Below are 56,580 nucleotides of genomic sequence, written 5' to 3'. Positions count from 1 at the left end.
GGGAATGGCCGCCTCCGCGCTGACGCAGCTGATGCAGTTCACGATGCCGACCGCAGCGCCCTCGACCTACAAGCTCGGCTTCACGGCGTCCACCGGTGGATCGAACGACACCCACCTCGTCCGCAACGTCTCCGTCTCGTCCATCAACACTCTCGACGACATCACTCTGGTCAAGCAGATCGACCGCACCACCACGCAGCCCGTCGCCTACGCCGAGGGATCCGTCATCCCCTACCAGTTCGTCGTCACGAACGGGTCTATCCGGGGCACGCTCACCGGCATCGTCGTCACGGACCCGAAGGCCGCGAGCATCTCCTGTCCGACGACGACCCTGCTCCCGCTCGCCTCCACCATCTGCACGGGATCCCATACGGTCACGGCCGCCGAAGCGGTGGCCGGCTCGTTCGTCAACACGGCGACCGCTGCAGCGACGAAGACGGAGACGATCTCGAACGTCGTGACGACGACCCCCGTCACCAGCAAGACCGCCACCGTCACCGCCCCCATCGCCGCCCCGGCTCCCGCTCTGACCCTCACCAAGACCGCCCTGCTCACCGACACGAACGGCAACGCCCAGGCCGACGCGGGCGAGCAGATCCGCTACTCCTTCCTCGCCCTCAACTCCGGCACCGTCACACTGCAGACGGTCGCCGTCGCCGACCCGAAGGTCACCGGCATCACGCCCGCCTCGACTCAGCTCGCACCCGGAGCGAGCGCGACCTTCACCTCGGCGCCGTACACGGTGCTGCAGACCGACATCGACAAGGGCACGGCCGTCACCAACACCGCCACGGTCAGCGGGCGCACGCTGGCAGCCTCGCCCGTGACGGTCACCGCGACCTCCACGGCCACCACGCCGATCCGCTACGCGCCCTCGATCTCGCTGACGAAGAACGGCACGATCCCGACCGGGGCCGCCGTGGGCTCGACCGTCTCCTACAGCTTCTCCGCCACCAACACCGGCAACACCGGGCTGAGCGCCGTCGCGGTCACCGACCCCAAGAGCGGGCTCTCCGCGCTCGCCTACTCCTGGCCGGGGACCGCCGGGCGCCTCGAGATCGGCCAGTCGGTCACCGCGACCGCCTCGTACACGCTCACGCAGGCCGACGTCGACGCGGGCCAGGTCCTCAACACCGCGACCGCGACCGGCACCCCTCCGACGGGCGCCGCCGTCACGGCCACCGCCTCGCGGACGGTGACGATCACCCGCACGAACGACCTCGCGCTCACCAAGACCGCGAACCCCGCCTTCATCAGCGCCGCCGGCACCGTGGTGACCTACACCTTCCGCGCGACCAACACCGGCACCACCACCCTCACCGCGGTCGCGATCAGCGACCCCAAGAGCGGGCTCTCCGCTCTCACCTACTCCTGGCCGGGCACTTCCGGACGACTGCTGCCCGGCCAGGTCGTCACCGCGACCGCCGCCTACACGACCACCGCCGCCGACGTCACCGCCGGCACGATCGCCAACACCGCCACGGCGACGGCGACCGGCCCGACCGGCGGGGCGTTCACCCGCACCGCCTCGGTGAGCATCTCGGTGATCCCCGATCCTGCCGCCGACGCCGCGACGGTCGTGCAGGGCGGATCGGTCGTGATCGACGTGCTCGCGAACGACGGGCCCGCCGCGACCGGCGCGACCTTTTCGCGCGCTCAGCTCTCGGCGACCCCGAAGGCGATCGGAGGCGCGGCGACCCCCGCCCCCGCCACTCCCGTGCAGGGTTCCGTCTCCTGCGTCGCGAGCGGAGCGACCCGCGGCCAGTGCACCTACCGCCCGATCGCCGCCTACGTCGGCACCGACGTCTTCGACTACTCGCTCTCGGGCCAGTACGGCACCTGGAACGTGCGGGTCACGGTCACCGTCACCGCGCTGAACCGCGCGCCGGTGGCCCGAACCGACCGTGTGGTCGCGACCACCGGCGGCCCCGCCGTCACCGTCGCTCCGCTCGCGAACGACACCGACGAGGACCCGGGCACGACCCTCGCCCTGGCCGGCACGAGCGTCTCGGCCGGGCTGCGCGGCACCTTCTCCTGCTCCGGATCCACGTGCACCTACACGCCCGCGGCCGACGGCTGGACCGGCAGCGCGACGATCGCGTACACGGTCACGGACGGCGCGCTCACGGCGGGCGGCACGATCACGGTCTGGGTCGATCCCGCTCCGCTCGTCCGGCGCGGATTCTCCGGCACCGGCAGCACGAGCGGAGCGGTCGGGCTCGGCGCCTGGACCAGCTCCTCCGTGGTCGCCACGCCCGTCGCGAGCTGCACGGCCGGTCGGCCGAGCACCCTCGTGAGCTGGTCGGCCGCCGCCGGAGCGACCGGCTGGACCCTCGAGCGCCGCCTCGCGGGGACGACGCCCGGCCCCTGGACCGTGATCGCGGCACCCGCCGCCTCCGCGACGAGCTTCACCGACGACCGGGTCGGCGAGGGCCGCAGCTACCAGTGGCGGGTCCGCCCGGACCTGCAGCGCTGGCTCGGAGTCGCGTCCGCCGCCTCGACCGCCGTCGCCCAGCCGGCCGTCACCACCGCCGGAGGCTGCTGATGCCTCCCCGCCGACACCCCTCTCGTCCTGCACGTGTCCTCGTGAGGGAGACCACGCCCGCACCGGGCACCACCCACCAGAAAGGAACGGTCGCCATGACCACCACAGCACCCACCCGTCGCAGCCCCTGGAAGAAGATCGCCCTCACCGGCGGCGTCCTCCTCGCCGCGGGAGCCCTCGCCGGCGCCGGCGCCTTCGCCGTGTTCACCGACTCCGGGACCGCCAGCGTCACCGCGGACGCCGGACAGCTCGACATCAACCTCGACGGCACCTTCATCGTGACGGACATCGCGCCCGGAGACACCATCCAGCGCCCGGTGACGATCGTCCTGCCGAACGCCACCAACGACGGCGACCTCGTCTCGTCGGTGCGCTTCTCGCAGGCCGTCACCAACGACGTCGTGGGATCCGACACCACCGACCAGAACCGTGTCGGCCAGTCTCTCGTCTCCGGCCCGAACGGCCTCGACTACCGCCTGCTGACCTGCTCCACCGCCTGGACGACCGCCCCCACCACGACTCCGGCGGGCCCGTACTCCTGCAGCGGGACCACCACGGTCACCGGATCCGGCAAGCTGTCGTCCATCGGCGGCCAGGCCGGCGCGGTCGACTTCACCCCGGCGAATTTCGGCATCACCCCCACCACGACCGGGACCTTCCCCTCGGACGCCGGTGACGTGACGCTGAACACGCTGATCGAGCTCGTCCTGCCGACCGCGGCCGACAACGCGTACGAGAACGCCTCCGCCACGGTCACCTTCACGGCCGCCGCGATCCAGCGCGCCGGCATCCAGAAGTAGACCGTCCCCCACCGCCTCCGTCCTGCCCGGCCGCCACCGGCGCGGGGCGGAGGCATCCCCCTTTCCTCCCGGAGTCGTCCCCATGCCCCACGCCCGTGCGCTCGTCGCCGTCCTCGCGGCGGTGCTCCTCGCGCCCGCGGCGAGCGCCGAGCCCGTCGGCGTGCTCGACGTGCGCGAGCTCTCGGCGCCCGGATCACTCACCGACCTCGCTCCGGGCGACCGCGCCGAGTGGGCGGTCGAGGTGACCAGCACCGGCCTGTCGCCGCAGGGGGTCTCCGTGGCCTTCGCGGTCGACGGAGGGACGCTGGCGCAGGACCCGCGCGACGGCCTCCAGCTGTCCGTCGAGCTCTGCGACTCGGCGTTCACGGTCGCCGAGGTCGTCGACGGGGAGCGCACGGTCGAGCGCTACCTCTGCCCCGACGACGCTGTGCCGCTCGGATCCGGGCCCGCGGCGACGCTCGGCCGGCTCGACGGTGTGCGTCCGCTCGAGCGCGGGGCCACCGTGGGCGTGCGCGTTCGCGTCCTGTTCCCGGAGTCGGCCGGCAACGGGACCGAGCTCGCGGCGGCGTCGCTGCGGGTGCTCGTGGGCACGACGGAGGAGGATCCCTCCGCGACGCCCGGCCCCGGCTCCTTCCCCGGAGCGGCGGGCGGCGGGCTGGCCGTCACCGGCCGCGACCTGGGCGCTGCGCTCCTGGGCGGGATGCTCGCCCTGGGCTCGGGCGTCCTGCTCGCCGCGGCTGCGCGCCGTCGTCACCGGAGGGAGCAGGCGTGAAGGCCCTCCGCGCTCTCCTCGGCGGCCTGGTCACGATCGTGGCCGTCGCCGGCATCGCCGTCTTCGTCCTCTCCGCGCTCGGTCTCGTGCGGCTCGTGCCGGTGCTGTCGAACTCGATGGCGCCCGGGATGCCCGTCGGCTCCCTCGCCGTCACCCTGCCCGTCGACCAGGCCGCGATCCGCGCCGGCGACGTGATCGTCTTCACCGACCCGGACGATCCGGGCCGCCGCGTCATCCACCGCGTCACCCTCCTCTACTCCGAGGAGGAGGCTGCGGCCCTCCGCGGCCGCGAGCCCGGCCAGCTGGCGCTCACCACCAAGGGCGACAACAACGAGTCGGCCGACCCGTGGATCGTGACGATCGCGGACGAGCGGATCTGGCGCGAGAGCTCGGTGGTGCCGCTGCTGGGCTGGCCGAGCATCGGCCTCGCCCACCCGGAGGCGCGGTTCGCGCTCTTCGCCGCGGGCGGCGCGGTCATCGTGGGCGCGCTCCTGATCGCCATCTGGCGCCGCCCCGCGGAGGTCGCCCCGTGAGCGGCGCGCACCGCTCGTCGGACGGCACGCCGCCCCCGGAGCCCCTGCGTCCGCCCGCTGAGCACGGACGGCACAGCGCCCGGCCGTCCTCCCGCGACAGCGCAGCCCCGCGCCACTCCCCCGAGGTCCGCCGCCGCGTGGTCTCCCGCGCCGGCCTGGCGGGACTCGTCGCCGGCGCGCTCGTCCTCGGCGCCGCCGCCACCGCCACCGCCGTGCTCCTGGACCGGGGCTCCGTGAGCGCGCGGGTCGCCTCCGGCACGGTCATCGCGACGTTCACCGGCACCGGAGCGACGACCGTGCCGGTCCCCGTCGCGGGCCTCGTCCCCGGTGGCACGGCCCGGCGCCTCCTCGAGCTGACGAACGCCGGGACCCTGCCGATGTCGGCCCTCCAACTGCAGACGGCCACCGGCACCGACCTCTCGGACGGCCTGCAGCTCGCGATCGAGCGCTGCTCGCTGTCCTGGTCGGCCGACGCCGCCACCTGCCCCGGCACCGTCACCACCGTGTCGGCCGACCGCCCCGCCGCCTCCCGCCTCGACCTGCCCGGCTCCCCCGCCCTCTCCGTCGGAGCGACCGACCACCTCCGCCTGACCGTGCGCCTCTCGGAGTCCGCGCCGTCCGCCGCGCAGAGCACCTCCGCGACCCTCACCGTCACCGTCGTGGGCCTGCAGCGGCCGGGCCGCCAGCTGTAGGCGCGGCGGGCCCACGCCTCGGCGGCACCACCGCCGCGCCGTCCCCTTCCGCGTCAGCGCCGAGGCGCCCGAGACGGTCGTCGACACGCCGGAGCGGGCGACCGTCTCGGGCGACTCAGCGGGGCCGCGGGTACCTCGGTGGTGCCTCGCTACTCGCGCAGGGCTGCCACGGCGTCGTGGAAGCTCGGCACGTCGGAGAGCACGCCCTCGGGCCCCAGCACCGTCCAGGTCGTGCCCGCGCGGATCAGGACGCCCAGCTCCTCGGCGGGCCGGCGGCGGGTGCGGCGCAGCTCGAGCACGAAGACTCCGGGACGCGCCTCTCTGATCTCGGGAGTGCGCCGGTCGGGCAGCATCACGAGTCCTCCCCGAGGGTCAGCGGTAGACGCTCCACTCCTTCTTCACGATCCGGCGCTCCTCGCCGTCGACCGCGACGATCCACTCGCCGTCCTTCTTGGCCACGACCCGCCCGCGCAGGTACTGCGGCTCCCAGCCGTCGGCCTTGTTGACCCACTTCACGAACCGCGCGAACCGCCCCGGTGCCACGTCGTCTCTGGACATCTCTCGACTCCCCTCGTCGTCACCGGCACGTCCAACGCCCTCCGTCAGGAGAGCACCTCGCCCAGCGCGAGGGGGACCTCTCCTGTGAGGTCTCGAAGCCGGTTCATCGACGGTAGAACGCGCTGCTGGAAGTGGACGAGGCCGTTGACTGATCGACGTTTGTCTGGCAGTGGGGTCAGGATGCGGCAGCGGAATCAGGAGTCGAACAGCACGTGCGGCCGTCCGGCGTCGACGATCACGCGGGCGCGCACCCCGTAGACGTCCGCGATCAGCGCCGGAGTGAGCACCTCCTCCGGGGTGCCGCCCGCGACCACGCGCCCCTCGCGCAGCACCAGCAGCGCGTCGCAGAACAGGGCCGCGAGGTTGAGGTCGTGCAGCGCGACGACCGTGGTCACCGGCAGCGCCCGCACCAGGGCCAGCAGCTCCAGCTGATGGCGGATGTCGAGGTGGTTGGTCGGCTCGTCCAGCAGCAGCTCGCGCGGCTCCTGCGCCAGCGCCCGGGCGATGTGCGCGCGCTGCCGCTCGCCGCCCGAGAGGGTGTGCCAGAGGTGGTCGGCCTTCGCCTCGAGACCCACCTGCTCGAGGGCGCGCTCGATCGCGCGCAGGTCCTCGGCCGTGTCTCCGCCCAGAAGGGAGCGGTGCGGTGTCCGCCCCAGCCGGACGACGTCGCGGACGGGGAGGTCCGCCTCCGTCTCGGCCTGCTGCGTCACCGTGGCCACGGCCCGGGCGACCTCGCGGCGGCGGAGCGAGCGGAGCGGCGCGCCGTCGAGGGTGACGACGCCGGCGTCCGGAGCCGCGGTGCCCTGCAGCAGCCGCAGCAGCGACGACTTGCCCGAGCCGTTGGGCCCGAGCAGTCCCACTGTCGAGCCGGGAGCGGGGCGGAGCGAGACCCCGTCGACCACCAGGCGGCCGCCCCGGCGCCACGAGACCCGGTCGGCCTCGAGCGTCACGAGCGGCCCCTCCGCCGCAGGAGCAGCAGCATGAACACCGGCACGCCGACGAGTGCCGTGCCGACCCCCACCGGCAGCGGAGTCGGCGCGAACGCCACCCGCGATCCGGCGTCGACCCACACCAGGAACACCGCGCCGAGCAGGATCGTCGCGGGGATCACCCGCGAGTGCCGCTGGCCGAACACGAGTCGCGCGGCGTGCGGCAGCACCAGCCCCACGAAGCCGATCGCGCCGGCGATGCTCACCAGGGTCGCCGTCAGCAGGGCCGTCACCACCAGCAGGAGGAGGCGGGTGCGGCCCACGTGCACGCCGAGCGACGCGGCCACGTCCTCCCCGAAGGCGAACGCGTCGAGCGTGCGCGCCGCGGCGAGGCAGACCACGGAGCCGAGCAGCACGACTCCTCCGCTCAGCGCCACGTCGTCCCAGCGCATGCCCTCGAGGGAGCCGAGCAGCCAGAACATCACGCCGCGCGTCTCGTCCGAGTCGGCGAGCGCGAACACGATCAGCGAGGTCAGCGCCGAGAACAGCTGCGTGCTCGCCACCCCCGCCAGGATCACGCCGGAGGTGCCGCCCGCCGAGAACCGCGTGAGCAGCAGCACGAAGCCGAAGGCGACCAGCGCGCCGACGAAGGCGCCTCCGGAGAGCCCGACCACTCCTCCGCCGACCCCGAGCACGCCGACGAGCACCGCGCCCGTCGAAGCTCCGGAGGAGACGCCCAGCACGAACGGGTCGGCGAGCGGATTCCGCAGCAGCGACTGCAGGATCACTCCGCACACGCCGAGCCCCGCCCCGCAAGCCGCGGCCACGAGTGCGCGCGGGAGGCGCTCCTGCCAGACGATCGCGTCCTCGGCCGGGCGCACCGGGACGGAGGCGAGCCCGAGGTGGTTGAGGAGGATGTCGCGGACGTTCACGAGCGAGACGTCGGCCGGGCCGAGCGTCACCGCGACGCCGACCGAGAGCGCCAGCGCGAGCAGCCCGCCGACGACCAGCGCCGCGGCGGCCAGACCGCGCGGCACCCGGCGGACGAGGACCGTGCCCGTGCCCGTGCCCGTGTGCGTGCTCAGAGCGAGGCCCCGTTCTCGTCCCACCAGGCGCGGATCTTCTCGAGCCCGTCGACGAAGCGGATCGACGGGTTCATCTCGGCGCCGTGGAGCGCGATGAAGCGGCCGTCCTGCACCGCGGGCAGGCTGCTGGTCAGCGGGTCGGAGCGGAGGAACGCGGTCTTGTCGTCGAGGCGGTCGCCGGGAAAGCGGTCGCGCTGCAGGTCGCCGAGGACCAGGACGTCCGGGTCGGCCGCGACGACGCTCTCCCAGCCCACGGCGGGCCAGTCCTCCGTGCGGTCGGCGAAGACGTTGGTCATGCCGGTCGTGGTGCCGAGCATCGAGGCGAAGTTGTAGCCGCCGGCCATGTAGGGCGTCTTGGTGTCGGCGAACCAGAAGGCGACGCTCCGGCCGCCGAGGTCGACCCCCTCGGTGGCGGCGGCGGCGCGCTCCTGCAGCTGCGCGACCAGGGCGTCGCCGCGCTGCTGCACGTCGAAGACCTCGGCCAGCTCGTGGATCTCCTGGTAGAGGACGTCGACGGTCAGCGGGACGGTGCGCGTGCCGCTCCCGCCGTTGACGCTCGCTCCGTTGTCGCAGTCGGAGGGGGCGAGGTAGGAGCCGATCCCCGTCTCGGCGAGGCGGTCGCGCGAGGCGACGCCCTCGGGGGCGTAGTGGCGGCCGAAGGAGGCGGTGACGAAGTCCGGGTCGGCACCGAGCAGCACCTCGTAGGTGGGCGCGTTGTCGGCCAGGCGCGGCACGCTCTCGTTCGCGGAGGCGAGGGTCTCGAGCACGGGGTCGGTCCAGGAGGCCGTGCCGACAATCCGGTCCTCGAGGCCGAGGGACAGCAGGATCTCGGTCGAGTTCTGGTCGAGGGAGACGACCCGCTGCGGAGGGGCGGTGACGGTGGTCGCGGTGCCGCAGTTGTCCAGCATGAGCGGGTACGAGGTCGTGCCCTCCCCCGCGGCGGCCGTGCTCTCGGGCTCGATCTGCTCGGAGGCGCCGCAGCCGGTGAGGGCGAGCAGGGTCAGGGCGGCGAGGGCGAGGGCAGCGGGGCGCCGTCGGTGCGTGGACATGGATCTCCCGTGATTCGTGGGCGTCGGTCGTCGGCCCGGTTCATAGGCCCGGTTCATGGGCCCGGTTCGCCGGCAGGGCTCGTCGGCCCGGTCCGTCGGCGGGCGGCACCCGCGTCTCGGCGCGGAGCCCGGGTAAGCATAGCCTTACCTCACCTAAGCCCGTCCATCCGCGCCAGTCGATCCGCGCCACCCGCCTTCGATCCACCCTCGGTCCCGCCCACCGGCGACTCCGCAGAAGTCGCCGTGGTCGCGCGCGAGAACGGCGACCTCCGAGTTCTCGATGCACTCAGAAGGCCCGGAACAGCCGAGTAAGCGGACACCTGTCGCGCACCTCGCCTCCGCAGCCCCCAACCAGGTGGACAGCACCCCGGACACGGTTCCCCTGAGGGCGGGAGAGCGCGATCCTGAACACCGACGATCGACGGCTCCCGCCCCACCGCCCGCCGACCGTCACGGAAGGAACCCGTTGCCCCGCCACTCCGCCCGCACCGCCGCCTCCGGCCGGTCCGCGCTGGTGCGCAAGGCCGACGCGTCCGGCTACCGGCCCGAGATCGAGGGACTGCGCGCCGTCGCGTCCCTCCTGGTCGCGACGTTCCACATCTGGCTGGGCCGCGTCTCCGGAGGCGTCGACGTCTTCTTCGTGATCGCCGGGTTCCTCACCACCCTGACCCTCCTCGGCCAGATCCGCCGGTTCGGGCGCGTGCGTCCGATCGCCTTCCTCCGGAGGCTCGCCTCGCGGCTCTTCCCGGCGGCCGCGGTGGTGCTGGTCGTCGTCGCGGCGCTCGCTCCACTCCTCCTGCGCCCCTCGCAGCTGCTGCAGACCTTCACCGAGGTGTTCGCCTCGACCTTCTACGTCGAGAACGTCGCGCTCGCGCGGGCCGGAGTGGACTACCTCGCGCAGGACGACTTCCACTCGCCGGTGCAGAACTTCTGGGCGATGTCGGTGCAGGGGCAGTTCTACCTGGTCTGGCTCGCCCTGGTGCTCGTCGCGACCCTCGCCGCCGTGCTGCTGCGGCGACGCGCGCAGCTGCCGCGGTTCCTGCTGGCGCTCGTCGCGGCGCTCACCGTCCTCTCGTTCGCGTTCTCCGTCGTGCTGGTCGGGATCGACCAGCCGACCGCGTACTACAGCACCCTCGCCCGCTCGTGGGAGTTCGGGCTCGGCTCGCTCGCGGCCCTCGTGCTCCCGGGACTGGCGATCCCGGCGACCCTGCGGGCCGTTGCCGGGTGGCTGGGGCTGATCGGAGTCGTCTCCTGCGGGTTCGTGCTCCAGGTCTCGAGCGCGTTCCCGGGCGCCGCCGCGCTCTGGCCGACCCTCTCGGCGGTGCTCGTGCTCGTCGCCGGGACCGGCCCCGCCCCGGAGCGCGGCGTCGGCCGGCTGCTGGCCCTGCGCCCGCTCGTGTGGCTGGGCGGCCTGAGCTACGGGATCTACCTCTGGCACTGGCCGCTCCTGGTCTTCTGGCGCGAGAGCAGCGGCGAGGACCCGACCGCTCCGGCGGGCCTGGGCGTCATCGCCGCCGCGATCCTCCTGGCCGCCGCCTCGAAGCGCTTCCTCGAGGACCCCCTCCACCGCCGCGCCCCCGCCGAGCGCCCGCACCGCCTCCGCGCGCTCGCCCCGGCGGCCCTGCTGGCCGTCGCCGCCCTGGTCGGAGCGACGGGCCTCACCGGAACGAACGCCGCGATCGCCGCCGACCTCACCCGCGCGCACGCCCTCCCCGTCTCGACCGAGGGCTGCGTCGGAGCCGCGGCGCTCGCGAACGCCTGCCCCGACTCCTGGACCACGAGCCTGCCCGCCGTCGACGCCTCGGAGGACGGCTCCGCCCTGAACACCGACGAGTGCAGCACGGGCAACTCCGGCACCGCGCTCGAGGAGTGCCGCTTCGGCGATCCCGCCGGCCTCCGCGTGCTGCTCATCGGCAACTCGCACGCGGCGTCGTTCTTCCCGGCGCTGCGCGGCGTCGCGGAGGAGCGCGGCTGGGACCTGCACACCTACTACAAGACGGGCTGCGTCTTCTCGACCGCGGAGCGGCGCGACGACTCCGCCTCCTCCCGGCGCTCCTGCGACGTCTGGAACGAGAAGCTGCAGGAGGAGCTCGCGGGCCAGGAGCCGTACGCGCTCGTCGTCACCGCCTACTCCGCGAAGAAGTCCGTGTTCGTCGACGCGTCCGGCACCCCCGACGAGCAGGCCGGCATCGACGGGTTCCACGAGTCGTGGGCGCCGCTGATCGCCCGCGGATCCACGGTGGTCGCGATCCGCGACAATCCGGTGCTGCCCTCGCTCTCCCTGCTGGCCTGCGCCGAGGAGCCGGGCTCCGCGGCCGACTGCAGCGTGCCGCTCGACGAGGCCTTCGCCGCCCGCGAGCTGATGGCCGCCGCGGCCGAGGGCTGGCCGGGCGCCGCCGCCGTCGACCTCACCCGCTGGTTCTGCGACGACCGCGGCTGCCCCCTCGTGATCGGCGGAGTGAAGGTGTACCGCGACCTCGGGCACCTCACCGAGTCGTACGCCCGGACCCTGGCGCCCTACCTCGGCGAGGCGCTGGACCCGCTGGTCGGCTGAGGACGCTCGCGCTCGACTCCCAACGCATGCAAGACTGTTTATACGAACAGGGATCGGAGGAGCCGATGGGCCACTCTCACGGCGTTCCGGCCGGCTCCGCCGCCGCGCGGCACCGGCGTCCGCTCGTGGCCGCCTTCGTGCTGACCGCGGCGTTCATGGTCGTCGAGTTCGCGGTCGGAGTCGCGACGGGCTCGCTCGCGCTGCTCTCGGACGCCGCGCACATGGGCACCGACGTGCTGGCCCTCGGGATGTCGATCGCCGCGATCTCGCTCGCCGCCCGCCCCGCCGCGAAGGGCCGCACCTACGGCTCCTACCGCCTCGAAGTGCTGGCCGCCCTCGCCAACGGCCTGCTGCTGTTCGCGGTCGCCGCGTTCGTGATCGTCGAGGCCGTCCGCCGCTTCGCCGAACCGCCCGCGGTGCCCGGCGGCCCCCTCCTGATCACCGCCGTCGTGGGCCTGGCGGTCAACCTCGTGAGCCTGCGCCTGCTGTCGGCCGGGGCGAAGGAGAGCATCACCCTCCGCGGAGCCTCCCTCGAGGTGCTCGGCGACGCGCTCGGCTCGATCGGCGTGATCGTGGCGGCGATCGTGCTGCTCACCACCGGCTGGGCGTGGGCGGATCCGATCGTCGGCGTGCTGATCGGGCTGCTGATCCTTCCCCGCACCTGGTCGCTGACGAGGCAGGCGCTGGGGATCCTCATGGAGTCGGCGCCCGCGCACGTCGACCTCGCGGCCCTCGAGCGCGACGTCTGCGCCGTCCCCGGCGTGCTGGCGCTGCACGACCTGCACGTGTGGACGATCACCTCGGGCATGGAGAGCGCCACCGGCCACGTGGTCGTCGCCCCCGACGCCGACTACCGCACCGCGCTCTCGCGGGTGCTCGCCGTCCTCCGCGAGCGCCACGGCATCGACCACGCGACCATCCAGTGCGAGCCCGAGGCCTTCCCGGAGACGACGCACCGCGTCTGAGCGCGGGGGTGTCGCGGCGCACGGCCGCACGCCTCCGCATGCCCACGACCCTCCAGGAGTCGTCGCACTCGACGTCGACTGCGACGACTCCCGGCTCCTCGACTCTGCGGGCCTCGCCCGCCCCTGAGCACCTTCCGATTGTTGACGTGAACATGTACAGTCGGCCGTCAGGGCGCGTTCACGTGAACACGCCCGCATTTCGATGGCGAAAGAGAGACCGCATCAATGTCGATGTCCTTCAGAAGGGTCGCCGCGCTCGCCACGAGCGCCGCCCTGGCCACAGGAGCACTGCTGGCGATCCCCGCCGCAGCGGCCCCCGCTCAGGCCGCGGACGCGTTCCGCATCACGCCGAACCCCGCCGCCGCCGGTGAGGCGTTCGAGGGCTGGGGCACCAGCCTCGTCTGGTTCGCGAACGCGACCGGCGGCTATCCCGAGGCCCTCCGCGAGGACCTCTACCAGAAGGTCTTCGGCGACAGCGGCCTCGACCTGAACATCGCCCGCTACAACATCGGCGGCGGCAACGCCTCCGACGTGAAGGACTACCTCCGCCCGGGCGGCGCCGTCGAGGGCTGGTGGAAGCCGAACCCGGCCGGCGACGCGTCGACCTACGGCGGCACCTCCACGAAGCTCGCCGACCGCGATGCGCTCCTGGCGAAGTGGAACGCGGACGACCCCGCCTCCTACGACTGGACCGCCGACGAGACGCAGCGCTGGTGGGTCGAGAGGCTCGCCGAGGAGAAGCAGATCTCGCATTGGGAGGCGTTCTCCAACTCCGCCCCGTACTTCATGACCGAGAGCGGCTACGTCTCGGGCGGCTTCGACGCGAACAGCGAGCAGCTGAAGCCCGCCGCCGAGGAGCAGTTCGCGAAGTACCTCGTGAAGGTCACCGAGCACATGGAGGACGAGTACGGCATCGAGTTCGACACGCTCGACCCCTTCAACGAGCCGAACACGAACTACTGGGGCACGCAGCTCTCCAACGGCGTCCCGACCGGCGGACGCCAGGAGGGAATGCACGTCGGACCGACGCGCCAGGCGGGTCTGATCCCCGACGTCGCCGCCGCGCTGGACGCCTCGACCACCGACGCCGGCATCGCCGCGATGGACGAGACCAACCCCGACATCTTCGCGACGAACTGGGCCGCCTACTCCGCCGCGATCCGCGCCGAGGTCGACCGGATGAACGTCCACACCTACGGCACCTCGGGCCGCCTCAAGGTCCGCGACCTCGCGAAGCAGGCCGACACCGACCTGTGGATGAGCGAGATCGAGGGCAACTGGGTCACCGGCTTCGACCCCACCAACATGGAGAACGGCCTCGGCATCGCCGGCCGCATCAACGACGACCTGCGCGAGCTCGAGCCCAAGGCGTGGGTGCTCTGGCAGCCCGTCGAGGACTACTACAACATGCAGCAGCCCAAGCCCAAGGGCGAGAACCTCAACTGGGGCTCCGTCTACATCGACCTGGACTGCAAGCCGTACCAGGAGAACGGGACCGAGGTCTGGAAGTCGGTCCGCCGCGTCGCCGACGCCGGTGGCGACTCCACCAATGCCCCGGTCTGCGGCGTCGAGACGAACTCGAAGTTCAACACCATCCGGAACTTCACCAAGTTCATCCACGAGGGCGACCACCTGATGCCCTCCAACGACAGCTCCTCCACCGCCGCCGTCCGCGGCGACGGCTCGGGCGCGACCGTCGTGCACACCAACAGCACCGCGACCGAGAAGACCGTCGTGCTCGACCTCTCCCGCTTCGGCACCATCGCCGACACCGCGACGGTCACCCCCTACGTCACCACGAAGGCCTCCTCGGCAGCCGCTCCCACGAGCAACGCCCTGGTCGCCAAGACGCCGGTGAGCGTCGACCGCATCTCGCGCACCGCCACGATCACCGTGCCCGCCAAGTCGGTCACGAGCTTCTCGATCGACGGAGTCTCGGGAGTCGCCGACTCCGCCCCCGCCCTGCGCGACGGCCACCGCTACCAGCTGGTCGGCACCCAGAGCGGCAAGGCCCTGACCGGCAACCCCTCGGGCGCCGCGACCACGATCACCGGCCTCGCCACCGACTCCGCCACGGCCGCCAAGCAGACCTGGACGGTCCGCGAGGTCGCCGCCGGCGAGCGCGAGGCCACCCGCCGCGTCGTCCTCGTCAACGGCGACGGACGCGTGCTCGGAGCCACGACCGCCGGCACCGACCTGCGCTCGCTGTCCGTCGACGCGGCGAAGACGACCGCCGCGACCCGCTGGATCGTCAACACCACCGACGGCGTGAACTTCTCGCTCGTCAACGAGTCGATCGCCCAGTCGCTCGACGTGAACGGCGGCTCCAGTGCCGACAACGCGTCGGTCGGCGTCTACACCTCCAACGGCGGAGCGAACCAGTCGTGGTCCCTCCGCGACCTCGCGCCGACCGCCGGCCAGACGATCGCCGTCCGCACCACCGCGGGCGTCGCTCCGACCCTGCCCGCGAGCATCACCCCGCAGTACTCCTGGGGAGCCGGCGCACCGCTCGCCGTCACCTGGCAGCGCCCCGCCGACTCGGCGTACGGCGCGACCGGCCGCGTCGAGGTGCCCGGCACCGCGACCGACCTCTACGGCCAGACGATCACGGTCACCGCGCTCGTCGACGTCGGCGGACTGACCGCGACCGACCCCGTGTCGGTCACGGCCGCCGCGGGCGCCTCGGTCGCCGGAGTGAAGGCCTCGGCCCCGACGACGGTCCCCGCCCGCGTGGGCGCCTCGGCCAGCACCTTCCCGGTGCCGGTCGTCTGGGACTGGACGCCGCTCACCACCGCCTCCCTCGCCCGGGCCGGGCAGGTGACGGTCTCGGGAACGGCGACCGCCGACGGCGCTACGCTCCCCGCCACGCTCACGGTGCTCGTCACCACGGGCACGCTCCGCAACTTCAACCCGGACGCCGGCATCGTCGCGACCGCGTCGTCGTCGGAGTCGGGCTACGGACCGGAGCGCACCCGCAACGGCGTGGACGGCGACAAGGGCTGGTCGAACTGGACCAACGGCACCAAGGCCGCGCAGAGCTCGCTGACCTACACCTTCCCCTCGACCCACCAGGTCGAGAAGGTGTCGGTGCAGTTCCTCGCCGACGGCGGCACCAGCTGGGCGCAGACCTACCAGCTGCAGTACCAGGCCGCCGACAGCACGACCTGGACCGCGGTCCCCGGCTACGAGTCGGCCGTGGCCCTCGCGTCGCCGGCCGGAGGAACGGCTCCGACCCTGGTCGCGTCGTTCGCGCCCGTCACGGCCAAGGCCTTCCGCGTCGTGATGAACGCCTACGACAACACGCACCTGATCGTGGCCGAGACCAAGCTCTACGAGTCGGTCGCCTCCCCCGCCGCGGTCGCCACCCTGGGCGCCCTGCGCGTCGGCGGAGCCGGCATCGCCGGGTTCGACCCGGCCCGCACCTCCTACGCGGTCACCGTCGAGGGCACGGCGATGCCGGTGATCGGAGCAGTGGCGACCGACTCGGCGGCCACCGTGCGGATCACCCAGCCGACGACGGCGAACGGCGGAGTCGCGACCATCGCGGTCCGCGCGGCCGACGGCTCCGTCACCTCGACCACGACGGTGACGGTGACCCTGAAGGCGCCCGCCGCCCTCGCGGTCGCGGTCACGGCGACCACCCGCTGCATCGCCGGCAAGGTGACGCTCACCGTCGCGGCGAAGAACGAGTCCGGCGTGCCGGTCTCGATGACCATCGCGACGCCCTCCGGGTCGAAGCAGGTCACCGGAGTCGCGCCCGGCGCGAGCGGCAGCGCCGCGTTCACCACGCGCGCGGCCTCGGTGCCGGCCGGCCAGGCCACCGTCACCGCGACGGGCACGGTCGACGGCAAGCAGGTCACCTCGGTGGCGACGGGAGCGTACGCGGCCCGCAGCTGCTGACGCCCCCTCCGACACGGACCGCCTCCGCCCCTCCGGGGACGGGGGCGGTCCGTCGTTCATCGAGAGCGGCGCTGCGGGGGCGGCGCGTCGCGGGATCCCGATGCGACCGCGGCGCGGGCTACTCGATCAGCATGGATCCGTGCCGGTCGGGCAGCCGCACACCTCCGCGCCGGTGGAGCGACCGCGCACCCCCATGCCGGTCGACCAGCCGCGGCACGCGGAGTACCGAGACCCCGCTCAGTGCCCCGCGGCCGTCTCGTCGCGGGAGCGCAGGCGCGAGACGCCCATCACGACGGCCGCGATGACCAGACCCAGCACGAGGCCGAAGATCATCGAGACGAAGGTGTCGGCCAGCCAGACGACGACGGGGCCCGCGCCCTCGACCGCGTGGGTGACGACGTGCACGAGGTCGTACGGACCGTGCCACACCGTCTCGGCGAGGTTCGCGACGACGAGGTGCCCGCCGACCCAGAGCATGGCGAGCGTCCCGATGATGCTGATCGCGCGGAACACGACCGGCATCGACGCGACGATCCTCGCCCCGGTGCGCCGCACGCCGCGGGCCGCGTTCTTCATCAGGCGCAGGCCCACGTCGTCGATCTTCACGAGCAGCGCGACGGCGCCGTAGACGAGCACGGTCATCCCGAGCCCGACGACCAGGAGCGCGCCGAGCGTGGGCCAGATCCCGAAGTCGGGGTCGAGGCCGTCGAGCGCGATCAGCATGATCTCGGTGCTCAGGATGAGGTCGGTGCGGATGGCGCCGAAGACGAGCTTCTTCTCGTCGCGCGCCTCCGTCTCGTGGCCGCCGTGCGAGACGCCGAACCACTCGAGCACCTTCTCCGCCCCCTCGAAGCAGAGGAACGCGCCGCCGAGGATCAGCAGGTACGGCAGCACCTGCGGCGCGAACGCCGAGAGCAGCAGCGCCAGCGGGATGATGATGACGAACTTGTTGAACAGGCTCCCCAGCGCGATCCGCCCGACCACCGGCAGCTCCCGCGCGGGCGTGAGGCCCTGCACGTACTGCGGGGTGACGGCCGCGTCGTCGATCACGACGCCCGCCGTCTTGGCGCTCGCCTTCAGGGCGGCGGTGAGGATGTCATCGACAACCGCGAGCAGGCCGACCGACATGTGCGTCTCCTTGGAGGTCCGGGGTGAGAGGGCTCACAGTATCGCGAGCTTCGCGGTCGAGCGGGCACGGGGAGGGGCGCGGGCCCGGCGGAGGGGGTCCGGTCGCGGGGATCTCGATACGCCGGCGGGGCCGGCTCCTCGATCAGCGTGAAGGGCGGGCGGGCTCCGCGGGCCGGCTCCGCGGAAGCATCAGGAGGCGGCGGGGGCCGGGCCGGTGCTCTCGCGGACGATGAGGCGGGTCGGCACGAGCGAGACGCCGGTGCGCTCGCCCGACTCGAGCTCGCGCAGGAGGATGTCGACCGAGCGGCGGCCCGTGTCCCCGAAGAACTGGCGCACCGTCGTGAGAGGCGGCCAGAAGCTCGCCGACTCCTGCATGTCGTCGAAGCCCGCGACGCTCACCTCGCCGGGCACGGCGCGTCCGGCCTCGTGCAGGGCGCGCAGCACGCCGAGCGCCATCTGGTCGTTGGCGGCGAAGATCGCGGTGACCTCCGGATCGGCGGCGAGCCGCTTGCCGAGGCGGTAGCCGGAGTCGGTGGACCAGTCGCCGACCAGCACCTCCGGCACCGGGGCGCCGCGCTCGATCAGGGTCGACTCCCACGCCTCGTGGCGGCGCTCGGCGGAGTAGGAGCGGTCCGGGCCGGCGATGTGGTGCACGGTGCGGTGTCCGAGTCCGAGCAGGTGCTCGACGGCCTGGCGGGCGCCCGACATCTGGTCGGTGTCGACCACCGGGTACTTCTCGCCGCCAGCGGAGTCGACGACCACCACGGGCAGGTCCGGCGGGAGGACGATGTCTGCCTCGTCGAGCAGGTGCGCCTCGACGATGATGATGACGCCGTCGACCGCCTCCTCGCTCAGCCGGTGGAACGCGACCGACACCTCGCCCTGGGTGGGGTGGGAGACGGGGATGAGGGTGATCGAGTAGCCCGCGTCGGCGGCCGCGATCGCGATGGCGTCGAGGGTGCGCATGTTGCCGAACGAGGACAGCGTGAACATGATCACGCCGATGCTGTGGAAGCGGCCCGTCCGCAGGGCCCGCGCCGCGCTGTTGGGCCGGTAGCCGAGGGCCCGCATCGCCTCGAGGACCCGCTCGCGCGTCTCGCCGTCGACGTTCTGCTTGCCGTTCGACACCCGCGAGACCGTCTGGCCCGAGACGTTCGCGCGCCGGGCCACGTCGGCCATCGAGACGCCGCGTCGCGGCCGGGTGGACGGGGACGGGCGGTCGGTCTCGAGTGACATGGGCTTCCCTTTATAGCGCGCCGCCCGTCAGCCGTGGTGCATCGTGCGCCGAACCGTGACGCAGGAACAGTCGCGGGTGGCGACGTGGACATGCTACGGTGACGCTCTGCCATGTTGACGTGAACATGGCGGGCCCGCACTACTCCCCGAACGGAATCCCATGACGACGACGTCTCCCCCCGTCCCGCTGAGCGAGGTCGCCCCTCCGGCGTCCCCCCTCGCGGCCCCGAAGTCGCGGGCGAAGAGCGAGTGGAAGGGCCTGGCGTTCGTCGCCCCCTTCCTCGTCGTCTTCCTCCTGGTCTTCATCGCCCCGGTCGTCTACTCGATCTACCTCAGCCTCTTCCGCGAGCAGCTGGTGGGCGGCAACTCCTTCGTCGGCTTCGCGAACTACACCGCTATCTTCACCGACCCGAACTTCTGGGAGGGCTTCGGCCGCGTCCTGCTGTTCCTCGTCGTGCAGGTCCCCGTGATGCTCGTGCTGGCCCTCGTCGCGGCCCTCGCGATCGACAGCGGCCGCCTCCACGGCACCGGCTTCTTCCGCATCGTGGTCTTCCTCCCCTACGCCGTCCCCGCGGTCGTCGCGGTGCTGATGTGGGGCTTCATCTACGGCGACAACTTCGGCCTGGCCGCGAACGTCAACGACCTGCTCGGCTCCGACGTCGTCCAGCCCTTCTCGCGCGACTGGATCCTCGCCTCGATCGGCAACATCGTCACGTGGGAGTTCGTGGGCTACAACATGCTCATCTTCTACTCCGCGCTGAAGACGATCCCCGGCGAGCTCTACGAGGCGGCCGAGATCGACGGCGCCGGCCCGATGCGCGTCATCCGCTCGATCAAGCTTCCCGCCCTGCGCGGCGCGATCGTCATCGCCACGATCTTCTCGATCATCGGCAGCTTCCAGCTGTTCAACGAGCCGAACATCCTCCGGACGCTGGCGCCGAACATCATCACCACCTACTTCACCCCGAACATGTACGCCTACAACCTGTCCTTCGCCGGTCAGCAGTACAACGCGTCGGCCACGGTCGCCATCGTCATGGGCGTGATCACCGCGGTGATCGCCTACGTCGTGCAGCTCCGCGGCGCGCGGAAGGAGAACTGATGGCCCTCGCGACCGCTCCCCGGACGCCCGCCCGCGCCCCGAAGCGCCCGGCCGCCCGCCGCGGCTCCTCGGTGCAGCCCAAGAAGTCGATCGCCTTCACCCTGCTGATGTCGGTCTTCATCCTCTACAGCCTCGTGCCGCTGGCCTGGCTGGTCATCAACGCGACGAAGACGCAGGCCGGCCTGCTCTCGAGCTTCGGCCTCTGGTTCGACGGCGACTTCGTCTTCTTCCAGAACATCGCCGACACCCTCAGCTACCGCGACGGGATCTTCCTCCGCTGGCTCGGCAACACCCTGCTCTACGTCGTCGTCGGCGCCGGAGGAGCGACGCTCCTGGCCACGCTCGCCGGCTACGGCCTCGCGAAGTTCCGCTTCACGGGCCGCAAGGCGGTCTTCGCCGTGGTGCTCGGAGCGATCGCGGTCCCCGGCACGGCCCTCGCCGTCCCGACCTTCCTCATGTTCAGCCAGCTCGGCCTGACCAACACCCCGTGGGCGATCATCATCCCCTCGCTGATCAGCCCGTTCGGCCTGTACCTGGTGTGGGTCTACGCGGTGGAGTCGGTGCCCACCGAGCTGCTCGAAGCGGCGCGGATGGACGGGGCGGGCGAGTTCCGCACCTTCTTCACCATCTCCATCCGCCTCCTCGCCCCCGGCATCGTGACCGTGCTGCTGTTCTCGGTCGTCGCGACCTGGAACAACTACTTCCTCCCGCTGATCATGCTGAGCGACCCCACCTGGTACCCGCTCACCGTCGGCCTCAACCAGTGGAACGCGCAGGCCACCGGCGTCAGCGCGCAGCCGATCTACAACCTCGTGATCACGGGCTCGCTCCTCACGATCATCCCCATCGTCGTCGCCTTCCTCGGACTCCAGCGCTTCTGGCAGTCCGGTCTGAGCGCCGGCAGCGTCAAGGGCTGAGCCCTCCCCCTACCCATCCCCCGGCCGGAGCGTCCTGCCCCGTCCACAGCACCCGCAGCACGAAGAAGTGAAGGGAAACACCACCATGAAGATCGCCCGTTCCGCCCTCAGGCGGACCCTGACGGTCGCGGCCGTCGCGGCCCTGGCCGCCGGCTCCCTCGCGGCCTGCTCGTCCACCTCCGGTGGCGGCACGACCACGAGCGCCGGCTCCGCCGCCGACCTCGACTCCGCCCTCGAGGCCGGTGGCAAGATCACGTACTGGAGCTGGACCCCCAGCGCCGAGGCGCAGGTCGCCGCGTTCGAGAAGGCCTACCCCAAGGTCGACGTCGAGCTCGTCAACGCCGGCACCAACAAGGACGAGTACACCAAGCTCGAGAACGCGATCAAGGCCGGCTCGGGCGCCCCCGACGTCGTCCAGATCGAGTACTACGCCATGCCGCAGTTCGCGCTGTCGGACTCGCTCCTCGACCTGTCGCAGTACGGCATGGGCGACCTCGAGGACAAGTACTCCGCCTCCACCTGGGGCAGCGTCAACATCGACGGCAAGCTCGTCGGACTCCCGCAGGACTCGGGCCCCATGGCGCTGTTCTACAACAAGACCGTCTTCGACCAGTACGGCATCGCCGTCCCCGCCACCTGGGACGAGTACGTCGCCGCGGCCGAGAAGCTGCACACCGCCGACCCGTCGAAGTACATCACCGCCGACACCGGCGACGCCGGCTTCGCGACCAGCATGATCTGGCAGGCGGGCGGCGAGCCGTTCACCACCGACGGCACGGACGTGAAGATCGACCTCGCCGACGAGGGCACCGCCAAGTGGACCGGCGTCTGGAACCAGCTCGTCGAGAAGAAGCTGCTCTCGGACACCCCCGCCTGGGGCGACGAGTGGTACAAGGGCCTCGCCGACGGCTCCATCGCCTCGCTGGTGACCGGCGCCTGGATGCCCGGCGTGCTGGAGTCCAGCGTCCCCGACGCCTCCGGCGACTGGGCCGTCGCGCCGATCCCGACCTACGACGGCACCGCCGTCAGCGCCGAGAACGGCGGTGGCGGCCAGTCCGTCACCAAGCAGAGCGAGAACCCGGCGCTGGCCGCCGCGTTCCTGCGCTGGCTGAACAGCGACCAGGCCTCGGTCGACGTCTTCCTGCAGAGCGGCGGATTCCCGTCGACCACGGCCGACCTCGACAGCTCGGACTTCACCGGTCAGGAGTCGGAGTACTTCGGCGGCCAGAAGATCAACGAGGTGCTGACCCAGGCCTCGAAGGACGTCCGCTCCGGCTGGTCGTACCTGCCCTACCAGGTGTACGCGAACAGCGTCTTCGGCGACACCGTCGGCCAGGCGTACGCCAACGGCACCAGCCTCGACCAGGGCCTCGCCGACTGGCAGAGCAAGCTCGTCCAGTACGGCAACGCGCAGGGCTTCACCGTCTCGGAGTAGCACCACTGCTCGACGCGGGGCCGGCCGGATCGCTCCGGTCGGCCCCGCGTCGTTCTCACGCTCGGACACACCGGGCACCGATCCTGAGGGGGATCCAGATGACCACCGCTCCCGAGAGCCGCTTCGCCATCGGCACCGCCGACTTCGAGCTCGACGGCCGCCCGCACCGCATCCTGTCGGGGGCGCTGCACTACTTCCGCATCCACCCGGACCTCTGGGCCGATCGGATCCGCAAGGCCCGCCTGATGGGCCTGAACACCATCGAGACCTACGTCGCCTGGAACGCGCACGAGCCGCGCCGCGGCGAGTGGCGCGAGGACGCCGGGCTCGACCTGGGCCGCTTCCTCGACCTGATCGCCGCCGAGGGCATGCACGCGATCGTGCGCCCCGGCCCCTACATCTGCGCGGAGTGGGACAACGGCGCCCTCCCGGCCTGGCTCTTCCGCGACCCCGAGGTGGGCGTGCGCCGCTCGGAGCCGAACTACCTCGCCGCGGTCAGCGACTACCTGCGCCGCGTGTACTCGATCGTGGCCCCGCGCCAGATCGACGCCGGCGGGCCCGTGGTCCTCGTGCAGATCGAGAACGAGTACGGCGCGTACGGCTCCGACAAGGAGTACCTGGCCGAGCTCGTGCGGGTGACCCGCGACTCCGGCATCACAGTGCCGCTGACCACCATCGACCAGCCCACTCCGCAGATGCTCGCCGACGGCAGCCTGCCGGGCCTGCACCTCACCGGCTCGTTCGGCTCGCGGACCACGGAGCGCCTCGCGACGCTGCGCGAGTTCCAGCCCACCGGGCCGCTGATGTGCATGGAGTTCTGGTGCGGCTGGTTCGACGACTGGGGCACCCAGCACCACACGACGGACGCCGACGCCTCCGCGCAGGAGCTCGACACCCTGCTCGCGGCCGGCGGCTCGGTCAACATCTACATGTTCCACGGCGGCACCAACTTCGGCCTGACCAGCGGCGCGAACGACAAGGGCCGCTACGCCGCGATCACGACGAGCTACGACTACGACGCCCCGCTCGACGAGGGCGGCGACCCGACCGCGAAGTTCTGGGCGTTCCGCGACGTCATCGCGCGCTACGCGCCGGTGCCGGAGGAGGTGCCCGCGGTGCGCCCGCCGGCCCCCGCCCTGACCGCTCCGCTCGTCCCCGGCCCGGCGCTGCTCGGCCTCGGCCAGGCGTTCGGACCGGCCGCGCACCTCGACGCGATGGCCAGCTTCGACGACCTCGGCCACGACGACGGCTTCGTGCTCTTCACGACGACGCTCGACGGCTCCTCCGCTCCGGCCCGCCTCGTGGTGGGCGAGGAGGTGCGCGACCGCGCCTGGGTGCTGCTGGACGGCGTGCCGGTGGGCGTGCTGGCGCGCGACCACCACGAGCGGGCGCTGACTCTGCCGAGCGGACGCGGCGAGCTCGCGATCCTGGTCGAGAACCAGGGCCGGGTGAACTACGGCACGCGCATCGGCGAGCACAAGGGCCTGATCGGAGGCGTGACGCTCGACGGCGCCCCGCTGACCGGCTGGGCGGCGCGTGCCCTCGCGCTGGAGTGCCTCCCCGACCTGGCCGTCGCGGCGCCGGCGTTCTCGGCCGGACCGCAGCTCGCCTCCGGCTCGTTCGACCTCGACGAGCAGGCCGACCTGTACGTGGACACGCTGCACTGGGGCAAGGGCCTGGTCTGGGTGAACGGCTTCCTCCTCGGGCGCTACTGGCGCCGCGGACCGCAGCGGACGCTGATCGTCCCCTCGCCGGTCACCCACGCCGGCCGCAACCGCGTCGTGGTGCTGGAGCTGGAGGGCATCGCCGAGCCGGAGATCCGCCTGCTCGCGGGAGCCGAGCTCGGGCACACGGAGATCTGAGCGGCGGAGCGGAGGCGGGAGCGGCCGTTGGAGGCATGGGTTCGGGGTTCCCGGCTCCGTTGTGCGAGTGGGGCCGGGCCGACTCCGGTCCGCACGCGCTGCCGGACCGCCTCCGGTCTGCGGGTGCCACCGGGCCGCCTCCGTCCTGCGGGCGGCGCCGGGCCGCCTCTGGGACGCGGGGCTCTGCTAGCCTCAGGCGCCCCGGTGCGGCGCCGGCGGGCGAAGGGGGAGACATGATGTCCAAGACACTGCTGCGCACGACTCTGATCGGAGGCGCGCTGCTGCTCGTCCTCTCGGGCTGCGCGGGGACCGCGACGAGCGGATCGACGCTCCGCCCGTTCACTCCGACGCTCCCCTCGTCGTCGGCCGCCCCGTCCGCCACCGCGACGGCCGCCGCCCCGACCGCCGACACCGCTCAGAAGACCGGCGAGCAGGTGGCCGCCGTGCTGACCGGCGTGCAGTTCGTGCCCGGCGAGTACGCGAGCATCCAGGAGATGCTCGACTCGATCTACCCCGGCCTCACCGCGACCGACGCGAGCTGCCTCTCGCCGTTCGGCCTGGGCTGGGACACCGCGCAGCCCGCCGCCGGACTCTCGTACGGCACCAGCGCCGACCGCTCCATGACCGCCGTCGTGTCGAGCACCGGCACCGCCGACGCGGCCGCCTCGCTCCTCGCGAGCGCCACCGACGCGACCACCCGCTGCGCCTCCGGCTCGACGCTCTTCGCCATGCAGGGCGTGCCGGTCGAGACGACCGTCGAGCGCACCGAGCAGACGCTGACCGGCGCCGACGAGACGCTCGGCTGGAAGGTGTCCGGAGCCGTGGGCGGCAAGCCGTTCTCGCTCGTGGGCATCACCGCGCGCGTCGGCGGCGACGCGGTCGCGCTCGTGGGCTGGGACCCGACGACGAACACCTCGTACGTCCCGCGCGCGACGCAGCTCGTCGTCGACGGACTGTAGGGCGCTGGGCGCTGGACGCTGGACGCTCTGAGCTCTGGCTCTGAGCTCTGAATCCTGCGCTCGACCGTCCTCCCCTCCGCGAGAGTCCAGGAGTCGTCGCACTCGACGCCGAGTGCGACAACTCTTGAACAGTGGGCGCGGGTCGAGCGCCGGGACTCCGAGCTCCGAGCTCTCAGCGCTGCACTTCGACGCCCTCTCCTTCGCGACTGTCCAGGAGTTGTCGCACTCGACGCTGAGTGCGACAACTCGTGAACAGTGGGCGGACGATCGGGCCGAGCGCCTGAGCTCAGAGCGCTGGTCGCTGCGCGTTGGGCTTCGGGCTTCGGGCTTCGACGCTCGCTCCTCCGCGAGAGTCCAGGAGTTGTCGCACTCGACGCTGAGTGCGACAACTCTTGAACAGTGGGCGCGGGTCGAGCGCCGGGGCGGAGCGGGCACCGGGCGCCGGGCACCTCCCGGGCTTCGGGCACCCCGCTCCCGGCGCGGGAGCGCGCCTCAGGCCAGCCAGGAGAGGGTGCCGCCGTGGGCGGCCGCGCTCGCGAGCGGGACGCCGTCGGCGGCGAGCAGGAACGGGGTCGGCTCGGGAGCCGTGCGGTCTCCGCGCGCGGCGACGAGGTGCGGGAGCAGCGCCTCCGCCTCGAGCGTCACCAGGCTCGCGCCGCGATCGGCGACCGTCGCCAGGACGCTCTCGCGCGCGGTCCACGGAAGGTAGACCAGGGTCCCGAGCGAGACGACGACCGTCCGCAGACCCGGCGGCACCGCGTCGAGCAGGGCGGGCAGCTCGGCGGCCGCATCGCCCGCGACGATCGTGGGCGGGTCGTCCTGCAGAGTCTCCACGGCCGAGCGGAGCCGCGCGGTCCGCTCCGGACGGTCCGGCGGGAGCAGCGCGCCCAACCAGGCGACGTCCTCGGGCGAGCGGACGTCGAGCGGCGCCAGGTCGAGCCCCCGGCGCCATGCGACGACCGGCAGCCGCCCCGGCGCCGCGCCTCCGCTCACCGCGCACCGCAGCAGAGGCGCGCCCGACCCGAGCCTCGTCTCGCCGTCGCTCGCCGTGAAGGCGTAGGAGTACCGCTCCGGCGCCAGGCAGAGCCCTGCGGAGGCGCCGATCTCGACGAGCGCCACCGGCTCACCGGGCTCCGTGATCCGCTCCAGCGCTGCGACCAGGGGCGCGCACCGCAGCGCCTCGTTGGTCTGCGTCCTCCGCTCGGCGGCGACCGGCGCCACCCGCGCCCACTCGCTCCGGAGCCACGCGGCGAATCCGGCGCCGTCGACGTCGGGAACGCCGAGCAGCCGCGCGACCGAGAAGAGCAGGGACGGCTGCCGGTGCTGCGCGGGCAGCTCGTCGATCAGGGCGAGGAGGCGCGCATCCTCCGTGACGGCGAGCGCCCACTCGACCTGCCGCTCGGAGGTCTGCGCGAGCTCGACGGCGGCGCGGCGGAAGCGGTCGGCGGAGGAGGGCATGCCTCCATCCTGAGGGAGCGGCGCCACGGTTCCTGCAGGCGGGCGGAGGACCTGCGCGCCGGGCGACGGCCCCGCCCCCGCGGATGTCGGTGGTCGCCGGTAGAACGGACTCATGTCCGACACCGCTCCGAGCTCCGCGTCCGCGCAGGTCCGCGAGCGGCGCCTGCTCGACATCCGGCGGATCTACGCCGAGCCGGCCGCGCTCGAGCCGCCCCGCGGGCAGGAGGTCGTGGCGCGCTGGCCGGGCGCCGAGATCGTGCCCGTCGAGTCGCACTGGCTGATCCCGGAGGTGCACGGCGACGAGGCGAACGTCGCGCGCTGGGTGCGCATCAAGACGGAGGCGCTCGTGCTCGGGGTGAAGAAGTCGCTCGTCACGCGCCCGAACGGCCGCTCGGCCGACTTCATCGCCCCCTCCACCGCCAACGGCTGCGCCATGGCGTGCGTGTACTGCTACGTGCCACGGAGGAAGGGCTACAGCAACCCGATCACGCTCTTCACGAACATCGAGCAGATCCAGCGCCACCTCGCCCGGCACATCGGCAAGCAGGGCCCCAAGGCCGAGGCGAACCAGTGCGACCCGGAGGCCTGGGTCTACGACATCGGCGAGAACAGCGACTGCTCCGTCGACGCGCTGCTGAGCGAGAACGTCCGCGACCTCTGCGAGCTGTTCCGGATGTCGCCCACCGCCAAGGCGTCCTTCGCGACCAAGTACGTCAACCGCGAGCTCCTCGAGTGGGACCCGCTCGGGCGCACGCGCATCCGGTTCTCGCTGATGCCCGCCGAGACGGCGAAGGTCACCGACATCCGCACCTCGCCGATGGCCGAGCGGATCGCGGCGATCAACGACTTCGTCGACGCCGGCTACGAGGTGCACGTCAACTTCTCGCCCGTGATCCTCACCGAGACCTGGCAGCAGGACTGGACCGAGCTCTTCGACCAGCTGGACGCCGCCCTCCACCCGCGGGCGAAGGCGCAGCTCGCGGCCGAGGTGATCCTCCTCACCCACAACGAGGGCCTGCACGAGGTGAACCTCGGCTGGCACCCGAAGGCGGAGTCGCTGCTCTGGCAGCCGGGGCGCCAGGAGCAGAAGCTCTCCGAGAACGGCGCCGTCAACATCCGCTACCGACGCGACCTCAAGCGCGCCAGCCTCGACCGCTTCCGCGCCCTCCTCGCCGAGCGCCTCCCCTACTGCCGCGTCCGCTACGCCTTCTGAGCGCCTGCGCCCCCGCCGGAGCGGCTGCGTGACGACTCGCGGAGGAGCGCACCCTCCCGCGCACGCCGAGACACCGCCGCGGAGACGGCGTCTCGACGGAGCCGCACGCCCTGTCCAGTGAGCGCACCGTCACGCCTCCTCCCGCTCCACACGCCCCGCCGAGACACCGCCGGCCCGCCCGACACACCGCCGTCGAGACGGCGTCTCGCGCACGAGCGCGCCGTCTCGACGCAGCCGCACCGCCCACCGGAGGCACCAGGCAACTGAGCCCCGGAGTAACCCGGCTGGGAGTCCGCCCGGCGGCCGGGGCCACTGCTTCGCATTCCGGATAGCGGCACGTGCCCTCCGAACGAGGGGCGTACTTTCGGAGAACAGCCGGAGGGACGGCCCGACCGCCCGACTCCACGGGCCTGCAGAGCAGGCGTCAGCGGGGATCGACGGCTCGGCGCGACGGCATCCGGGCTCGACATCCCGGAGCCCGGCACCCCCGGATCGACACTCCGGACACTCGACTCGGCGGCACAGCACACCCCGGGTCCTGCTCCCCACGAACACCCCCACCATCTCGCACTCCCCCTCCCGGCGGCACTCGCCGGGGCACCTCACCGTCGCGGCCGGCACCCGCGACACAGCACAGAACGGCGGCACGCACCATGGGCGCTCTCCTCTACGGCACTCCCCCCACCTCGCACGAGATCGACGACCGCGCGCTCGCGCACCTCCAGATCGTCATGATCAACAAGTTCCGCCGCGACGAGGCGTTCGCCTTCCAGCTCGACGCCTCGAGCGCGCACGGCACCGGACGCCAGACGCTCTGGCTGCACCCGACCATCCCTCTCCAGTTCTCGTTCCACGGAAGCCGCATGCCGGCGATCAACGCCACCTGGGTGCGCGCACTGATGGAGGAGGCCAACAGCGGCCGGGGCCTGCGGATCGTCACCGAGCCGGCGCAGCAGCCCGAGTCCTCCGGGCTCACGCACGCTGCCTGAGCGCGCCGTGTCCAGGCGCGACGACGACGAGCCGATGGAGGTCACCGACTTCGTCGAGCTCGCCGGTGCAGTGCACGACGACGCAGGCTTCGAGTGCTCCTCCACTGTCGACGGCGTGACGGGCGCGCTCTGCGTGCTGCCCGACTCCCTGGTGCTGCGGAGCGCCGGCACCGGCGACTCGACCCGCGTCGGCACCCGCGACATCCGCTCCTGGCGGGCCACTCCGGCCGGCGCCACCTTCTCGCTCGCCGTGGAAGCCGGAGCGCGGCACACCGTGGTGCTGCTCACGCAGTTCCAGGCGGCGACCGTCCAGGCCATGACCCGCGCCGCCGGACCCGCGACTGGTTTATCCGCTTAACGAATTCCCCGTTCGGGGCACGCGGTGAGGAGCGCTCCTCGTGCGACCCTGATCGGGATGAACGAGAAGGACGAGGTCATGCGCTCCGACATCGGCGGGCGTGACATCGAGCAGGCGCGGGCTCTCTTCGAGCAGTCGTACAACGGGCACCGCTTCGTCGTCGAGCCCGGCGAGGACTTCTCGTACCGCTACACCTCCGTCGGCGACGGCGACGTGACGCTCCGCGGCAGCCAGTTCGCCGGCTCCGTGCAGGGCTCGATCCAGACCGAGGGCGAGTACGTCGTCTCGTGGCTGACCGCCGGCGCGGGCGTCACCGATCTCGACGGCGACGCGGTGACCCTCGGATTCGGGCAGCCGGCGATCTTCGTCAACGACCGTCCCAGCCGGTTCGAGTTCCACGACTACCGCCAGAACCTCATCCACTTCGACGGCGCGTACCTCGAGGGCATCGCGGAGGAGGTCGAGGGCACCCGCGGCCCCCTCCTCTTCGACACGACCTCACGGCCCGAGGGCGCGGCGCTGCGGCGCTGGTCGGCGACCGTCGCGACGGTCGCCCGGGTGATCTACGACGCCGACAGCTCGCCGCTGCTGCGCCGCGAGGCCGACCGCGCGGTCGCCGTCGCCCTGCTCGAGACCTTCCCGCACTCGACGCTGGACACCCCCGGCGACCTCCGAGTACCCCGCTCGGGGCGCCTCCGCCAGGCTATCGAGTACATGTACGAGCACGCCCACGAGCCGCTCCGGACCGAGCAGATCGCCGACGCGGCGGGCATCGGCCTGCGGACGCTGCAGACCGAGTTCCGGCGCGAGTTCGGCTTCACCGCGGTCGACTACCTGCGGCGGATCCGGCTGGACGGCGTGCAGAAGGAGCTGCGGGCGGGCGAGTCCGGAGTCGTCAGCGTCAGCGAGGTCGCACGGCGCTGGGGCTTCGCGCACCTCGGCCGGTTCTCGGCCTCGTACGCCCACCGCTTCGGCGAGCGCCCCAGCACCACGCTCGACACCTGAGACGTCAGAGGTAGTCGGTCCCGCCGTCGTCCTCGCTGTCGTCGCCCTCGCCGCGCGGCTGCACGGTCGGCCGCGCGGGCTGGAGCCGTCGGGTCTTCTCGCGCATCGACTCCACCGCCTCCGGATCGTCGAGGTCGACGCCGCGGTCGAGCGCCGGGCTGGTGAAGAGCTGGCTGGCCGGTCCGACCAGGAGACGGGTCTCGCCTCGCAGCCCCTCGTCCGAGAGCGACGGCACCACGACCAGGTCCGACTTCCCCACGTTCGCCAGCGCCTGCGCGTACTCGACGACCGCCGAGCACACCTCGTCGCCCAGCAGCACGAATCCGCTCGCGTAGTACAGCTTCTGCATCTCGCCCTCCCCTGGATCCCGGACCGCCCCTCCGGTCGCCCGTCCCCCGACGCTAGGACGGCGCCGACCGGGCGCCCCACCCCTTGACGGGGGTGGCGCGGAGGGGCCAGAGTCCGCGCGGAGGGGTCAGAGTCCGCGCGGAACGGGCAATCGCAGCGCGGTCGCGAGCGCCTCGACGACGCGGGTCGCGCGTATGTCGCCGACCCCCTCCATCCGGTTGGTGAGGAACGCGAAGCCGACTCCCGCGTCCGGGTCGGCGAAGGCGACCTGTCCGCCCGCGCCGTCGTGCCCGAAGCCGCTCGGCGTGAGGCGGCCTACCAGGCGGTCGCGGAGGCGGGGCTCTCGATCCCCGGCGACGTCGCCGTGGTGTCGTTCGACGACGACGAGCTGGCCGCCTACCTCCGCCCCGGGCTGACGACCGTGGCGCTGCCTCCGCTCCTCCGGCGACGCCCCGTCGCGGCGCCGCTGCAAGGCGGCCCGGCCCCGACCGCGACCGCCCAGGGCCACGTCGAGCGCCGCCTCCGTCGCGGCATCGAGCTCGTCGAGCAGCCGCGCCGCGCGGGCCGGCGTGACCGCGGTGCCGACGGACGCCGGCACGTCAGCCCCGGTCGCGGACGGCGCGCGCCAGCGACTCGAGGCGCTCCCGGTACTCCGGCCACCACTCCTCCGGCACCGGCGGGAGGTTGTCGCCGGGCGTCCGGAGCCCGACCCGCCCGTCGATCAGCTCGCGGACGATGTCGGCGTGGCCGGCGTGCCGGTGCGTCTCCGCGGTGATGTGGACGAGGATCCGGTGCAGCGTCACGTCGCGGTTCGTCCACCAGGGGACCTGCCCGGGAGCGTCGAGCGGGAGGGCCGCGACCGTCGCGTCGGAGTGGGCCCACACGCGGCGGTACAGCGCGACGACGTCGGCCAGGGACTCGTCGGCCGTCGCCCACATGTCCGAGTTCGGCTCCGACTCGTCCTCCATCCACGGCATCGGCTCCGGGAACGGCCGCCCGAACACGGCGCCGAGGTAGCCCGCCTCGGTGCCCGCCACGTGCTTCACCAGGCCGAGCAGGTTCGTGCCCGTCGAGACCAGCGGCCGCCGCACGTCGTACTCGTCGAGCCCGTCGAGCTTCTGCAGCAGGGCGTCGCGCCCCTCCTGCAGGTAGCGGAGGAGGGTCTGCTTCGCGTCGTCGCTCATCCCCCCAGCCTGCCGCGCCCGTCCGAGCCGCGCCAGAGCGGTGCCGGAGCCGCGCCGTGCTCAGACCGCAGGAAGGATCGCCCCGCGGGCACCGGGATCCGCGGATCCACGGCCCGCCGGAGCGATCCTTCCAGCGTTGTGCACGGGTCAGGCCGGGACGCCCGCTCCCGCCCGCTGGACCCGCGTGCCGACGAGGCGCTGCGAGGAGGCGTCGACAGCGGCGGCCGGGCCGACCAGCTCGAGCGCCGTCTCCGTCTCGCGCGTCGCGCAGTCCGGGCCAACCCACAGCTCGACGCGGCCGGGCTCGACGATCCGCACGCCCTCGCGTCCGGTGAAGGCCAGGCGCGCGGCCGGGACCTCGAAGCGGACCTCCGCCTCCTCGCCGGGCTCGAGCGCGACCCGCGCGTAGCCGAGCAGCTGCGCCACCGGCCGGGTCACGCTCGCGAACACGTCGCGGGCGTACAGCTGCACCAGGTCGATGCCCGCCCGCCCGCCCGTGTTGCGGACGCGCACGGTCGCCGTGAAGAATCCGTCCGTCGGGGCGGACTCCTCGACCGCCAGCTCCGTCCGGGCGAAGGCCGTGTACGAGAGGCCGTGGCCGAACGGCCGCACCGGCGTGCTGTCGGCGGAGGTCACGTCCGACGGCCCGCCGAGGATCGGGTGCAGGTACGAGAACGGCTGCGCCCCGGCCGAGCGCGGCAGCGAGACCGGCAGGTGGCCGGAGGGGTCGACCCGTCCCGAGACGACGCCCGCGATCGCGCCGGCGCCCTCCTCCCCCGGGAAGAACGCCTGCAGCACGGCGGCCGGAGCCGACGGCCCGTCGAGCGCCCAGCCCACGGCGTAGGGGCGGCCGGTCAGCAGCACGAGCACGACCGGGGTCCCCGTCGCCACGACGGCCTCGACCAGCTCGCGCTGGCGGCCCGGGAGCTCGAGGCTCTCGACGTCGTTGCCCTCGCCGACCGTGCCGCGGCCGAACAGGCCCGCCCGGTCGCCGACGACCACGATCGCCACATCGGAGTCGGCGGCCGCCCGGACCGCCTCGGCGATCCCGGAGGCGTCGTCCCCCTCGACCGAGCAGCCCTCGGCGAGCAGCAGCTCGGCCGAGCCGAACTCGTCGGCCAGCGCGTCCGCGACCGTCGGGATCTCGAAGCCCAGCGGCACGCCCGGGTGGTGCGCCAGCACGTGGTTGGCGAAGGAGTAGCAGCCCATGAGCGCGGGCGCGCTGTCGGCGTTGGGGCCGATCAGCGCGAGGCGGCGCGGCGCAGCGAGCGGCAGGACGCCGTCGTTCGCGAGCAGAACCACCGACTCCTCGGCCAGCCGGCGGGCGATGTCGCGGTGGGCGGGCGAGTCGAGGTCGATCGACTCGGGGGCGTCGTCGAAGCGCGCGTCGAGCAGGCCGAGACGCTCCTTCTGCGCGAGCACCCGCAGCACGGCCCGGTCGACGAGCGCCTCGTCGGCCTCCCCGGCCCGGATGCGCGCGGCCAGCGGAGCGAGGAACGCGTCGCCCGTGGGCAGCTCCACGTCGATCCCCGCGGCGAGCGCCAGCTCGGCCGCCTCGCCCAGGTCGGCGGCGACCGCGTGCATGAGGTGGAGGAACGCGACCGAGAAGTAGTCGGCGACGACCACGCCGTCGAAGCCCCAGCGCTCGCGCAGCACGCCCGTGAGGTAGGCGGGCGTCGCTCCGACCGGGTCCCCGTCGATCTCGGCGTAGGAGTTCATCACCGAGCGGGCGCCCCCGTCGCGGATCGCCATCTCGAACGGCGGCAGCAGCACGTCCGCGATCTCGCGCGGTCCGGCGTGCACCGGCGCGTGGTTGCGGCCGCCGCGGGAGGCGGAGTAGCCGATGAAGTGCTTCAGCGTCGCGTCGACGCCGGTGGACTGCAGCCCCTGCACGTACGCGGTGCCGATCGTGCCGACGACGTACGGGTCCTCGGCGATGCACTCGTCGACCCGGCCCCAGCGGGGGTCGCGGATCACGTCGAGCACGGGCGCCAGGCCCTGGTGGATCCCGAGCTCGCGCATCGAGCCGCCGATCACGGCGCCGAGCTCGGCCACGAGCTCCGGGTCGAAGGAGGCGCCCCAGGCGAGCGGAGTCGGGAACGTCGCGGCCTGCCAGGCTGCGAGCCCGGTCAGGCACTCCTCGTGGACGATCGCCGGGATGCCCAGCCGCGTCTCCTCGACGAGCCGGCGCTGCTCCGCCCACAGCCACTGAGCGCGCTCGAGCGGATCGACGGGGCGCGTGCCGTAGACGCGGGTCAGCTGGCCGATCCCCTCGCGGGTCGCCTCGGCGTACCCGGTCGAGGTGGCCATCTCGCCGGCGAGCGGGGCGACGACCTCGCCGCCCTGGTCGACCCAGTAGCCGACCAGCTGGGAGAGCTTCTCCTCCAGAGTCATCCGGCCCAGCAGCTCGGTGGTGCGGGCGGACGGGGCCTGGGGGTCCTCTGGTGCGTGCGGTGCGGTCACGGTGCGACCCTCTCTGCGGGTGGGGCGACGGGTGCGGACGGGACGGGGGACGCGGCGGACGGGCGGAGCGATCCGCTCATCCCTTCACCGCCCCCGTCAGCCCGCCGACGATGCGGCGCTCGAAGACGCTGAAGAAGATCAGCGCCGGGATCATCGACAGCGACACGAAGGCGAGCACCTTCGCCGTGTCGACCGAGTACTGCGACGAGAACGCCTGGACTCCGAGCGGGAGCGTGAAGGTGGACTCGTTGTTGAGGATGAACAGGGGCAGCAGGTAGCTGTTCCAGCTCGCGATGAACGCGAGGATCCCCGTGGTGATCACGCCGGGCATCGCCAGGCGCACGACCATCCGGAAGAAGAAGCCGATCCGGCTGCAGCCGTCGATGAAGGCCGCCTCCTGGATCTCGTCCGGGATCGCGCGGAGGAACGGCACCAGGATGATGATCGTGGTCGGCAGGCCGAACGCGATCTGCGGCAGCACCACTCCGGCGAGCGAGTTCATCAGGCCGAGGCTCTTGATCACCAGGTAGAGAGGAGTGATCGCCACGGTCATCGGGAACATCAGGCCGGCGGCGAAGAGCGCGTAGAACACGCCGCGTCCGGTGAAGTCGTAGCGGGCCAGGACGTAGCTCGCCATCAGGCCGAGCACGACCACGCCGAGCGTCGTCGCGAGGCCGGCGATGGTGGAGTTGCCCACCTCCTGCCAGAAGACGCCGCCGGTGATCACGTCGAGGTAGTTCTGCACGTTCCACGGCGAGGGCAGGCCCGCCGGGTCGGTGGTGATCTGCGCGTTCGTGCGGAAGCCGCCGAGGATGATGTACGCCACCGGGGCGAGCATCAGCGCGATCACGACGATCGCCACGACGTAGGCGATCGTGGTGCCGCGGCCCAGGGGCTGCCGGCGCCGCTTCACCGCGAGAGGCCGAGGGGTCTCCGGAGTGATCGGCGGGGCCGTCATCGTCGTGCCGGTCATCGCTTGTCTCCCGTCAGTGCGCCCGCCGTGTCGCGCCGGAGCACGAAGCGCTGGTAGAGCAGCGCCACCACGAGCGAGATCAGGAACAGGACCACCGCGACGGCGTTCCCGTACCCGTAGTTGCCGGCATTGCGGCCGTTGGTGACCAGGTAGATCGCCATGGTCGAGGTGCCCGCGGTCGAGGACACGTACTGGCCCCAGATGATGTAGACGAGGTCGAACAGCTGCAGTGCGCCGATGATCGACAGGAACGCCCAGATCCGCAGGGTCGGCGCGAGCAGGGGCAGGGTGATCCGCCGCTGCACCTGCCAGTAGGAGGCGCCGTCGATGGCCGCGGCCTCGGACAGCTCCTCGGGGATGCCCTGCAGACCCGCGAGGAAGAGGATCACGGCGAAGCCGATGTACTTCCACGTGATGATCAGCATCAGCGTCCAGATCGCGATCGCCGGATCCGAGAGCCAGTCCTGCTTCAGCGCGCCGAGGCCGACCTTCTCGAGCAGGCCGTTGACCGCGCCGCTGGTCTGGAGCATCAGGCTCCAGCCGGTGCCGACGACGACCTCCGAGATCACGTACGGCACGAAGATCAGGACGCGGATGATCGACTGCCCGCGCAGCTTGCGGTTCAGCAGCAGCGCCAGGAGGATCGCGACCGGCCCCTGGAGCACGAGCGAGAGCACCACGATGATGCCGTTGTGCGCGAGGGCGTCGTGGAAGGTGGGGTCCTGCAGGATCGTCAGGTAGTTGCGGAAGCCGACGAAGTCCGTCGGCACTCCGTAGCCCTGCCAGCTGAAGAAGCCGTAGTAGGCCGCCATCACGACCGGGAAGATCACGAAGGCGAGGAAGACGATCAGCGCCGGGCCGACCAGGAGCGCGATCTCGAAGCGCCCCGCCCAGCCCACGCTGCGGCGGCGCCGGCGCACCGGAGGCGTCGAGGTGACGCCTCCGGTGCGCGCGGTCCCGCGGGGCTCATCCACTCCGAGGAGCGGGCTCTCGCGGAGTGCCATGGTGGCTAGGCCTTCGCCGCGGCGGCGTTGACGGCCTCGACCAGCTGCTCGGGGTCGCTCTTGCCGGCCAGCAGGTCGACGACTCCGACGTTCAGCGCGTTGCCGACGTTGAGGCCGTAGACGGTGTCGAGCCACTGCGAGACGTACGGGGCCGAGTTGTAGGCCTCGAGGATCTGCTGCAGGTACGGCTCGGTGACCGCCTCCTGCGCCACGGTGTTCACCGGGGGCGCGTTGAAGGCCGCGTAGTACTCCTTCTGCACGTCGGAGGTGGCCAGGTAGTTGAGGAAGTCGACGCACTCGTCGGGAGCGCCCGCGGAGCAGGAGTAGCCGTCGACGCCGCCCATGATCGCGCCGGCCTCGCCGTCGCCGCCGTCGATCTCGGGGAAGGGGAACCAGCCCAGGTCGGGCAGCGGCTTCTCGTCGGGGGTGAGGGAGGCGATCACGCCGGGGTTCCACGCGCCCATGAGCTCCATCGACGCCTGGTGGTTGGCGAGGAGTCCGGCCGAGCTGCCCGCGCCCTGCTGGGCGGCGGTGGTGAGGAAGCCCTCGTTGAACGGCTCGGTGGCCGAGAAGTCCTGCAGGTCCTCGCCCGCGCGGACCCAGCAGTCGTCCGAGAAGTCCTTGGTGTCGGCCGCCTCGGCCATGGTGTCGGCGCTGCACTCGCGGAGCGCGAAGAAGTAGTACCAGTGCGCGGCGGGCCAGGCGTCCTTCGCGCCGAGCGCGACGGCCTGGGCTCCGCTGCCCTTGATCTTCGTGATCGCCGAGTCGAGCTCGTCGATGGTCTTCGGCGTCTCGGTGACGCCCGCCGCCGTGAAGAGGTCCTGGCTGTAGAACAGGCCGCCCGGGAGGACGGCGACCGGCATCGCCCAGACCTTGTCGTCGAGCGTGTTCGCCGAGAACGAGCCCTCGGGGATCTCGCTGCGCGCCTGGTCCGAGATGCCGTCGGTGAGGTCCTTCAGCTGTCCGCCCGCGACCATGGCGGCGAGCTTGCCGCCTCCGCGCTGGAGGAAGACGTCGGGGGCGTCGCCCGAGTTGAGCGCCGTCTGGAGCTTGCCGTCGAGATCCTCGTTCTGGATGGCCTGCGACTCGATGGTCACTCCGGGGTTCGCGGCCTCGAAGTCCGCGATCGTCTTGTCCCAGAACTCCTGGCCGGGGCCCGTGGTCGAGTTCTGCCAGAGGGTCATCGCGACGGTGCCGTCGCTCGATCCCGAGTCCTGGCCCGAGCAGCCGGTGAGGGCCGCGACCGTGCCGAGCAGGGCTGCTGTCGCCACTGCGATCTTCCTGAACTTCATCGTCCAACCGTTCTCTTCATCGAGGGCGCCGCCTGGTGCACCGGCGCCGTGGGGGTTCCCGCCTTCGCGGGTGGAGTCAGTGTCCGCAGTGCTTGCGAAAGTGGTCAAACGTTTTCGAAATGGTTTTCGAAGCACGGGTTACAGTCGGCCACATGACCACCCGACCGACCATCCACGACGTCGCCGCTGCCGCCGGCGTCTCGGTGGCGACGGTGTCCAAGGCCGTGAACGGCCGCTACGGCATCGCCCCCTCCACCGCCACCCGCGTGCTCGAGGTCGTGCGCGAGCTCGGCTACGAGTCGAGCCTCGTCGCGAGCAGCATGCGCTCCCGGCGCACGGGCGTGATCGGCGTGCTCGTCGCGGGGTTCGAGCCGTTCAGCGCCGAGATCCTGAAGGGCGTGGGGTCGGTGCTGGCGGAGTCGCGGTTCGACCTGCTCGCCTACTCCGGCTCCCACGAGGGCGAGCAGGAGGGCTGGGAGCGGCGCTCGCTCAGCCGGCTCAGCGGCACCCTCATCGACGGGGCGATCATGGTCACGCCGAGCGTGGTGAGCGCGCCCTCCGACATCCCGCTCGTCGCCGTGGACCCGCACACCGGCCGCGCCGACCTGCCGACCGTCGAGTCCGACAACTTCGGCGGCGCCCTGCTCGCCACCCGCCACCTCGTCGCCCTCGGGCACCGCCGCATCGGCTTCGTCGCGGGCCGCGGCGACCTGCGCTCGGCGCGGCTGCGGGAGGCCGGCTACCGGGCGGCGCTGGCGGAGGCCGGCATCGCCTTCGACGAGCGCCTGCTGCGGGTGGGCAACTACCACCGCGACACCGCCCGGCGGCCCGCCTCCTCGCTCCTGTCGCTGCCCGACCGCCCGACCGCGGTCTTCGCCGCCAACGACGTCTCGGCGCTGGCGATCATCGAGACCGCCGCGCACCTGGGCCTCGCCGTGCCCCACGACCTGTCGGTGATCGGCTTCGACGACGTGCCCGAGGCCGCTCGCTTCGATCCGCCGCTGACCACCGTCCGCCAGCCGATGCAGACGCTCGGAGCGACCGCCGCCGAGATGCTGATCGCCCTGATGGCCGGGCGCGAGCCGCGCTCGCTGCACGTGCAGCTGCCGACGCAGCTCGTCCGCCGCGCGACGACGGGACCGCCGGCATGAGCGGCGATGGGACCGCCGGCATCGGCGACGAGCTGGAGGACGACGGCCCGACCGCCGTGCACGCCGCCCTCTTCGACGCGCTGGAGCTGGTGGACCTGCCCGCGCTCGAGGCGCTGCTCGACGAGCGCTTCGTGATCGAGCACCCGACCGGCCTGGTGCAGTCGCGGGAGGAGTGGCTCGCCGACATCGACGAGGCGCGCAAGGAGTACCACGAGATCGACCACGTCGAGAGCGCCCTCTCGGGCGGCGCCGCGCACCCGGTGCTCACCTCCCGCACCATCACCGAGGCGACCATCGGCCGCCTGCACGCGACCTGGCGGCTCCAGCTGACGAGCCGCCTCGTCCGCCGCGACGAGGGGTGGGTGATCACGCGGACCGTGGTGACGAGCTGGTGAGGCGGGCGGACCGGCGCGTCCGCGGCCGGCTGCGGGCGCGGCGGGCAGGATCGACACCGTGCTCCTCCAGGTCGTGACCCGCTCCGCCCGCCCGGCCGCCGAGATGTTCGACCGGGCGCGCGACATCGATCTGCACATGCGCTCGCAGGCCGGCGCTCGCGAGCGCGCGGTGTCCGGGACGACCACCGGGCTGATCGGCCTGGGCGAGCAGGTGACCTGGAGCGCCCGGCACTTCGGCGTCCCGCTCCGACTGACCAGCACCGTCACCGCGCTCGACGCCTCGCACTCCTTCGTCGACGAGCAGACCCGCGGACCCTTCGCGACGTTCCGGCACGAGCACCGCTTCGAGCCCGACGGCTCCGGCTCCGTGATGATCGACCGGCTCGAGTACTCCGCCCCGCTCGGCGTCCTCGGGCGGATCGCGGAGCGGCTGGTGCTCGACCGGCACCTGCGGCGGCTGCTGGAGGAGCGCGGCGCGTTCCTCGCCGGGGGCGACCGGTGAGGCTCCTGATCCGGACCCTGCTGACGCTCGTCGCCGTCGCCGGGGTCCTCTCGCTCGCGACGACCTCGGTCCTGTTCGCCCTGTCCTCCCTCGACACCGGCCGGGACCCCGGCGAGCTGCTCCTCCCGCTGGCCCGAGCGCTTCTGGCGACCGCCGTGACGGCGGCCGTCGGCGGGCTCCCCTACTCCGCGGGACGGGGTCGCGCGCCCTGGCCGGTCCTCTGGTCGGCCTCCACGGTCTGCATCCTCGCGATCGCCTGGATCGTGGTCTCGATCGCGGCGTGGACCGACCCGGGCGACGGGACGGACGCCGTCGTCGCGCTGCTGACCGTGGTGCCCGCCGCCTGCTGCTCGATCGCCGCGATGCCGGTGACCGAGCTCGTCCTCCGGGTGGGAACGCGCAGGATCGGCGCCGGTTAGCGGATCCGTCCCTGCCGCTTGACGTTGACGCTGCGTCAACCCGTACCGTCGCTTCCATCACCGCCGGAGTCACCGGCGACGCGGAGACGGAGGGCGCTGTGGAGCAGGAGTGGACCGTGCACGAGGTGGCGCGGCTGGCCGGCACGACCAGTCGGACGCTTCGGCACTACGGGGCCGAGGGACTGCTCCCGGCGAGCCGGGTGGGCGCGAACGGCTACCGCTACTACGACGCCGCCGCGCTCGTGACGCTGCAGCGGATCCTGCTGCTGCGCGACCTCGGTCTCGGGCTGCCCGAGATCGGGCGGATCCTGCGGCGCGACGCGGAGCCGGTGGCCGCTCTCGAGCGGCACCTCGACGTGCTCCAGGAGGAGCGCCGACGGCTCGACCGCCGCATCCGGGCGGTCACCGGGACGATCACCACGATGAGAGAAGGGAACGGGCCGATGGCCGAGGAGATGTTCGACGGGTTCGACCGCGCGGAGCACCGCGAGGAGGTGGAGCGCCGCTGGGGTGCCCCGGCGTACGCCGACGGCGACCGCTGGTGGCGCTCGATGAGCGCGGAGGACCGCGAGCAGTGGCAGCGGCGGCAGGCGGACCTCGCCGACGCGTGGACCGCCGTGGCGGCGAGCGGGGCGGATCCGACCGGGGAGGAGGCGCTCGCGCTGGCCGAGCGGCACCGCGCCTGGCTCGCCGAGGTGCCGGGCACGCCCCGCGACGCGACCGGCGGCCCGAGCGACGAGTACCTGCTCGGGCTCGGCGAGATGTACGTCGACGACGAGCGGTTCGCGGCGCACTACGGCGGAGTCGCCGGCGCCCGGTTCGTCCGCGATGCGCTGCGGGCGCTGGTCGAGCGGCGGGGATGACGGAGGTCTCGTCGGCCGCAACGCGACCCCGCTCCGGAACGGCATGATCGCCTGATGGGACGCATCCGATTCAGCAGTCCGGGCTGGGACGAGGACACCGATCGGGGGCCCGCGCCCGACCCCGACCGTGCCCGGTACTCCCGGGACGACGGGGCGAGGTTCACCGCGATCACGCTCACCTGCCTGTCGGTCCTCCCCGCGATCGTCCTCACGGCCGCGTTCCTCCTCGTGCGACTTCCTCCGCTCGACCGCGACGACCAGCCCGACTGGACGGCGCCGCGCGCGGAGGTCCTGGCTCCGTGGCTGCTGCTGTTCCTGCTCCCACCGCTGGTCACGGGACTGCTCGCCCGTCTGGTCGGCGGGCGGGACTCCTTCCACGGGTTCCTGCCGTCCGCCGCGGTCTGCCTCGTGGTGATGGCGCCGTTCCTCGGCCTCTCGGCCCTGTCGCTCCTCGGCTAGGCGCCGCCTCTCACGCCTGCAGGACCACCGCGCCGTAGTGGGTGCCGGCGCCCGTGCCCACCAGCAGCACCGACTCCCCCGGCTGCACGCGCGAGCGGTGCAGGGCCAACGGGATCGCGCTGCCGATCGTGTTGCCGACCTCGCCGAGCGTGATCGTCATCCGGTCGCGGCCCCAGAGGCGGGCCATGCCCTCGAGCCCGGCGGCGCTGGTCTGGTGCGGGACCACCCGGTCGATGCCGGGGAGCCCTCTCGAGAGACCGGGCCGCACCTCCTCGAGGAACGCCGGGAAGTGCCGCAATGCGTCGACGAGCAGCGCCTTGCCCTGCATGTCGAAGCGGAAGTCGGCGAGCCGGTCGGGCGCCTCCTCGATCCGGATCCGCGAGCCGAAACCGCGCAGCTCCGCGTGGCGCACACCGCTCGGGCGGGTGCGGAAGTGCGTGGTGACCAGGCCCTGCCCCGGAGTCTCGGCGCGTCCGATCACGACGGCGGCGGCCGCGTCGCCGAAGAGCAGGGCGCTCTCGGGCTGGCCCGGGTCGATGCCGCGGCTGCCGCAGTCGGTCGAGACGATGAGCACGGTGTCGGCGCGACCCGTGGCGAGGAGGAATCCCGCCTCCTGCAGAGCGAAGAGGAACGACAGGCAGGTGGCGCCGACGCTGTACGCCGAGACGTCGTCCAGGCCGAGGCCCGCGGCGAGCAGCGCGCCTCCGTCCGGGATCGCCTGCAGCTGGGTCCCCGAGGCGTTGAGCACCACGTCGACCGTGTCGAGCCCGGCCGCCGCGAGCGCCCGACGGGCGGCGAGCAGGCCGAGCTCCAGCGGGTCCTCGTCGTCGGTGACCCAGTGGCGGGTGCGCACGCCGGAGCGGCGCTCGGCCTCGTCGGCGGGCAGGCCGCAGAGCGCGGCGACCTCGGCGGTCGTGACGATCCGCTCGGGCAGCGCTTCGCCCGTGCCGAGGATGCGGAGCGGGAGGAGGTCGGGCACGCGGGCCCCTTCCTGCCCCGGGACGTGCGGAGCGAATCCCTGTATAGCGCGCCTCTGCACCTCCGCGCGCACTGTTCGGCGCGGTTTGACGGCACGGGCCCCCGCCGACACCATGGTCCCGGAGCGGGGGACGGATGGACGCGCGCGGTTTCTGGGTGGTCGTGCCCTTCCTCGACGAGGAGAAGCTGCTCGGCGGCGCCCTCGACGCGCTCGCCCGCCAGACCGATCCGGACTTCACCCTCCTGCTCGTCGACAACGGCAGCACCGACGGCTCGCGCGCCGTGATCGAGGAGTTCCGCCGCCGGTGCCCGGAACGGCAGGTCGCCGTGATCGACGAGGCGCAGAAGGGCACGGGAGCCGCCTCCGACACCGGCTTCCGCCACGCGATCGCCGAGGGCGCGACGGCCGTCGCCCGCACCGACGCCGACTGCCTGCCGAGCGCCGACTGGGTGGCGCGCCTCAGGGCCGACCTCCGCGGCGGCGCCCGTTTCGTCGGCGGCCGCCTGTCCCCGCGGCGGGACGAAGCCGTCTACCGCTGGTACGACGGCGTGCTCGGCACCGCGCTGATCCGCCTGATGGAGCACGCGCCGGGCGTTTTCTACCGCCGCCCCGGCCAGCGGTACCGGATGTTCATGGCCGCCGGCTGCAACCTCGCGATCGAGGCCGCGCTGTACCTCCAGGTCGACGGCTTCCCGCGCTCGAGCATCGACGACACCGACGAGGACCTGGAGCTGCACCTCAAGGTCTGCCAGGTGATCGGGCGGAGCGAGGCGCTGCTCGACAAGCACGCGGTCGTGCTGATGTCGATCCGGAAGGGCAAGGCGCTCGGGTACCTGGGGATCCTGCTCTGGTACTGGGGCCGCAAGCGCGGGCTGGAGGTCGTCGATGTCCGCTGAGCGCCGGCGCCGCGTGCTGATCACCGGGGCGACGGGGTTCCTCGGCGGCTACGCGGTGCGCGAGTTCCTGGCCGCGGGCGACGACGTGCTCGCCACCGGTCGCGCCCCCGAGGCGCTGGCGCGGCTGGAGGAGGAGGGCGCCACGGTCCTCCGCGCCGACCTCGCCGAGCTGGGCGCGACGGACGTCGAGGCCGACGTGCTCGTGCACGCCGCCGCTCTCTCGAGCCCGTGGGGCACGTGGAGCGAGTTCGAGCGCGCGAACGTCGCGGGGACGGAGGCGATGATCGCGCTGGCCGAGCGCTGCGGGGTCCGCCGCTTCGTCTTCGTCTCCTCGCCGAGCATCTACTCCGCCCGGCGCCACCAGTACCTGGTGCGGGAGGAGGAGGTCGACACCGGCAGCCGGATGAGCCTCTACATCCGCAGCAAGATCGAGGCCGAGAGGCTGCTGCAGGAGGCGCGCCGCGCCGGGCGGATCCCCGAGCTCGTGATCCTGCGCCCCCGCGGCCTGATCGGCGTCGGCGACCCCAGCCTCCTCCCCCGCTTCGTCGCGGCCAGTCGCCGCCGCGGCATCCCCCTCTTCGACGGCGGCCGGAACCCCGTCGACATCACCTGCGTCGAGAACGCCGCGCACGCGCTGGTCCTCGCGGCCGACGCTCCCGTGGCCGACGGCGGCGTCTACAACATCACCAACGGCGAGCCCGCTCCGCTCGGCGACCTCCTCGAGCGCTTCTTCGCCGCGATGGGCGAGGAGCCGCGCTTCATCCACGTGGACCTGCGCGTGCTGACCGGGCTCGCCGAGATCCTGGAGCGGGTCTACCGGCTGCTGCCCGGCCGCGAGCCGCCGTTCACCCGCTACACCGTGGCGACCCTCGCCTACGCGCAGACCCTCGACATCTCGCGGGCGCGGACCGAGCTCGGCTACGAGCCGACCGTGCCGCTGGCCGAGGGCATCCGCCGGGTCGGCGAGCACCTGAGGGGGACGCGTGGCTGAGTCGTCGCTGCAGGTGATGGCGTGCGGGAGCACCGTCTTCCCGCTGTCCCGGGTGTTCCGCGGGAAGGGGCTCCCCCGCCGCGTCTTCCCCTCGAACGTCTTCCTCTACACGCACGCGAGCGGCCGACGGGTGCTCGTGGACACGGGCTACCCGCCGACGTTCCGCGGAACGGGCCTCGTCGGACGGCTGTACGAGCGCATCCTGCCCGCGACGGTGCCGGACGACGAGACCGTCGACCAGCGGCTGCTCGCCCTCGGCCTGACCCCGGCCGACGTCGAGTTCGTGGTGCTCACGCACCTGCACCCGGACCACGTGGGCGGCGTGCGCTGGTTCCCGGACGCGACGTTCGTGCTGTCGTCGGGCCAGGTCGCCTCCGTGCGGCGGAACCGCGTGCGCGAGGGGATCTTCCGCGCGCTGCTGCCGCCGTGGTTCGCGGCCGGGATCGTGGCGGACGAGCAGCCCGCGACGACGATCAAGGGGCTGACCGGATTCGACCTGTTCGGCGACGGGTCGCTGCTCGTGGTGCCGCTGCCGGGCCATGCGCGCGGACACCTGGGGGTGATCGTCGAGGGGCGCGTGCTGGTGGCCGGCGACGCGGCGTGGGGGCGGGAGTTCCTCGGCTGGTCCGGGCGCCTGCGCCGGCTGCCGCGGTTCATCAGCGACGACGCACGGGCGCACGAGCGGACCTCCGAGGTGCTCGAGGGTGTGGAGGCGGCGGGGGTGCAGCTGTGCTTCTCGCACGACGCGTATCCGGAGGGGGACGTGCGGCTGGGTGGCGCGGCACCCGTCGGCAGGAAGTCGCCGACCTGACGGCGGGACGGCTCGCGTCGTACCCTCTCGTCCATGACGGACTACGCCCGACCGGCAGTCGCGGACCGCGTCTTCATCGGCGAGGACGGCCGACCCATCCCCTACGGCACTCGCTGGCAGGGTGAGTCGCCTCCGGACGAGAGCTACTCCGTCACGAGAGATCTCGAGCGTTTCCAGCCGCTGCATACCGTCGCGGACGCCCTGCTCGAGCACCTCGAGCGCACCTACGACGTGACGGTCGAGGACGACCCGGCCCTGGCCTCACGAGACGAAGCGGAGATCTCCTGGGCCGCCCGCGCCGTCCGCGTGACGCCGCGGTCGGTCGACGCCGCACCTCTGACGATCGTCTGGACCGTCTTCCCCGGCGTCCTCCTCCACGCCGGAGCACTGCACCGCTTCAACTACCCCGTCTGCGGCTGCGACGCCTGCGACGACGAGTGGACCGCCCTCGCGGACGACCTCGAGCGCACCGTCTTCGACGTCGTCGCGGGCCGCTACGAGGAGAGCATCGCCGCCGGGAAGGACGGCATCATCGTCGGCTACCGCATCGGGAGCGGCAGTGAGCTCGGCTGGTCGAGCGGCTACAGCAACGACGTCGGGGTGCATCACAGGATCGGCCACGACGGGCAGCAGCTGACCGCGCCCTTCAGTCGAGTGTGGGAGGCCTGGCCGGAACGCTGACGCCGCGGCCGGCCGATCCTCGCGAGGTCATCGACCTTGTCCGAAAAGTGAGGCGCCTCCCGCGTCGGGCCGCGAGATCTCGAGTTCCGATGCTCGACCAGCCGGCGGTCGTCAGCGGGGCAGGTGCTCGTAGGGGACGCGGCGGCTCAGCCAGGCGAGCAGCCCGGCGGCGAGCGCCGCGATCGCGGCAGGGATGAGCAGCAGCCAGAGGGCCGAGGTCACGGCGACGAGGACGAGCGCCGCCGCGGCGACGCCGGCGCCGATCGCGAAGTTCCAGCGCACATCCGTCGCCACTCCGCCCTCAGGACGCGCCCACAGCACGACGAGGGCCGTCGCGATCGGCCCGAGCAGCAGCCCCAGCACGAACCAGCGCCAGCGCGAGCGGCCCTTCTGCTCGGCGAGACCGGCGGTGACGATCGCGAGTCCGAACCAGATCCAACCGGAGTCCTGGGTGAGTGTCATGCGTGGAGCCTAGGGCGCGGGCAGGATCGCCCCGGAGAGGTCGCCGGTCGGGAGCGTGGGCCCGTCGCCCGCGTCTCCCGCCCAGCGGTCCCCGGCACGGCGCCGAATTCCTCCGCTACCCGGGCACCACCACGAAGGCGACGCCGACGACGAGGCCCAGCACGAGAGCCACCGAGCCGAACCCGATCAGGAGGGCGAACGTCAGCGGACGGGTCTCGCGGAAGCTCATCGTCCCGGGGATCAGCTCGTTGATCTCGGCGGGGCCGAGCGTCTTCTCCGCGACGGGCGGCGCCTCGATCTTCCGCCGACGAGCGGCTCCGGTCAGGCGCGCCCACACGCTCCGGCTACCGGTGTGCACGCCACGCGCCGCCGGCATGAGCGGCGTCGTCACGGCGGCGACGACGGCCCGCAGATCCTCGAGCTCCCAGTCCGCCCCGCGGAGCCGCAGCGACCGGCTTCCGTCCGACAAGAACAGGATGAGCGACGGCGGCAGATCGATCCCCTCACTGTTGGGGCCGGCGGGCACCCATGCGAGCAGCGCCTTCACCGACGGGTCGGCCCGCTCGAAGATCACGACCCTGCCTCGAGCGTCCGTGCACTCGATCGCCCGGTCCGAGATCCGGAGGGACGCGGTGGCGAGGAAGTGCCGGTTGCGGAGCGCCAGCACTCCGACGATCACCAGAGCCATCACGGTGGCGAAGCCGAACAGCCCGAGGTAGACGGCCAGCGCCGCACCTCGGTCGTCGGCGACCACGACTCCCCAGACGCTCCCCGCCAGCAGGACCAGCGCGGGGAGCACGGCAACCGGCCTCAGGCGTCGCGACTCGTTCTTCTGCCGGGCCCTCGAGGGCCGGAACTCGCGAACCGGCTCCGAGCGGTCCGTCCGTCGCCGTTCCATCAGACGGACGCGACGGACGGAGAGCCGGTGCGGACGCGGTTCCGAAGAGGGTCGTCGAGGCTGCGGCGCATGGCGTCAGGGTAGCGGTGGCGTTTGGTCGTGCCGCGCGGGACGTCGGCTGACGACAGGTCGGCCCCTCCCGGGGTGCCGGCGCCGAGCACGATCATCCGAGCGAGGGCTCGTCCGGGTCGACAGACTGGGCTGGTGTCCTCACCGATGACGATCCGCGCCGTGCCGACCTCGGCCCGGCGTGAGGAGATGCACCTCAGGTTCCATCTCGCAGAGAGCAGGCCGGTGCTGCCTCTCGCGGCCGTCCCCGGCGATCGGCCTCCTCAGGACCTTCCGTACCGGGCAGCGCACTCGACGCACGCGCGACGCCGGGCGCGGCGGCAGCCCGCCGGGGGCCGAGCGCCCTGACGCGACTCCCGCGCCGCCGGCGACACGACGCCCCCACTCGACGCACGCACCTACCCACTCCAGACAGGACCCGCCATGACCTCCTCCCTCTCCCACCCGGCGAGCCGCTGGGCTCTCGACCACATGCCCCTCACCGCGCAGGCCGTCCGGGAGCTCGCTCCGGTGCTCTCCGGGAAGAAGCTGGCGATCTGCCTCCACGTCGAGCCCAAGACCGCCGCCCTCGTCTCGCTCCTCGTCGAGGCCGGGATGGACATCGCTCTGACGGGCTCGCCCGGAACCACGAAGGACGACGTCGCCGACGACCTCCGCGCCCTCGGCGTGCACGTGCACACGAAGCAGAGCGACGGCGAAGCGGAGCACCTCCGCAACATCGAGAAGGTGCTCGAGCACGATCCCGATCTCACCCTCGACAACGGCGCCGACCTGACTCTCCGGCTCATCAACTCGGGCGTCCCGGACCACTACCTCGGCGGCACCGAGGAGACCACCACCGGCGGCATCCGCCTGCGGGAGACCAGCGCGACCCTCCCGCGACCGGTCGTCGTCATCAACGACTCGCCCCTCAAGCTGATCGTCGAGAACGAGTACGGGGTCGGCCAGAGCGTCGTCCAGGGCTTCATGAACGCCACGAACCTCATGATCCCGGGCACCCGCGCCGCGGTCATCGGCTACGGCCCGTGCGGGCGCGGGGTCGCCGACACCCTCTCGCAGCTCGGAGCGCGGGTCTCCGTCGCGGACGTCGACCCGATCCGCTCGCTGCAGGCGATCCTCCGCGGCCACCGCGTCGGACCCGTCGCCGACGTCCTCTCGGACGCGCAGTTCGTCTTCACCGCCACCGGCGCACCCGGCGTCATCGGCGCGGCGGAGATCGACGCGTTCGCCGACGGCGCCGTGATCGCCGGCGTCGGCCACTTCCCGTGGGAGATCGACGAGGACGCCCTCGCGGCCGCCACGGAGTCGACCACCGAGTTCGCCGACGGCCAGCGCCGGCAGGGCATCCGCCTGAAGAACGGCAAGCGGATCATCCGCCTCGAGAACGGCCGGATGATCAACCTCACCGCGGCCGGCGGCAACCCGATCCAGGCGATGGACCTCGGCCTGACCCTGCAGGCCCGGAGCCTCGCCGCCGTCGTCACCGCGGACCTCGACGCCGCCGTGCAGCCCGTCCCGGCCGACGTCGAGCACCGCATCGCGACCGACCTCGTCGCCCTCCTCAGCCGCTGAGCGGCGAGCGGCGGGTCCTCGGCGGCGATCCGCGGGGCGGCGGCGGCGCACCTCAGAAGACGGCGATCGGATTGACCGGAACGCCGGTGAGCCCGAGCAGGCGCGGTGGGGCCACGCTGAGCAGGAACGACCAGCGGGACAGCTCGGCGCAGACCACGGCGAGCTGCTCCACGTCCGCACTGTCGATGAGGGGCTGCCCAGCCGTGCGAGCGCGACCATGTGCATCGGCATCGGCATCTCGGGATCGTGAGGGGGGAAGCTGTCGCCGATGTCCCCCGCGTAGAGCGCTACGCCCCGCTCGTGCATCCAGGTCACGGCGTCGACGGTCATGCCGGGGGCCTGCTCCTCCGAGTCCCAGGAGAAGCCCCACCCGCTGCGGACGACGAGCGCGTCGCCGGACTGCAGGGGGACGCCTCCCCGGCGCTCGGCCGCGTCGAGGTCGGCGGCGACGATCGCGTGCGCCGCCGGCAGCCTCGCCTGCGGCGCGAGGTCGAGGAGGACTCCGCGCGTGACGATGCCCTCGGCGAACGAGGAGGTGGATCCGTGCATCACTCCGCCGGCGGTGACGGCTTCGGCGAGAGGCCGGCCCGGGTAGACGACTCCGTCGTCGACGGGCAGGTGCGCGAACGCGTCGAGGTGGGTCATCGCCGGGTGGTGCGGAGTCATGATCAGCACCTCGGACATGCCCATCGGAGGGGTACCGGTGTAGAGGAGCGCCTGCTGCACCGGGGGCGACGGCGGAGCGGCGGGCGCGAAGGGGCCGCCCAGCATCGACGCGGGAGCCACGGGGAGGGCGAGCGAGACCCAGCGGCCGGTCCTCACCTCCTCCGCGGCACGTCGCCGTGCGGCGTCGTCGATGAGGGTGAGCGTGCCGAGCTCGTCCTCCGCGCCCCATCGGCCTCGGTCGTCGGGGAGCTGCGTGCCGGTCATGGGATGTCCTGTCGGATCGATGTGGTCCGGGGTGTGGTGCACACTCCAGGGAGGGGACTGCAGAAGCAGGTCCCTGCAGGCTACCTCGTGAAGCAGGTTCCTGTTTCTTTGAATCACCCGGGAGGGATGTCGGCGTGGACGACGACGAGGGACTCGAGGCCGTCCTCGGCTGGAACGCGGTCAAGGTCGCGCGGATCATCGGCGCGCGCATCACCGCCGGGCTCGCGGAGCACGACGTGAGCCTGATGCAGTTCGGCGTCCTCTCCTGCCTCACCGGCGGAGCGCAGCTGACCTCGGCCGAGATCGCCCGCGCGGTCTTCGTCCGCCCGCAGACGATGTCCGAGGTCCTCGACGGCATGGAGCGGCGAGGGCTGATCGAGCGTGTCGGAGTCCGCGGGAAGGGCCGACGCACCCCCGTCCGCACGACCGCCGACGGGGAGCGCGTCCTCACCGCGGCGCGCGCGGTCGCGCTCGCGACCAACGACCTCAGCGACGTCGGCCTGAGCGCCCCCGCCGCCCAGCAGCTGAACGACCTCCTGCTCACCGTCATCCGGAACGCCGAGGAGCCGACGGGAGCCGGGTTCGGGTCCTGACGAGGTCGAAGCCGGGCTTCGGAGCATCGCCGATGCAGGACCTCGTCCAGACGGTGTTCACAACGAACAAGGACGGATCTGCTCCAGGATCCCGCGATCCGCGCGGAACGGGCGCCGGAGCCTCATCCTTCCTCCGTCGTGAACAGGATCAGCCGAGCGGGGCCGACGAAGGACGTCCGCCCGGGCGCCCTCTTCCGGACGTGGCCGGAAGAGGGCATTGCCCACGGCGCTCGCAGCTGTCACGGTCGCAGGGCGGCCGACGACGGCCGACCCGACCGGAAGACCCCATGCGCCTCCGAAGCACTGTCCGCCCGCTCGCGCTCCTCACCGGCGCCCTCCTCCTCGGGACCGGCCTCGCCGCCCTCGACGGGCCGCTCACCGGCACCGCGGCCGCGGCTCACGCGGCCGACGCTCCCGTCGCGGGCGGGCGCGTCGTGGGCTGGGGATACGACGAGGACGGTCGGACGAGCGCCCCCGAGGATCTGACCGACGCCGTCTCCATCGCGGCCGGCCAGTACTACGGCGTCGCGGCGAGGAGCGACGGCACAGTGGCCGTCTGGGGTGACAATCTCGAAGGCGACCCCCTCCCGGCGGACGACCTCCGCGGCGTCGCGGCCGTCTCCCCCGATCTGGCGCTTCTCGAGGACGGCACCGTCGCGCCGCTCTTCCCCCCGGAGGACCGGTACACCGAGCCGCCGGCGGGGCTGAGCGGCGTCACCGCGATCGACTCGAGCGGCACCCACAGCGTCGCGCTCCGCGACGACGGGACAGTGGCGATCTGGGGGTACGACCAGGGGCGAGTGCTGGAGGCGCCTCCCGGTCTGGACGACGTCGTGGCGATCTCCGCCGCGTCCTTCCACACCCTCGCCGTCACGAGCGACGGCAGCGTCGTGAGCTGGGGCTACGACGGCCCCGACGACATCTTCGCGGGCTACTCCGACATCGTCGCGGTCGCGGCGGGACGGACCCACGACCTCGCCGTCCGCGCCGACGGCAGCGTCGTCGCCGAGGGGAGCGACAGGGACGGAGAGAGCGACGTCCCCGCCGGGCTGACCGGTGTCGTCGCGGTCGCCGCCGGGTACGGGCACAGCGTGGCGCTCCGCGAGGACGGCACCGTCGCCGCCTGGGGCGACGACGGTGCCGGCCAGTCCACGGTTCCCGCAGGACTGAAGGGGGTCACCTCGATCGACGCCGGCTACGGCTTCACCCTCGCCACCGGGACCCGTCCCGTCCTCACGGCTGCCGCGCCTCCCACGGCGACGGTCGGCACTCCGTTCTCCTTCGCCTTCGGAGGGGATGCGCGCCTCGCGGACCACACCCTCGCCAGCGGGACGCTCCCGCCCGGACTGACCCTGACTCCCGAGGGGTTCGTGACGGGCACGCCCGCAGAACCCGGAACCTCCGACTTCACCGTCACCGCGACCAACTCCTTCGGAACGACCACCATCGCCTCCCGGCGGATCACCGTCGAGGCCGCCCCGCCTGCACCCGTCGCGCCGACGATCAGCGGAACCGTCGCAGCCGGCGTCGTCGGCTCGGACTACGAATTCACCTACGCGGTCGCGGGAACTCCGGCGCCCGTCGTGACCGTGTCGTCGGGCGCCCTGCCCCCGGGTCTCACCCTCGATCCGACGGGGCGCCTCACCGGCACTCCGACCAGGACCGGCGCCTACGTCTTCACCGTGCAGGCCGCCAGCACCGCCGGAACCGCGACCGCGCAGAGCACTCTCACCGTGTCCCCTGCGTCCGCGACCGCGAAGGCCGACCTTCGCGTCGACGTCTCCGCTCCGACCACCGCGGTGAAGGGGAGGACGTTCACGTACACGCTCATCACGAAGAACGCCGGACCCTCCACGTCGACGTCCGTCTACTCGAAGGTGATCCTCCCGCCGGGGGTGCGGTTCGTCTCCGCAACGGGGAAGTACACCCGTATCGGCAGCGTCGTGGTCTTCCAGCGCTCCAGCCTCGGCAACGGGCGGACATCCACCGAGAAGATCACCGTCACGGCCGTGAGCGCAGGCACGGGCACAGCGCTCGCAACCACCTTCTCCGTGAGGACTCCGGATCCGTCGATCCGCAGCAACGCCGACACCGCTGCCACCACCGTCCGCTGAGGAGGGTCGGGCGGGCGACGAGACCCTCCCGCCCGTCCTCGGGCATCACGCCGGGCGCAGCCAGTCCGTGATCGCGCTGACGACGCGGTCGAGGTGGGACTCGAGCAGGAAGTGCCCGCCGTCGACGAGCTCGATGCGCGCGTGAGGCGCGTCGCGGAGGAACGCCTGGGCGCCGGCGGGGGCGAAGATCTCGTCGTTCCGGCCCCAGACGGCGAGGACGGGGACTCCGGACTCGCGGATCCACGCCTGCACGGCGGGGTACAGGGCGCGGTTCGTGGCGTAGTCGCGGAAGAGCGCCAGCTGCACGTCGTCCTGGCCGGGGCGGGCGAGGAGCGCGAGGTCGTGCTCCCAGGCGTCCGGGTCGACGGTGCTGGGATCGGGGACACCGTGGGTGTACTGCCATTCGACGGCCTCCCGGCCGAGAGCCGGCCGGAGGGCGTCGCGCGTCTCGTCGGTCCGCTCGGCGGCGTCGGCCCAGATCGGGTCCCAGAAGTCGGGCACGAAGCCCTCCTCGTAGGCGTTGCCGTTCTGCGAGATCACGGCGACGACCGCGGACGGATCGGCGAGGGCGAGGCGCCAGCCGACGGGGGCGCCGTAGTCCTGGACGTAGATCGTGTACCGGGTCACCCCGATGGTCTCGAGGAAGCGGCCGGTCACCGCGGTCAGGGCGGCGAACGTGTAGTCGAAGTCCTCGACGGAGGGCGCGGACGAGCGCCCGAAGCCGATGTGGTCGGGGGCGATGACGCGGTAGTGGCCGGCGAGGGCGGGGAGGAGATGGCGGAACATGTGCGAGCTGCTCGGGTACCCGTGCAGCAGCAGGAGGACGGGCGCGTCGACGGGACCGGCCTCCCGCCAGAAGACGTCGAGTCCGTCGACGGACACGGTGCGGTGATGGACGACGACCATGGCTAACCCCTACAAGTCGATTTACTGGTTAGTCGGACGCTAGCATGGATCGAACGGGCCGCACGGCGCGGGAGGACGGGGAACGATGGATCGGGACGAGGAGCTGCTCCTGGCGGTGCTGAACAGCGCGCCGGTGGTGGACGGACGGCCGACGGACGACCTCGGCGACGCGGCCGGTCGCGAGCTCGCCCGGCGGTGGGGCGGAGTCGGCACCGAGGACGAGCTCGAGCGGCTGCGCCGCGCCCGCGACGCGCTCCAGGCGGTCGTGCGGTCGGGCGCGCCCGCGGCCGTCGCGGAGCTCGCGGACCTGGTCGCGCGCGCCGTGCGCACCCCGCGCGTCACCGATGAGGGCGTCGTGTGGGAGCTGAGCGCTCCCGAACCGGATCGACTCGCGGTGGAATCGGTCCTCGCCTGGTCCGCTGTGAACGCCCGGTTCCCCGGGCGGCTCCGCGCCTGCGCGAACGACGAGTGCAACCTCTTCCTCCTCGACCGCAGCCGCCCCGGCACCGCCAAGTGGTGCTCGATGGCGACGTGCGGCAACCGGATGAAGGCCCGCGCGCACGCGAGCCGGTCGCGGGACTGAGGGCGGCCGGGAGGCGCAGCGGCGAACGCTAGGCGCCGCGCAGCCGGGCCGTCGATGCGGACGCCTGCGCTCGAGCCCGTTGCAGGGCGCCCTCGCGTCCGGCCGCGTCGAGGCGGGCGGGACCGTAGGTGACCACCGGGGGCAGGACGTCGTAGCCGACGAACTCGAGCATCCCGCGATGGATGTGGAAGAGGAACGACTGCAGGTCGCCGTAGCCGTCGGCGGCGCCGGGCGCGAAGGCCGCCTCGCCGCCGCCCGTCGTCAGCAGGAGCATCGCGCTCCTGCCGCGCAGGCCGCCCTCGGCGAAGACGCCGTGCTCGCCTCCGAACGTCGCGCCCATCACGAAGACCCGGTCGATCCAGCCCTTCATGATCGCCGGCATCGAGAACCACCACAGGGGGAACGAGAGCACCAGGAGATCCGCCTGCAGCAGCTCGTCGAGATCGCTCGTGACGGGCTCCCCGAGCGTCTTCTCGAGGACCGCGGTCATCTGCTGCGCCTGCGGCTTGAAGTAGCCGGAGCCGGCCGCGAACTGGTCGCGGTGCAGCACCGGGTCCCGGCCCTCGGCGTACAGGTCGAGCCGGCGCACCTCCATGCCGTCGGCCCTCAGCTGCTCGAGGACCGCGTCCGCCTGCGCCGAGGAGAAGGACCGCTCCTCGGGATGGGCGTGGACGAGCAGAGCACGGCGAGCGGGAGCGGTCTCGGAAGCATCGGTCATGCCGCCGATCATATCGACGATTTGCGATACGTCGCTAGATCGACGCTCCGAGCCGCTTCAGGAGCCCGTCGACGTCGGCGTCGCTCCTCCGGTAGTGGGTGTACTTCCCCACGCGCGTCGAGCGGACGAGGCCCGCGCGCTCCAGGGATCCCATGTACGACGAGATGGTCGACTGCGCGAGACCGCTCTTCGCGGCGAGATGCGTGACGCAGACCCCGAACTCGGCGCGGTCGGCGATCGGCTCGAACTCGCTGAACGACGCCTCAGGAGAGCGGAGCCACTCCATGATCTGCAGTCGCGTGGGATTGCCCAGCGCCTTCAGCACCTCGACCAGTCCCGTGTCCACCGCGCCATTCTCCCCTGCTCGCCGACCGGGCGCCTCCGCGCCGGAATCACCCTCCGCCCGGACGCACCCCGCTCATGGCAGCAGGATCACCTTGCCGTCGAGCGTTCGGGACTCGGCGAGCTCCATCGCCTCGACGATCCCCGTGAGCGGGAAGCGGGCGGCGATGTTGGCCGTCAGCGAGCCGTCGGCGAGGAGTCCGAGCACGCGGCCGAGGTCCTCCTCGAGCCTCGCACGGAAGCGCGCGGGGCGCAGCGAGTGGCCCGCCCAGAGGTCGTAGAAGGCCGCGCGCCGGCCGTTGGGGGCCAGCTGGTAGGCCTGGATCCGCGCGAGCTGGCGGAGGAACGGGGGCCAGATGCTCCCGGTGCTCGCGCTGACGATCGCGTAGGCGACGAGGGTGCCGCCGGGCGCGAGCAGCGACCACGCCAGCCGGGTCGTCGCTCCGCCGACGTTGTCGAACACGGCCTGCACTCCGCCGGGAGCGAGCTCGCGCACGCGAGCGGCGAGGTCGGGATCGGCGTAGTCGACGGGCTCCACTCCGGCCGCTCGGAGGGCCTCGTGGTGGCGGGGCGAGGCGGCGCCGATCACGCGGATCCCCTCGAGGCGGGCGAGGCGGTGCACGAGGCCGCCGACTCCGCCGTTCGCGCCGAACAGGAGGATCGTGTCGCCGCGGGAGACCCGGGCCGAGCGGTGCAGCATCTGCCACGCCGTCACTCCGTTGACCACGACGGCCTCGGCGTCCTCGGACGCGACTCCGTCGGGGACGAGAACGCAGTCGCGGGCGGCTACGCGGGCGTGACCCGTCCAGCCGCCGGTCTTGGTGAGGGCGGCGACGCGGCGGCCCTCGAGCGACGCGTCGCCGCCGGGGCCGACCGCGAGGAGCCGGCCGACGAGGTCGTAGCCGGGCGTGAAGGGGAACGGCGGCTGGGCGAAGTAGCGGCCGCGGCGCATCGACTGCTCGGCGAACGAGATGCCGGTGGCCTCGACGGCGACGAGCAGCTCGCCGGCCGCGGGCGGCTCGACCGGCGCCTGCTCGAGGAGCAGTCCGGACGGCTCGACGATCCCGGGGAGGACGACGCGGCTGGTGGTGCGGGGAAGGGTGGTGGTCACGAGGGGCTCCTGGAGGTGGTTGGTGAGTGACTGGACAGTCACAACGGCGGACATGAGAAAGAGGGTGGCGAAGAGGAGGAGGAAGAGGAGGGAGAGGGAAGGACCGCGTACTCAGTCGCGGTGCCGGATGCCGTCGGAGACGATGCGGGCCCACTCGGAGTCGACGCCGCCGAGGTCGGTCTGCACGATCAGGTGACAGAGCTGCCCGTAGGCGACGAAGCGCTGCACGGCCGGGCCGTCGGCTCCGGAGACGACGGTGACCGTCCGGACGACCGCGGAGATCCCGCGGCGCACCGCCTCGCGGATCTCGGGGACGTCGCACGCGCTCTGCGCCTGCGACTGCAGCATGATCAGGTCGCGGTCGGCGATCAGGTCGATGTAGGCGACGGTCATCGCCTCGAGCCGGTCGACCGGGTCCGAGGAGGGCGAGGCCTCCCCCGCCGCCGCGAGCGTGGTCGCCACCTGCTCGTAGCAGCGGTCGACCGCGGCGACGAAGACGCCGAGCTTGCCCGGGAACAGGCGGAAGACGTAGGCGGGCGAGACGCCGGCCTCGGCCGCGACCTCGGTGATCGGGGTCGCGGCGTATCCGGTGCGCGCGAACACGTGGAGCGCCGCCGCGGTGATCCGCTCGCGCTGCGCCTCGGCGGTGGAGCGGGTGGAGGGGGTGGGCATGTGACTGATTGAACACTTACTTCGCTCGTGTGTCAAGAGGGGCGGCCGGACGGATAGAGACAGCGGCCCCGCTCAGGGGCACCCCACGATCCGGTCCGGCACGCGGCAAGGGCAGGCCTACCGATCGTGGAGCCCGCCACACACCCCCCTACCCC

General features: G+C 72.7%; 53 protein-coding genes and 2 pseudogenes (1 of these 55 only partly in view). 32 read left to right on the top strand and 23 right to left on the bottom strand.

Features of this window, described 5'->3' with window-relative positions; genetic code table 11:
* From C5C46_RS08365 to C5C46_RS08345, 5 genes are all read left to right on the top strand, one after another.
* Positions 1–2,545, top strand: the 3' portion of a protein-coding gene (locus C5C46_RS08365) for an Ig-like domain-containing protein (RefSeq protein WP_104226367.1). The gene continues 872 nt to the left of window position 1, outside the view; only the last 2,545 of its 3,417 coding nucleotides appear in the window; its start codon lies beyond the left edge, outside the window; it ends in the stop codon at positions 2,543–2,545.
* Between the two features lie 95 nt (positions 2,546–2,640).
* Positions 2,641–3,345, top strand: a complete 705-nt coding sequence (locus tag C5C46_RS08360; RefSeq protein WP_104226366.1) for a TasA family protein — start codon at positions 2,641–2,643, stop codon at positions 3,343–3,345.
* A gap of 82 nt (positions 3,346–3,427) precedes the next feature.
* Complete coding sequence (locus tag C5C46_RS08355; protein ID WP_104226365.1) at positions 3,428–4,117, top strand: sortase; 690 nt, start codon at positions 3,428–3,430, stop codon at positions 4,115–4,117.
* Complete coding sequence (locus C5C46_RS08350; RefSeq protein WP_104226364.1) at positions 4,114–4,650, top strand: signal peptidase I; 537 nt, start codon at positions 4,114–4,116, stop codon at positions 4,648–4,650. Before C5C46_RS08355 ends, C5C46_RS08350 begins: the two co-directional genes overlap by 4 nt.
* Positions 4,647–5,342, top strand: coding sequence for a peptidase (locus C5C46_RS08345; RefSeq protein ID WP_104226363.1), 696 nt, complete (start codon positions 4,647–4,649; stop codon positions 5,340–5,342). Before C5C46_RS08350 ends, C5C46_RS08345 begins: the two co-directional genes overlap by 4 nt.
* A 149-nt stretch (positions 5,343–5,491) precedes the next feature.
* Here the strand turns inward: C5C46_RS08345 and C5C46_RS08340 are convergent, their stop codons facing one another.
* The 5 genes from C5C46_RS08340 to C5C46_RS08320 form a co-directional block, all read right to left on the bottom strand.
* Positions 5,492–5,695, bottom strand: coding sequence for a hypothetical protein (locus C5C46_RS08340; protein WP_104226362.1), 204 nt, complete (start codon positions 5,693–5,695; stop codon positions 5,492–5,494).
* Positions 5,696–5,714: 19 nt separating this feature from the next.
* Positions 5,715–5,900 carry a hypothetical protein gene (locus C5C46_RS08335; protein WP_104223398.1) on the bottom strand — a complete coding sequence of 62 codons (186 nt, stop codon included), beginning with the start codon at positions 5,898–5,900 and terminating at the stop codon, positions 5,715–5,717.
* A gap of 194 nt (positions 5,901–6,094) precedes the next feature.
* Complete coding sequence (locus C5C46_RS08330; RefSeq protein ID WP_104226361.1) at positions 6,095–6,850, bottom strand: ABC transporter ATP-binding protein; 756 nt, start codon at positions 6,848–6,850, stop codon at positions 6,095–6,097.
* Positions 6,847–7,938: a FecCD family ABC transporter permease gene (locus C5C46_RS08325; RefSeq protein ID WP_374953310.1), complete on the bottom strand. Its 1,092-nt coding sequence runs from the start codon at positions 7,936–7,938 to the stop codon at positions 6,847–6,849. Before C5C46_RS08325 ends, C5C46_RS08330 begins: the two co-directional genes overlap by 4 nt.
* Positions 7,911–8,963, bottom strand: coding sequence for an ABC transporter substrate-binding protein (locus C5C46_RS08320; RefSeq protein ID WP_104226360.1), 1,053 nt, complete (start codon positions 8,961–8,963; stop codon positions 7,911–7,913). The genes C5C46_RS08325 and C5C46_RS08320 overlap by 28 nt, the downstream gene beginning before the upstream one ends.
* A 466-nt stretch (positions 8,964–9,429) precedes the next feature.
* Between C5C46_RS08320 and C5C46_RS08315 the strand changes: the two genes are divergently transcribed.
* The 3 genes from C5C46_RS08315 to C5C46_RS08305 all read left to right on the top strand — a co-directional run bounded on the left by C5C46_RS08315 (position 9,430) and on the right by C5C46_RS08305 (position 16,382).
* Entirely contained in the window at positions 9,430–11,517 is a 2,088-nt protein-coding gene (locus C5C46_RS08315) for an acyltransferase family protein (RefSeq protein WP_181136505.1), read from the top strand.
* Between the two features lie 65 nt (positions 11,518–11,582).
* The gene (locus C5C46_RS08310; RefSeq protein ID WP_104226358.1) at positions 11,583–12,482 is read left to right on the top strand and encodes a cation diffusion facilitator family transporter; all 900 of its coding nucleotides are present in this window, start codon (positions 11,583–11,585) and stop codon (positions 12,480–12,482) included.
* Positions 12,483–12,713: 231 nt separating this feature from the next.
* Positions 12,714–16,382, top strand: coding sequence for a glycoside hydrolase (locus C5C46_RS08305; protein ID WP_146078951.1), 3,669 nt, complete (start codon positions 12,714–12,716; stop codon positions 16,380–16,382).
* Positions 16,383–16,619: 237 nt separating this feature from the next.
* Here C5C46_RS08305 and C5C46_RS08300 read toward each other — a convergent pair whose 3' ends face one another.
* Together C5C46_RS08300 and C5C46_RS08295 are read right to left on the bottom strand one after the other, a co-directional pair.
* Positions 16,620–17,510 (bottom strand): DUF808 domain-containing protein, encoded by an 891-nt coding sequence (locus C5C46_RS08300; protein WP_104226356.1) that lies wholly within the window; start codon positions 17,508–17,510, stop codon positions 16,620–16,622.
* A 189-nt stretch (positions 17,511–17,699) separates the two neighbouring features.
* The gene (locus C5C46_RS08295) at positions 17,700–18,746 is read right to left on the bottom strand and encodes a LacI family DNA-binding transcriptional regulator (RefSeq protein WP_146076621.1); all 1,047 of its coding nucleotides are present in this window, start codon (positions 18,744–18,746) and stop codon (positions 17,700–17,702) included.
* A 160-nt stretch (positions 18,747–18,906) separates the two neighbouring features.
* Here C5C46_RS08295 and C5C46_RS08290 point away from each other — a divergent pair, with 160 nt between their 5' ends.
* The 5 genes from C5C46_RS08290 (at position 18,907) to C5C46_RS08270 (ending at position 25,021) form a co-directional block, all read left to right on the top strand.
* Complete coding sequence (locus C5C46_RS08290; RefSeq protein ID WP_104226355.1) at positions 18,907–19,848, top strand: carbohydrate ABC transporter permease; 942 nt, start codon at positions 18,907–18,909, stop codon at positions 19,846–19,848.
* Between the two features lie 107 nt (positions 19,849–19,955).
* Complete coding sequence (locus C5C46_RS08285; RefSeq protein WP_258062773.1) at positions 19,956–20,765, top strand: carbohydrate ABC transporter permease; 810 nt, start codon at positions 19,956–19,958, stop codon at positions 20,763–20,765.
* Positions 20,766–20,850: 85 nt separating this feature from the next.
* On the top strand, positions 20,851–22,200 hold the full coding sequence (locus tag C5C46_RS08280; protein ID WP_104223423.1) for a sugar ABC transporter substrate-binding protein: 1,350 nt from the start codon (positions 20,851–20,853) through the stop codon (positions 22,198–22,200).
* Positions 22,201–22,298: 98 nt separating this feature from the next.
* Positions 22,299–24,062, top strand: coding sequence for a beta-galactosidase family protein (locus C5C46_RS08275; protein ID WP_104226354.1), 1,764 nt, complete (start codon positions 22,299–22,301; stop codon positions 24,060–24,062).
* 233 nt (positions 24,063–24,295) lie between these two features.
* Positions 24,296–25,021, top strand: a complete 726-nt coding sequence (locus tag C5C46_RS08270) for a hypothetical protein (protein WP_104297617.1) — start codon at positions 24,296–24,298, stop codon at positions 25,019–25,021.
* A gap of 492 nt (positions 25,022–25,513) precedes the next feature.
* Here the strand turns inward: C5C46_RS08270 and C5C46_RS08265 are convergent, their stop codons facing one another.
* Entirely contained in the window at positions 25,514–26,479 is a 966-nt protein-coding gene (locus C5C46_RS08265) for a DUF2332 family protein (RefSeq protein ID WP_181136504.1), read from the bottom strand.
* Positions 26,480–26,591: 112 nt separating this feature from the next.
* On the opposite strand from C5C46_RS08265, the gene C5C46_RS08260 reads away from it, so the two are divergent.
* The 4 genes from C5C46_RS08260 (at position 26,592) to C5C46_RS08245 (ending at position 30,044) form a co-directional block, all read left to right on the top strand.
* Complete coding sequence (locus C5C46_RS08260) at positions 26,592–27,692, top strand: spore photoproduct lyase family protein (protein ID WP_104226351.1); 1,101 nt, start codon at positions 26,592–26,594, stop codon at positions 27,690–27,692.
* A gap of 653 nt (positions 27,693–28,345) precedes the next feature.
* Entirely contained in the window at positions 28,346–28,681 is a 336-nt protein-coding gene (locus C5C46_RS08255; protein WP_104223411.1) for an ATP-dependent DNA ligase, read from the top strand.
* Positions 28,682–28,688: 7 nt separating this feature from the next.
* Entirely contained in the window at positions 28,689–29,039 is a 351-nt protein-coding gene (locus tag C5C46_RS08250) for a hypothetical protein (protein WP_104223412.1), read from the top strand.
* A gap of 57 nt (positions 29,040–29,096) precedes the next feature.
* Entirely contained in the window at positions 29,097–30,044 is a 948-nt protein-coding gene (locus tag C5C46_RS08245; protein WP_104226350.1) for an AraC family transcriptional regulator, read from the top strand.
* 4 nt (positions 30,045–30,048) lie between these two features.
* Here C5C46_RS08245 and C5C46_RS08240 read toward each other — a convergent pair whose 3' ends face one another.
* On the bottom strand, positions 30,049–30,393 hold the full coding sequence (locus C5C46_RS08240; RefSeq protein ID WP_104223414.1) for a hypothetical protein: 345 nt from the start codon (positions 30,391–30,393) through the stop codon (positions 30,049–30,051).
* A gap of 312 nt (positions 30,394–30,705) precedes the next feature.
* Here C5C46_RS08240 and C5C46_RS08230 point away from each other — a divergent pair.
* Positions 30,706–30,825 (top strand): annotated as a pseudogene (locus C5C46_RS08230) (substrate-binding domain-containing protein); the annotation flags it as partial.
* Between the two features lie 166 nt (positions 30,826–30,991).
* Here C5C46_RS08230 and C5C46_RS08225 read toward each other — a convergent pair.
* The 5 genes from C5C46_RS08225 to C5C46_RS08205 all read right to left on the bottom strand — a co-directional run bounded on the left by C5C46_RS08225 (position 30,992) and on the right by C5C46_RS08205 (position 37,308).
* Entirely contained in the window at positions 30,992–31,576 is a 585-nt protein-coding gene (locus C5C46_RS08225) for a DinB family protein (protein WP_104226349.1), read from the bottom strand.
* 147 nt (positions 31,577–31,723) lie between these two features.
* Complete coding sequence (locus C5C46_RS08220) at positions 31,724–33,970, bottom strand: glycoside hydrolase family 3 N-terminal domain-containing protein (protein WP_104226348.1); 2,247 nt, start codon at positions 33,968–33,970, stop codon at positions 31,724–31,726.
* A gap of 145 nt (positions 33,971–34,115) precedes the next feature.
* Complete coding sequence (locus C5C46_RS08215; RefSeq protein ID WP_104224899.1) at positions 34,116–35,012, bottom strand: carbohydrate ABC transporter permease; 897 nt, start codon at positions 35,010–35,012, stop codon at positions 34,116–34,118.
* Positions 35,009–36,016 carry a carbohydrate ABC transporter permease gene (locus C5C46_RS08210; protein WP_104226347.1) on the bottom strand — a complete coding sequence of 336 codons (1,008 nt, stop codon included), beginning with the start codon at positions 36,014–36,016 and terminating at the stop codon, positions 35,009–35,011. The genes C5C46_RS08215 and C5C46_RS08210 overlap by 4 nt, the downstream gene beginning before the upstream one ends.
* A 5-nt stretch (positions 36,017–36,021) precedes the next feature.
* Positions 36,022–37,308, bottom strand: a complete 1,287-nt coding sequence (locus C5C46_RS08205; RefSeq protein ID WP_104226346.1) for an ABC transporter substrate-binding protein — start codon at positions 37,306–37,308, stop codon at positions 36,022–36,024.
* Positions 37,309–37,460: 152 nt separating this feature from the next.
* Here C5C46_RS08205 and C5C46_RS08200 point away from each other — a divergent pair, with 152 nt between their 5' ends.
* From C5C46_RS08200 to C5C46_RS08175, 6 genes are all read left to right on the top strand, one after another.
* Positions 37,461–38,459 carry a LacI family DNA-binding transcriptional regulator gene (locus C5C46_RS08200; RefSeq protein ID WP_104224902.1) on the top strand — a complete coding sequence of 333 codons (999 nt, stop codon included), beginning with the start codon at positions 37,461–37,463 and terminating at the stop codon, positions 38,457–38,459.
* On the top strand, positions 38,456–38,854 hold the full coding sequence (locus C5C46_RS08195; RefSeq protein WP_104226345.1) for a nuclear transport factor 2 family protein: 399 nt from the start codon (positions 38,456–38,458) through the stop codon (positions 38,852–38,854). Before C5C46_RS08200 ends, C5C46_RS08195 begins: the two co-directional genes overlap by 4 nt.
* Before the next feature lie 58 nt (positions 38,855–38,912).
* Entirely contained in the window at positions 38,913–39,356 is a 444-nt protein-coding gene (locus C5C46_RS08190; protein ID WP_258059406.1) for an SRPBCC family protein, read from the top strand.
* On the top strand, positions 39,353–39,775 hold the full coding sequence (locus C5C46_RS08185; protein ID WP_104226344.1) for a hypothetical protein: 423 nt from the start codon (positions 39,353–39,355) through the stop codon (positions 39,773–39,775). The genes C5C46_RS08190 and C5C46_RS08185 overlap by 4 nt, the downstream gene beginning before the upstream one ends.
* A gap of 98 nt (positions 39,776–39,873) precedes the next feature.
* Positions 39,874–40,638 (top strand): TipAS antibiotic-recognition domain-containing protein, encoded by a 765-nt coding sequence (locus tag C5C46_RS08180; protein WP_104226343.1) that lies wholly within the window; start codon positions 39,874–39,876, stop codon positions 40,636–40,638.
* Positions 40,639–40,692: 54 nt separating this feature from the next.
* Entirely contained in the window at positions 40,693–41,097 is a 405-nt protein-coding gene (locus C5C46_RS08175; RefSeq protein WP_104226342.1) for a hypothetical protein, read from the top strand.
* Positions 41,098–41,107: 10 nt separating this feature from the next.
* On the opposite strand, the gene C5C46_RS08170 is transcribed toward C5C46_RS08175, so the two are convergent.
* The gene (locus tag C5C46_RS08170) at positions 41,108–42,076 is read right to left on the bottom strand and encodes a 3-oxoacyl-ACP synthase III family protein (protein ID WP_219812275.1); all 969 of its coding nucleotides are present in this window, start codon (positions 42,074–42,076) and stop codon (positions 41,108–41,110) included.
* 134 nt (positions 42,077–42,210) lie between these two features.
* Between C5C46_RS08170 and C5C46_RS08165 the strand changes: the two genes are divergently transcribed.
* The 4 genes from C5C46_RS08165 to C5C46_RS08150 are packed head-to-tail and all read left to right on the top strand — an operon-like array spanning position 42,211 to position 45,455.
* A complete protein-coding gene (locus C5C46_RS08165; protein ID WP_104226340.1) occupies positions 42,211–42,972 on the top strand; it encodes a glycosyltransferase family A protein in 762 nt (253 codons plus the stop codon).
* On the top strand, positions 42,962–43,963 hold the full coding sequence (locus C5C46_RS08160) for an NAD(P)-dependent oxidoreductase (protein ID WP_104226339.1): 1,002 nt from the start codon (positions 42,962–42,964) through the stop codon (positions 43,961–43,963). The genes C5C46_RS08165 and C5C46_RS08160 overlap by 11 nt, the downstream gene beginning before the upstream one ends.
* Positions 43,956–44,774 carry an MBL fold metallo-hydrolase gene (locus tag C5C46_RS08155; RefSeq protein ID WP_104226338.1) on the top strand — a complete coding sequence of 273 codons (819 nt, stop codon included), beginning with the start codon at positions 43,956–43,958 and terminating at the stop codon, positions 44,772–44,774. The genes C5C46_RS08160 and C5C46_RS08155 overlap by 8 nt, the downstream gene beginning before the upstream one ends.
* Positions 44,775–44,807: 33 nt before the next feature.
* A complete protein-coding gene (locus tag C5C46_RS08150; protein ID WP_104226337.1) occupies positions 44,808–45,455 on the top strand; it encodes a DUF6226 family protein in 648 nt (215 codons plus the stop codon).
* Between the two features lie 111 nt (positions 45,456–45,566).
* Here C5C46_RS08150 and C5C46_RS08145 read toward each other — a convergent pair whose 3' ends face one another.
* Both C5C46_RS08145 and C5C46_RS08140 read right to left on the bottom strand, forming a co-directional pair.
* The gene (locus tag C5C46_RS08145) at positions 45,567–45,917 is read right to left on the bottom strand and encodes a hypothetical protein (protein WP_104226336.1); all 351 of its coding nucleotides are present in this window, start codon (positions 45,915–45,917) and stop codon (positions 45,567–45,569) included.
* 115 nt (positions 45,918–46,032) lie between these two features.
* On the bottom strand, positions 46,033–46,716 hold the full coding sequence (locus C5C46_RS08140) for a hypothetical protein (RefSeq protein ID WP_104226335.1): 684 nt from the start codon (positions 46,714–46,716) through the stop codon (positions 46,033–46,035).
* Positions 46,717–47,307: 591 nt separating this feature from the next.
* On the opposite strand from C5C46_RS08140, the gene C5C46_RS08135 reads away from it, so the two are divergent.
* A complete protein-coding gene (locus tag C5C46_RS08135; protein ID WP_104226334.1) occupies positions 47,308–48,456 on the top strand; it encodes an adenosylhomocysteinase in 1,149 nt (382 codons plus the stop codon).
* Between the two features lie 330 nt (positions 48,457–48,786).
* On the opposite strand, the pseudogene C5C46_RS17425 reads toward C5C46_RS08135, so the two are convergent.
* A pseudogene (locus tag C5C46_RS17425) lies at positions 48,787–49,101 on the bottom strand (cyclase family protein); the annotation flags it as partial.
* A gap of 419 nt (positions 49,102–49,520) precedes the next feature.
* On the opposite strand from C5C46_RS17425, the gene C5C46_RS08125 reads away from it, so the two are divergent.
* Entirely contained in the window at positions 49,521–49,979 is a 459-nt protein-coding gene (locus C5C46_RS08125) for a MarR family winged helix-turn-helix transcriptional regulator (RefSeq protein WP_219812274.1), read from the top strand.
* Between the two features lie 287 nt (positions 49,980–50,266).
* Positions 50,267–52,093 (top strand): putative Ig domain-containing protein, encoded by a 1,827-nt coding sequence (locus C5C46_RS08120; protein WP_104226333.1) that lies wholly within the window; start codon positions 50,267–50,269, stop codon positions 52,091–52,093.
* Between the two features lie 45 nt (positions 52,094–52,138).
* Here C5C46_RS08120 and C5C46_RS08115 read toward each other — a convergent pair whose 3' ends face one another.
* Positions 52,139–52,999 (bottom strand): alpha/beta fold hydrolase, encoded by an 861-nt coding sequence (locus C5C46_RS08115; RefSeq protein ID WP_104226332.1) that lies wholly within the window; start codon positions 52,997–52,999, stop codon positions 52,139–52,141.
* A gap of 85 nt (positions 53,000–53,084) precedes the next feature.
* Here C5C46_RS08115 and C5C46_RS08110 point away from each other — a divergent pair, with 85 nt between their 5' ends.
* Positions 53,085–53,582 (top strand): CGNR zinc finger domain-containing protein, encoded by a 498-nt coding sequence (locus C5C46_RS08110; protein ID WP_104226331.1) that lies wholly within the window; start codon positions 53,085–53,087, stop codon positions 53,580–53,582.
* A 28-nt stretch (positions 53,583–53,610) separates the two neighbouring features.
* Here the strand turns inward: C5C46_RS08110 and C5C46_RS08105 are convergent, their stop codons facing one another.
* The 4 genes from C5C46_RS08105 to C5C46_RS08090 form a co-directional block, all read right to left on the bottom strand.
* A complete protein-coding gene (locus tag C5C46_RS08105) occupies positions 53,611–54,300 on the bottom strand; it encodes an NAD(P)H-dependent oxidoreductase (RefSeq protein WP_104226412.1) in 690 nt (229 codons plus the stop codon).
* A gap of 34 nt (positions 54,301–54,334) precedes the next feature.
* A complete protein-coding gene (locus C5C46_RS08100; RefSeq protein WP_244230566.1) occupies positions 54,335–54,646 on the bottom strand; it encodes a helix-turn-helix transcriptional regulator in 312 nt (103 codons plus the stop codon).
* 72 nt (positions 54,647–54,718) lie between these two features.
* Positions 54,719–55,807, bottom strand: coding sequence for a medium chain dehydrogenase/reductase family protein (locus tag C5C46_RS08095; protein ID WP_104226330.1), 1,089 nt, complete (start codon positions 55,805–55,807; stop codon positions 54,719–54,721).
* Between the two features lie 57 nt (positions 55,808–55,864).
* Entirely contained in the window at positions 55,865–56,425 is a 561-nt protein-coding gene (locus C5C46_RS08090; protein ID WP_104226329.1) for a TetR/AcrR family transcriptional regulator, read from the bottom strand.
* Between the last annotated feature and the right edge of the window lie 155 nt (positions 56,426–56,580).

The sequence above is a fragment of the Rathayibacter sp. AY1E6 genome (assembly GCF_002931115.1).
Classification (GTDB): domain Bacteria; phylum Actinomycetota; class Actinomycetes; order Actinomycetales; family Microbacteriaceae; genus Rathayibacter.
Note: the sequence above shows the minus strand (reverse complement) of the source record. Positions and strands in the feature narration are given on the sequence as shown.

Bases quoted from the DNA above. Each gene is read 5' to 3' on its own strand.
- C5C46_RS08260 (WP_104226351.1), top strand. From the start codon at position 26,592: ATGTCCGACACCGCTCCGAGCTCCGCGTCCGCGCAGGTCCGCGAGCGG.
- C5C46_RS08105 (WP_104226412.1), bottom strand. From the start codon at position 54,300: ATGACCGATGCTTCCGAGACCGCTCCCGCTCGCCGTGCTCTGCTCGTC.
- C5C46_RS08195 (WP_104226345.1), top strand. From the start codon at position 38,456: ATGAGCGGCGATGGGACCGCCGGCATCGGCGACGAGCTGGAGGACGAC.
- C5C46_RS08285 (WP_258062773.1), top strand. From the start codon at position 19,956: ATGTCGGTCTTCATCCTCTACAGCCTCGTGCCGCTGGCCTGGCTGGTC.
- C5C46_RS08280 (WP_104223423.1), top strand. From the start codon at position 20,851: ATGAAGATCGCCCGTTCCGCCCTCAGGCGGACCCTGACGGTCGCGGCC.
- C5C46_RS08095 (WP_104226330.1), bottom strand. From the start codon at position 55,807: ATGTCCGCCGTTGTGACTGTCCAGTCACTCACCAACCACCTCCAGGAG.
- C5C46_RS08275 (WP_104226354.1), top strand. From the start codon at position 22,299: ATGACCACCGCTCCCGAGAGCCGCTTCGCCATCGGCACCGCCGACTTC.
- C5C46_RS08265 (WP_181136504.1), bottom strand. From the start codon at position 26,479: ATGCCCTCCTCCGCCGACCGCTTCCGCCGCGCCGCCGTCGAGCTCGCG.
- C5C46_RS08145 (WP_104226336.1), bottom strand. From the start codon at position 45,917: ATGACACTCACCCAGGACTCCGGTTGGATCTGGTTCGGACTCGCGATC.
- C5C46_RS08210 (WP_104226347.1), bottom strand. From the start codon at position 36,016: ATGGCACTCCGCGAGAGCCCGCTCCTCGGAGTGGATGAGCCCCGCGGG.
- C5C46_RS08220 (WP_104226348.1), bottom strand. From the start codon at position 33,970: ATGACTCTGGAGGAGAAGCTCTCCCAGCTGGTCGGCTACTGGGTCGAC.
- C5C46_RS08360 (WP_104226366.1), top strand. From the start codon at position 2,641: ATGACCACCACAGCACCCACCCGTCGCAGCCCCTGGAAGAAGATCGCC.
- C5C46_RS08150 (WP_104226337.1), top strand. From the start codon at position 44,808: ATGACGGACTACGCCCGACCGGCAGTCGCGGACCGCGTCTTCATCGGC.
- C5C46_RS08320 (WP_104226360.1), bottom strand. From the start codon at position 8,963: ATGTCCACGCACCGACGGCGCCCCGCTGCCCTCGCCCTCGCCGCCCTG.
- C5C46_RS08340 (WP_104226362.1), bottom strand. From the start codon at position 5,695: ATGCTGCCCGACCGGCGCACTCCCGAGATCAGAGAGGCGCGTCCCGGA.
- C5C46_RS08200 (WP_104224902.1), top strand. From the start codon at position 37,461: ATGACCACCCGACCGACCATCCACGACGTCGCCGCTGCCGCCGGCGTC.
- C5C46_RS08110 (WP_104226331.1), top strand. From the start codon at position 53,085: ATGGATCGGGACGAGGAGCTGCTCCTGGCGGTGCTGAACAGCGCGCCG.
- C5C46_RS08335 (WP_104223398.1), bottom strand. From the start codon at position 5,900: ATGTCCAGAGACGACGTGGCACCGGGGCGGTTCGCGCGGTTCGTGAAG.
- C5C46_RS08115 (WP_104226332.1), bottom strand. From the start codon at position 52,999: ATGGTCGTCGTCCATCACCGCACCGTGTCCGTCGACGGACTCGACGTC.
- C5C46_RS08255 (WP_104223411.1), top strand. From the start codon at position 28,346: ATGGGCGCTCTCCTCTACGGCACTCCCCCCACCTCGCACGAGATCGAC.
- C5C46_RS08175 (WP_104226342.1), top strand. From the start codon at position 40,693: ATGGGACGCATCCGATTCAGCAGTCCGGGCTGGGACGAGGACACCGAT.
- C5C46_RS08295 (WP_146076621.1), bottom strand. From the start codon at position 18,746: ATGTCACTCGAGACCGACCGCCCGTCCCCGTCCACCCGGCCGCGACGC.
- C5C46_RS08300 (WP_104226356.1), bottom strand. From the start codon at position 17,510: ATGTCGGTCGGCCTGCTCGCGGTTGTCGATGACATCCTCACCGCCGCC.
- C5C46_RS08240 (WP_104223414.1), bottom strand. From the start codon at position 30,393: ATGCAGAAGCTGTACTACGCGAGCGGATTCGTGCTGCTGGGCGACGAG.
- C5C46_RS08225 (WP_104226349.1), bottom strand. From the start codon at position 31,576: ATGAGCGACGACGCGAAGCAGACCCTCCTCCGCTACCTGCAGGAGGGG.
- C5C46_RS08270 (WP_104297617.1), top strand. From the start codon at position 24,296: ATGATGTCCAAGACACTGCTGCGCACGACTCTGATCGGAGGCGCGCTG.
- C5C46_RS08120 (WP_104226333.1), top strand. From the start codon at position 50,267: ATGCGCCTCCGAAGCACTGTCCGCCCGCTCGCGCTCCTCACCGGCGCC.
- C5C46_RS08305 (WP_146078951.1), top strand. From the start codon at position 12,714: ATGTCCTTCAGAAGGGTCGCCGCGCTCGCCACGAGCGCCGCCCTGGCC.
- C5C46_RS08310 (WP_104226358.1), top strand. From the start codon at position 11,583: ATGGGCCACTCTCACGGCGTTCCGGCCGGCTCCGCCGCCGCGCGGCAC.
- C5C46_RS08290 (WP_104226355.1), top strand. From the start codon at position 18,907: ATGACGACGACGTCTCCCCCCGTCCCGCTGAGCGAGGTCGCCCCTCCG.
- C5C46_RS08215 (WP_104224899.1), bottom strand. From the start codon at position 35,012: ATGACCGGCACGACGATGACGGCCCCGCCGATCACTCCGGAGACCCCT.
- C5C46_RS08135 (WP_104226334.1), top strand. From the start codon at position 47,308: ATGACCTCCTCCCTCTCCCACCCGGCGAGCCGCTGGGCTCTCGACCAC.
- C5C46_RS08245 (WP_104226350.1), top strand. From the start codon at position 29,097: ATGAACGAGAAGGACGAGGTCATGCGCTCCGACATCGGCGGGCGTGAC.
- C5C46_RS08090 (WP_104226329.1), bottom strand. From the start codon at position 56,425: ATGCCCACCCCCTCCACCCGCTCCACCGCCGAGGCGCAGCGCGAGCGG.
- C5C46_RS08355 (WP_104226365.1), top strand. From the start codon at position 3,428: ATGCCCCACGCCCGTGCGCTCGTCGCCGTCCTCGCGGCGGTGCTCCTC.
- C5C46_RS08160 (WP_104226339.1), top strand. From the start codon at position 42,962: ATGTCCGCTGAGCGCCGGCGCCGCGTGCTGATCACCGGGGCGACGGGG.
- C5C46_RS08165 (WP_104226340.1), top strand. From the start codon at position 42,211: ATGGACGCGCGCGGTTTCTGGGTGGTCGTGCCCTTCCTCGACGAGGAG.
- C5C46_RS08205 (WP_104226346.1), bottom strand. From the start codon at position 37,308: ATGAAGTTCAGGAAGATCGCAGTGGCGACAGCAGCCCTGCTCGGCACG.